At 62.3% G+C, this 56087-nt stretch carries 51 protein-coding genes (2 of these 51 cut by a window edge); 29 read left to right on the plus strand and 22 right to left on the minus strand.

Annotation, left to right across the window (positions count from 1 at the left end; genetic code table 11):
• A protein-coding gene (locus tag ACTHNE_RS11940; protein ID WP_440269360.1) for an ATP-binding protein crosses the window boundary here: on the plus strand, window positions 1–883 show its 3' portion. The gene continues 527 nt to the left of window position 1, outside the view; only the last 883 of its 1410 coding nucleotides appear in the window; its start codon lies beyond the left edge, outside the window; it ends in the stop codon at window positions 881–883.
• Between the two features lie 338 nt (window positions 884–1221).
• On the opposite strand, the gene ACTHNE_RS11945 is transcribed toward ACTHNE_RS11940, so the two are convergent.
• A complete protein-coding gene (locus ACTHNE_RS11945; RefSeq protein ID WP_324940881.1) occupies window positions 1222–4182 on the minus strand; it encodes a TonB-dependent receptor plug domain-containing protein in 2961 nt (986 codons plus the stop codon).
• A gap of 139 nt (window positions 4183–4321) precedes the next feature.
• On the minus strand, window positions 4322–6157 hold the full coding sequence (locus ACTHNE_RS11950) for a YncE family protein (protein ID WP_324940878.1): 1836 nt from the start codon (window positions 6155–6157) through the stop codon (window positions 4322–4324).
• Between the two features lie 303 nt (window positions 6158–6460).
• Between ACTHNE_RS11950 and ACTHNE_RS11955 the strand changes: the two genes are divergently transcribed.
• The 5 genes from ACTHNE_RS11955 to ACTHNE_RS11975 are packed head-to-tail and all read left to right on the plus strand — an operon-like array spanning window position 6461 to window position 11783.
• The gene (locus ACTHNE_RS11955) at window positions 6461–6952 is read left to right on the plus strand and encodes a MarR family transcriptional regulator (RefSeq protein WP_324940875.1); all 492 of its coding nucleotides are present in this window, start codon (window positions 6461–6463) and stop codon (window positions 6950–6952) included.
• Between the two features lie 13 nt (window positions 6953–6965).
• Window positions 6966–9089 (plus strand): FUSC family protein, encoded by a 2124-nt coding sequence (locus ACTHNE_RS11960; protein WP_324940872.1) that lies wholly within the window; start codon window positions 6966–6968, stop codon window positions 9087–9089.
• Window positions 9079–9276, plus strand: coding sequence for a DUF1656 domain-containing protein (locus ACTHNE_RS11965; RefSeq protein ID WP_324940869.1), 198 nt, complete (start codon window positions 9079–9081; stop codon window positions 9274–9276). Before ACTHNE_RS11960 ends, ACTHNE_RS11965 begins: the two co-directional genes overlap by 11 nt.
• Before the next feature lie 25 nt (window positions 9277–9301).
• Window positions 9302–10324, plus strand: a complete 1023-nt coding sequence (locus tag ACTHNE_RS11970; RefSeq protein ID WP_324940866.1) for an HlyD family secretion protein — start codon at window positions 9302–9304, stop codon at window positions 10322–10324.
• Between the two features lie 19 nt (window positions 10325–10343).
• Complete coding sequence (locus ACTHNE_RS11975) at window positions 10344–11783, plus strand: efflux transporter outer membrane subunit (protein WP_440269361.1); 1440 nt, start codon at window positions 10344–10346, stop codon at window positions 11781–11783.
• A gap of 113 nt (window positions 11784–11896) precedes the next feature.
• Here the strand turns inward: ACTHNE_RS11975 and ACTHNE_RS11980 are convergent, their stop codons facing one another.
• The 4 genes from ACTHNE_RS11980 to ACTHNE_RS11995 all read right to left on the minus strand — a co-directional run bounded on the left by ACTHNE_RS11980 (window position 11897) and on the right by ACTHNE_RS11995 (window position 16117).
• The gene (locus tag ACTHNE_RS11980; protein WP_440269362.1) at window positions 11897–13321 is read right to left on the minus strand and encodes a hypothetical protein; all 1425 of its coding nucleotides are present in this window, start codon (window positions 13319–13321) and stop codon (window positions 11897–11899) included.
• Window positions 13322–13337: 16 nt separating this feature from the next.
• On the minus strand, window positions 13338–13925 hold the full coding sequence (locus ACTHNE_RS11985; protein WP_324947312.1) for an acetate uptake transporter: 588 nt from the start codon (window positions 13923–13925) through the stop codon (window positions 13338–13340).
• A gap of 489 nt (window positions 13926–14414) precedes the next feature.
• Window positions 14415–15008 (minus strand): nucleotidyltransferase family protein, encoded by a 594-nt coding sequence (locus ACTHNE_RS11990; protein WP_324947315.1) that lies wholly within the window; start codon window positions 15006–15008, stop codon window positions 14415–14417.
• A gap of 17 nt (window positions 15009–15025) precedes the next feature.
• On the minus strand, window positions 15026–16117 hold the full coding sequence (locus ACTHNE_RS11995; protein WP_440269363.1) for an XdhC family protein: 1092 nt from the start codon (window positions 16115–16117) through the stop codon (window positions 15026–15028).
• Window positions 16118–16531: 414 nt separating this feature from the next.
• Here ACTHNE_RS11995 and ACTHNE_RS12000 point away from each other — a divergent pair, with 414 nt between their 5' ends.
• The 3 genes from ACTHNE_RS12000 to ACTHNE_RS12010 are packed head-to-tail and all read left to right on the plus strand — an operon-like array spanning window position 16532 to window position 20603.
• A complete protein-coding gene (locus tag ACTHNE_RS12000) occupies window positions 16532–17029 on the plus strand; it encodes a (2Fe-2S)-binding protein (RefSeq protein ID WP_324947319.1) in 498 nt (165 codons plus the stop codon).
• On the plus strand, window positions 17026–19302 hold the full coding sequence (locus ACTHNE_RS12005; RefSeq protein WP_440269364.1) for a molybdopterin cofactor-binding domain-containing protein: 2277 nt from the start codon (window positions 17026–17028) through the stop codon (window positions 19300–19302). The genes ACTHNE_RS12000 and ACTHNE_RS12005 overlap by 4 nt, the downstream gene beginning before the upstream one ends.
• Window positions 19299–20603, plus strand: coding sequence for a c-type cytochrome (locus ACTHNE_RS12010; RefSeq protein WP_440269365.1), 1305 nt, complete (start codon window positions 19299–19301; stop codon window positions 20601–20603). The genes ACTHNE_RS12005 and ACTHNE_RS12010 overlap by 4 nt, the downstream gene beginning before the upstream one ends.
• A gap of 87 nt (window positions 20604–20690) precedes the next feature.
• Here the strand turns inward: ACTHNE_RS12010 and ACTHNE_RS12015 are convergent, their stop codons facing one another.
• The 3 genes from ACTHNE_RS12015 to ACTHNE_RS12025 form a co-directional block, all read right to left on the minus strand.
• On the minus strand, window positions 20691–21710 hold the full coding sequence (locus ACTHNE_RS12015) for a 1,3-beta-glucanase (protein ID WP_440269366.1): 1020 nt from the start codon (window positions 21708–21710) through the stop codon (window positions 20691–20693).
• Window positions 21711–21879: 169 nt separating this feature from the next.
• Complete coding sequence (locus ACTHNE_RS12020) at window positions 21880–23265, minus strand: alkaline phosphatase family protein (protein ID WP_440269367.1); 1386 nt, start codon at window positions 23263–23265, stop codon at window positions 21880–21882.
• Between the two features lie 115 nt (window positions 23266–23380).
• The gene (locus ACTHNE_RS12025) at window positions 23381–24724 is read right to left on the minus strand and encodes a hypothetical protein (RefSeq protein ID WP_440269368.1); all 1344 of its coding nucleotides are present in this window, start codon (window positions 24722–24724) and stop codon (window positions 23381–23383) included.
• Between the two features lie 213 nt (window positions 24725–24937).
• On the opposite strand from ACTHNE_RS12025, the gene ACTHNE_RS12030 reads away from it, so the two are divergent.
• The 6 genes from ACTHNE_RS12030 to ACTHNE_RS12055 all read left to right on the plus strand — a co-directional run bounded on the left by ACTHNE_RS12030 (window position 24938) and on the right by ACTHNE_RS12055 (window position 32236).
• On the plus strand, window positions 24938–26047 hold the full coding sequence (locus ACTHNE_RS12030; protein WP_440269369.1) for an S-(hydroxymethyl)glutathione dehydrogenase/class III alcohol dehydrogenase: 1110 nt from the start codon (window positions 24938–24940) through the stop codon (window positions 26045–26047).
• A gap of 32 nt (window positions 26048–26079) precedes the next feature.
• Window positions 26080–26913 (plus strand): S-formylglutathione hydrolase, encoded by an 834-nt coding sequence (fghA, locus tag ACTHNE_RS12035; RefSeq protein WP_440269370.1) that lies wholly within the window; start codon window positions 26080–26082, stop codon window positions 26911–26913.
• A gap of 408 nt (window positions 26914–27321) precedes the next feature.
• Window positions 27322–28716, plus strand: a complete 1395-nt coding sequence (locus ACTHNE_RS12040; RefSeq protein ID WP_440269371.1) for a GGDEF domain-containing protein — start codon at window positions 27322–27324, stop codon at window positions 28714–28716.
• Window positions 28717–28750: 34 nt separating this feature from the next.
• Entirely contained in the window at window positions 28751–29158 is a 408-nt protein-coding gene (locus tag ACTHNE_RS12045) for a GFA family protein (protein WP_440269372.1), read from the plus strand.
• A 163-nt stretch (window positions 29159–29321) separates the two neighbouring features.
• Complete coding sequence (locus ACTHNE_RS12050; RefSeq protein ID WP_440269373.1) at window positions 29322–31580, plus strand: penicillin acylase family protein; 2259 nt, start codon at window positions 29322–29324, stop codon at window positions 31578–31580.
• A 128-nt stretch (window positions 31581–31708) separates the two neighbouring features.
• Window positions 31709–32236, plus strand: a complete 528-nt coding sequence (locus tag ACTHNE_RS12055) for an AAA family ATPase (RefSeq protein WP_440269374.1) — start codon at window positions 31709–31711, stop codon at window positions 32234–32236.
• A 96-nt stretch (window positions 32237–32332) separates the two neighbouring features.
• On the opposite strand, the gene ACTHNE_RS12060 is transcribed toward ACTHNE_RS12055, so the two are convergent.
• Window positions 32333–33826 carry an FAD-dependent monooxygenase gene (locus ACTHNE_RS12060; protein ID WP_440269375.1) on the minus strand — a complete coding sequence of 498 codons (1494 nt, stop codon included), beginning with the start codon at window positions 33824–33826 and terminating at the stop codon, window positions 32333–32335.
• A gap of 269 nt (window positions 33827–34095) precedes the next feature.
• Here ACTHNE_RS12060 and ACTHNE_RS12065 point away from each other — a divergent pair, with 269 nt between their 5' ends.
• The 3 genes from ACTHNE_RS12065 to ACTHNE_RS12075 all read left to right on the plus strand — a co-directional run bounded on the left by ACTHNE_RS12065 (window position 34096) and on the right by ACTHNE_RS12075 (window position 35848).
• Window positions 34096–34488: a GNAT family N-acetyltransferase gene (locus tag ACTHNE_RS12065; RefSeq protein WP_440269376.1), complete on the plus strand. Its 393-nt coding sequence runs from the start codon at window positions 34096–34098 to the stop codon at window positions 34486–34488.
• 273 nt (window positions 34489–34761) lie between these two features.
• Window positions 34762–35283, plus strand: coding sequence for a hypothetical protein (locus ACTHNE_RS12070; protein ID WP_440269377.1), 522 nt, complete (start codon window positions 34762–34764; stop codon window positions 35281–35283).
• A gap of 103 nt (window positions 35284–35386) precedes the next feature.
• Window positions 35387–35848: a GNAT family N-acetyltransferase gene (locus tag ACTHNE_RS12075; RefSeq protein WP_440269378.1), complete on the plus strand. Its 462-nt coding sequence runs from the start codon at window positions 35387–35389 to the stop codon at window positions 35846–35848.
• 146 nt (window positions 35849–35994) lie between these two features.
• Here ACTHNE_RS12075 and ACTHNE_RS12080 read toward each other — a convergent pair whose 3' ends face one another.
• Both ACTHNE_RS12080 and ACTHNE_RS12085 read right to left on the minus strand, forming a co-directional pair.
• A complete protein-coding gene (locus tag ACTHNE_RS12080; RefSeq protein ID WP_324944859.1) occupies window positions 35995–36639 on the minus strand; it encodes a glutathione S-transferase family protein in 645 nt (214 codons plus the stop codon).
• Window positions 36640–36654: 15 nt separating this feature from the next.
• Window positions 36655–37608 (minus strand): threonine ammonia-lyase, encoded by a 954-nt coding sequence (locus ACTHNE_RS12085; protein WP_324944856.1) that lies wholly within the window; start codon window positions 37606–37608, stop codon window positions 36655–36657.
• Between the two features lie 124 nt (window positions 37609–37732).
• Between ACTHNE_RS12085 and ACTHNE_RS12090 the strand changes: the two genes are divergently transcribed.
• Complete coding sequence (locus ACTHNE_RS12090) at window positions 37733–38212, plus strand: Lrp/AsnC family transcriptional regulator (RefSeq protein WP_324944853.1); 480 nt, start codon at window positions 37733–37735, stop codon at window positions 38210–38212.
• 83 nt (window positions 38213–38295) lie between these two features.
• A complete protein-coding gene (locus ACTHNE_RS12095; RefSeq protein ID WP_324944850.1) occupies window positions 38296–38739 on the plus strand; it encodes an SRPBCC family protein in 444 nt (147 codons plus the stop codon).
• Between the two features lie 192 nt (window positions 38740–38931).
• Here the strand turns inward: ACTHNE_RS12095 and ACTHNE_RS12100 are convergent, their stop codons facing one another.
• The gene (locus ACTHNE_RS12100; RefSeq protein WP_440269379.1) at window positions 38932–39366 is read right to left on the minus strand and encodes a DUF2501 domain-containing protein; all 435 of its coding nucleotides are present in this window, start codon (window positions 39364–39366) and stop codon (window positions 38932–38934) included.
• A 752-nt stretch (window positions 39367–40118) separates the two neighbouring features.
• On the opposite strand from ACTHNE_RS12100, the gene ACTHNE_RS12105 reads away from it, so the two are divergent.
• Window positions 40119–43058 carry a TonB-dependent receptor domain-containing protein gene (locus ACTHNE_RS12105; RefSeq protein WP_440269380.1) on the plus strand — a complete coding sequence of 980 codons (2940 nt, stop codon included), beginning with the start codon at window positions 40119–40121 and terminating at the stop codon, window positions 43056–43058.
• A 144-nt stretch (window positions 43059–43202) separates the two neighbouring features.
• Here ACTHNE_RS12105 and ACTHNE_RS12110 read toward each other — a convergent pair whose 3' ends face one another.
• Window positions 43203–44003: a BON domain-containing protein gene (locus ACTHNE_RS12110; RefSeq protein WP_440269381.1), complete on the minus strand. Its 801-nt coding sequence runs from the start codon at window positions 44001–44003 to the stop codon at window positions 43203–43205.
• A gap of 341 nt (window positions 44004–44344) precedes the next feature.
• On the opposite strand from ACTHNE_RS12110, the gene ACTHNE_RS12115 reads away from it, so the two are divergent.
• Both ACTHNE_RS12115 and ACTHNE_RS12120 read left to right on the plus strand, forming a co-directional pair.
• Complete coding sequence (locus tag ACTHNE_RS12115; RefSeq protein WP_324944838.1) at window positions 44345–44665, plus strand: KGG domain-containing protein; 321 nt, start codon at window positions 44345–44347, stop codon at window positions 44663–44665.
• Between the two features lie 144 nt (window positions 44666–44809).
• Entirely contained in the window at window positions 44810–45496 is a 687-nt protein-coding gene (locus tag ACTHNE_RS12120; RefSeq protein WP_324944835.1) for a UdgX family uracil-DNA binding protein, read from the plus strand.
• Between the two features lie 225 nt (window positions 45497–45721).
• Here the strand turns inward: ACTHNE_RS12120 and ACTHNE_RS12125 are convergent, their stop codons facing one another.
• Window positions 45722–47656 carry a PAS domain S-box protein gene (locus ACTHNE_RS12125; protein ID WP_440269382.1) on the minus strand — a complete coding sequence of 645 codons (1935 nt, stop codon included), beginning with the start codon at window positions 47654–47656 and terminating at the stop codon, window positions 45722–45724.
• Between the two features lie 517 nt (window positions 47657–48173).
• Between ACTHNE_RS12125 and ACTHNE_RS12130 the strand changes: the two genes are divergently transcribed.
• Both ACTHNE_RS12130 and ACTHNE_RS12135 read left to right on the plus strand, forming a co-directional pair.
• Complete coding sequence (locus ACTHNE_RS12130; protein WP_324944830.1) at window positions 48174–48593, plus strand: CBS domain-containing protein; 420 nt, start codon at window positions 48174–48176, stop codon at window positions 48591–48593.
• 15 nt (window positions 48594–48608) lie between these two features.
• On the plus strand, window positions 48609–48872 hold the full coding sequence (locus tag ACTHNE_RS12135) for a hypothetical protein (RefSeq protein ID WP_440269383.1): 264 nt from the start codon (window positions 48609–48611) through the stop codon (window positions 48870–48872).
• Between the two features lie 154 nt (window positions 48873–49026).
• On the opposite strand, the gene ACTHNE_RS12140 is transcribed toward ACTHNE_RS12135, so the two are convergent.
• The 4 genes from ACTHNE_RS12140 to ACTHNE_RS12155 all read right to left on the minus strand — a co-directional run bounded on the left by ACTHNE_RS12140 (window position 49027) and on the right by ACTHNE_RS12155 (window position 52083).
• Window positions 49027–50364, minus strand: a complete 1338-nt coding sequence (locus ACTHNE_RS12140; RefSeq protein WP_440269384.1) for a sigma-54-dependent transcriptional regulator — start codon at window positions 50362–50364, stop codon at window positions 49027–49029.
• Between the two features lie 82 nt (window positions 50365–50446).
• Window positions 50447–51016, minus strand: coding sequence for a DUF4142 domain-containing protein (locus tag ACTHNE_RS12145; protein WP_324944822.1), 570 nt, complete (start codon window positions 51014–51016; stop codon window positions 50447–50449).
• Window positions 51007–51270, minus strand: a complete 264-nt coding sequence (locus ACTHNE_RS12150) for a stress-induced protein (protein WP_324944819.1) — start codon at window positions 51268–51270, stop codon at window positions 51007–51009. Before ACTHNE_RS12150 ends, ACTHNE_RS12145 begins: the two co-directional genes overlap by 10 nt.
• Before the next feature lie 186 nt (window positions 51271–51456).
• Entirely contained in the window at window positions 51457–52083 is a 627-nt protein-coding gene (locus tag ACTHNE_RS12155; RefSeq protein ID WP_324944817.1) for a hypothetical protein, read from the minus strand.
• Window positions 52084–52379: 296 nt separating this feature from the next.
• On the opposite strand from ACTHNE_RS12155, the gene ACTHNE_RS12160 reads away from it, so the two are divergent.
• Window positions 52380–52577 (plus strand): KGG domain-containing protein, encoded by a 198-nt coding sequence (locus tag ACTHNE_RS12160; protein ID WP_324944815.1) that lies wholly within the window; start codon window positions 52380–52382, stop codon window positions 52575–52577.
• A gap of 198 nt (window positions 52578–52775) precedes the next feature.
• Here the strand turns inward: ACTHNE_RS12160 and ACTHNE_RS12165 are convergent, their stop codons facing one another.
• Window positions 52776–53666, minus strand: coding sequence for a BON domain-containing protein (locus tag ACTHNE_RS12165; protein WP_324944812.1), 891 nt, complete (start codon window positions 53664–53666; stop codon window positions 52776–52778).
• Between the two features lie 278 nt (window positions 53667–53944).
• Here ACTHNE_RS12165 and ACTHNE_RS12170 point away from each other — a divergent pair, with 278 nt between their 5' ends.
• The 3 genes from ACTHNE_RS12170 (at window position 53945) to ACTHNE_RS12180 (ending at window position 55321) form a co-directional block, all read left to right on the plus strand.
• Complete coding sequence (locus ACTHNE_RS12170; RefSeq protein ID WP_440269385.1) at window positions 53945–54481, plus strand: YciE/YciF ferroxidase family protein; 537 nt, start codon at window positions 53945–53947, stop codon at window positions 54479–54481.
• 144 nt (window positions 54482–54625) lie between these two features.
• The gene (locus ACTHNE_RS12175) at window positions 54626–54826 is read left to right on the plus strand and encodes a hypothetical protein (protein WP_324944806.1); all 201 of its coding nucleotides are present in this window, start codon (window positions 54626–54628) and stop codon (window positions 54824–54826) included.
• A 36-nt stretch (window positions 54827–54862) separates the two neighbouring features.
• Window positions 54863–55321 carry a PA2169 family four-helix-bundle protein gene (locus tag ACTHNE_RS12180; RefSeq protein WP_324944803.1) on the plus strand — a complete coding sequence of 153 codons (459 nt, stop codon included), beginning with the start codon at window positions 54863–54865 and terminating at the stop codon, window positions 55319–55321.
• Between the two features lie 139 nt (window positions 55322–55460).
• On the opposite strand, the gene ACTHNE_RS12185 is transcribed toward ACTHNE_RS12180, so the two are convergent.
• Both ACTHNE_RS12185 and ACTHNE_RS12190 read right to left on the minus strand, forming a co-directional pair.
• A complete protein-coding gene (locus ACTHNE_RS12185; RefSeq protein ID WP_324944800.1) occupies window positions 55461–55841 on the minus strand; it encodes a response regulator in 381 nt (126 codons plus the stop codon).
• A 123-nt stretch (window positions 55842–55964) separates the two neighbouring features.
• Window positions 55965–56087, minus strand: partial view of a sensor histidine kinase gene (locus ACTHNE_RS12190; RefSeq protein WP_440269386.1) — the final stretch only. Its footprint extends 1362 nt past the window's final position; the window shows 123 of its 1485 coding nt (coding positions 1363–1485); the start codon falls outside the window, past its right edge; it ends in the stop codon at window positions 55965–55967.

Consider the following 56087-nt stretch of genomic DNA (forward strand, 5'->3'; position numbering starts at 1 on the left):
GATCCTGCGTCCGGTAAGGTTGATCGGCGAAACCGCCAACCGGATCGGTTCGGACAACCTCGCCGAACGCATCGCCGTACCGCCCAGCGGCAACGACGAATTGTTCGACCTGGTGCGCTTGCTCAACCAGATGTTCGATCGCCTGGAAGCATCGTTCAAGCAGAGCCGCCAGTTCGCCGAAGAGGTATCGCACGAGCTGAAGACACCGCTATCGCTGGTGCGCCTGCATGCCGAGCGGCTGCTGGTGGAAGGCAGGCTGGAGCGACGCCATGAAGATGCCGTGCTGGTGCAGCTCGACGAACTGGCGCGCATCAACCAACTGGTCGACGAGCTACTGTTCATCTCGCGCGCCGAGGTCAACGGCGTCAAGCTCAATCTGGTCCAGCAGCGCCCGGCGTGCTTCCTGCACAGCATCGAGCCGGATTTACGCGCATTGGTCGAGCATCGCGGCCGGCGGCTGTGTTGTGCGCACGCGGGCGATGGCCTGGTGGCGATGGAAGAGAAATGGCTGCGCCAGGTGATCTTCAATCTGCTCACCAACGCCTTGCGCGTGTCACCGCCGAATGGATTGATCGCCTTGAAATCCATCATTGCCGAGGGAAGCTGGTGCGTCAGCCTGGAAGACGAAGGCCCCGGCTTGACGGAAGAACAATGCGAGCGCGTCTTCGATCGCTTCGTGCGCTTCAACGTACCTACCGGGGAAGATCACGGCAGCGGCCTGGGCCTCACCATCTGCCGCAGCATCATCGGGCTGCATGGCGGACGCATCCAGGCGCAGCCGCGCAAGGACGGGTCGGGCTTGAGGGTGAGTTTCGAGCTTCCGGTTCTATCATCGGCCACCGAGGCATTGCGCACGGTGGTGCCGGCGCTGATGAAGGCTTGAAGTGGAATCGGACACGTAGGCTGGGATGCAATCCCAGCATCGCCATGCATGAGAACGCTGGGATTGCATCCCAGCCTGCATACGTGACGATGCGAAAAAAGGGGCGAGAGACGGGCGATCCACGCAGGGGTTCCTGGGGTGGTACGTGAATCGCCCGCCTCGTCGCGGTCAAACTTCGGAGCCTGTCGGACTTTGGATGGCCGGGCTGCAAATCCACCTACGCGGCCCATATTTCCGTCGATTCTTGGCCCATAGAACCACTATGGGCCGGCGAATCGCCGAAAATCTGTCCTCGCGTAGTCGGATTTTCGCCTCGACCTCCAAAGCCCGAAAGTCTCCTAGAACTTGATCGTTGCAGTGGCATAGATCAATCGACCGATCGGCGAATATGTCGCTACGTCGGCGTTGTTATCGGTAAATGCTTGCGGTGAAAGCGGTGGCATGCGGTTGGCGATGTTGTTGACGCCCACGCCTACCGACCAGCCCTTGACGATGCCTTTCGAATCCAGATCCACGCCGTAGCCCACGCGCAGATCCCACGTCATGTAGCTGCTCACCGGAACGCGCTTGAGCGTGCTGCTTTCGGCAAAGACTACGCCGCCCGGGCCGATGTCGGTGACCGAGGACATGTAGTGATTGCCGATCGTGAAATCCCAGTGGCCATACTGCCAATCGGCGGTGGTGTAGAAGGCAAACCGCGGAATCGTGCCCTGTACGCCGGTGCCGTTGTTGGTGGCGAAGCCGGCGTAGTTGTAGAACTGCTGGCCGGGCAACGCCTGGAACTGGTACTTGAAGAACATGGCCCCGTTGGTGGAGAACGTGAACGTGCCGGCCTTGTCGCTGACGAAATAGTATTCCGCCGTCATGTTCGCCGAGCGTACATGCAGGCCGCCGAGATTGGTGAAGCGGTCAATCGCGTACAGGTTCAACGGATTGCCGCCGGAACGCAGATAGGCCTCCACTTGTCCTGGCGCGGTGAACGGCGTTGCGCCCGGCTGTCCCGGGAAATTGCCCATGGCCAGGTTGGAAGAGAAGGCCGATGCCGAGCCAAGCTCGTTGACGCTCTGCAGAATGTTGGTAAATCCGATGCCGCCCGGATAGCCGCGCTGGTCCACCGAGGAATAATCGATCGAGGCCGTAAGGCCGGGCAGGGCTTGCGGGGTGAAGGTGATGCCTACCGAGCGGGTCACGGCCTTGCTCGGTTTCAGCTGCGGATTGTTGCCGTCTTCGCCGTTGAACTGCAGCCCCGGTATGCCGAACACCGATTGAATGACGCCGCTGCCCACCAGTCGCGTATCGGTCGGGCCGCTCAACGCGTACAAGGTTGGCGCGGTGAATGAGCGGGAGAACGATCCGCGCAAGGTGATCTGGTTGTCGATCGGCTGCCAGCGGAAGCCGAACTTGGGCACCAAGGAATTGCCCGCATCGCTGTAATGCTCGTAGCGTGCGGCGGCAATCAGGTCGAAGGCATGGAAGCCCGGTGCCGACCAGCTCGAGCTGGTGATCGGTACGCGTATTTCGCTATAGGCGCTATCGACGTTGCGTCCTCGGGAGAAAGGATCGGCCGAGGTGCCGCCGATCCAGTTGTGCGCGGTGGGGCCCGTGTTTCTGCCGTTGATGTCGGTATAGGCGGAGAGCGATTCGCGCCGAGCCTCCACGCCGAAGGCGAAGCCGATCGAGCCGGCCGGCAGCTTGAACAGCTTGCCGACCACCTTGGCATCGAACGCATCCAGGCTGCTCTTGGCGTGAATCACTTCCGTGCCGTAGAGATTGGCAAGCATGGCCGGTGTGATGCCCGACGTCACCGCCAGCGGGTTGAGCGCCGGCTGGATGACGAACGGGCCGGTGCTGGAGAAGTCGGTTTGTACGCGGCTGTAGGCGCCACCGGCGACGGGATTGCCCTGTGCGTCATAGCCGCCTGCGACCGCACGCGCCACGTTGGGCGCGTAAATGACGTTGAACTGGTCCTGTTCTAGCTTGCTTTCGCTGTGGTCGATCGTCGCTTCCCAGTTCCAGTCGTGGGTGATGTCGCCACGCAAACCGGCGACCACCCGGAAGCCTTCCGCACTGTTGGTGAACCGCTGCGGATTGGGCAGGTAGCCGAACGCGATATTGTTGAACTTCGTCGTCAGTGGGTTATAAGGTGCGCCGGCCGGTAGCGATACGGTGGTGCGGATCGGCAGCCACTGGGTGGAACTCTTGGTGCGCGAATACAGAATGTTGCCGAAAGCAGTGAGCTTGTTGTTGTCCAGCAGATCGGCGGAAAGATTTGCGCTCAAACCCTTTTGGTCCTGCCGTTCCAGCAAGGTCTGGTAGGGCGATACGTCAAAGCCGTTGGCCACGGCGGTAGGTGTGGTCGCCAGATATGTACCGTTGGCGATCAGGCTGTTGACACTGGTGGCGGTCGCCTGCGTGCCGGTGGGATTGTTTTGCGCAGGGGAACTGAGGCCTGGAGCGAGAATGGCGCCGGGGAATTTGCCGTTCGCACCCACGGTTCCTGGTATGTTGGAAATGCGGCCGTAGAGCGGGCTAGTGAAACTGCGGGCATCCTGGGCAAGCGGCGATGTCCTCGATTCGCTGCCGGTGACTGTGATGTGCACGCCGTGCAGCGTGGTGCCCGCCACGAAATACCCGGATTTTTCGCGGTAGTTGCCGCTGGCGGCGCCGTATCGCACGCCCACTTCGGCGCCCTGGTAATCCTTCTTCAGGATGATGTTCACCACGCCACCGATCGCGTCGGAGCCATAGATGGCCGACGCGCCATCGGTCAGTACTTCGATGTGGTCGATGGCCGAGATCGGGATCTGGTTGACGTCGACGAAGTTCTTGCCGCCGATGCCATTGATGCCGCTGGTCGCCACGCGGTGGCCGTCCACCAGCACCAGGGTGTCGAGATTGCGCAGTTGCAATTGGGATCCGCCGGCCGTGTTCTGATTATTGTTGTTCGCGTTGCTGGTGCCGGTGTTGCTGCGGCCTGCAAACGAAGGGACAACCTTGCGCAGCAGATCGAGCACGTTGGAATTGACGCCGCTTGCCTTGAGCGAATCGCTGTCGACGGTGACGACGGGAACCACGACTTCATCCGGAGACACCGGCAAGTTGGAGCCGGTGACCACTACCGCCTGCAGAGTGGTGGGCTTTTGCTGCGAGCCGGACTGTTCCGTCGGGCTGGTGGAACCTGCAGAAGCACCCGGGTTTTGCTGCGGGGCATCGTCTGCGTACAGGGTGGTGGTTGCGCATGTCGCGCCCATGGCGATCAACAATGCGCCAAACAATGGCTTTACGGTCAAGCTATGCATAACGTCTATCCCTCCCCGGATGACACGTTAGCTACTGGTTCAATCGGCGGCCATGCAGTCCTGCGTTGATTCGAGTGAGATGCACGGCCGCCGGCCGCAGTTCATGAAATGTCGTACGTGTGTGTTGCCCGCTGCAGCCTTACGGATGCAGCGCGTACCACAGAATTTCCCCCCCTTTGTTGTTATCGCCCGGCGAGGCGGCGAGGTAGACGCGATTGAGCGGCTTCCACAACATGCCGGATTTGGCGCCCTTGGCGCTGGGCACGCGCGCCAGTTGCGTGTAGTGGTCGGCGTCGTTCTGCTGGTAGATGCCCAGGTATCCGTCGCCGCCCGGGATATAGATGCGTTTTTGCACGCTGTCGTAGAAAAGGCCGTCGGAGGTCGATGGCGAGTCGAGCGTCGCCACGGTCTTGCCGTTGTCGGTATCGAGCACGATCAGCTTGGCGGGCTTGCGCGTGCCCACGAACAGGCGATGATCCGCCTCGTCCAGGGCCATGCTCAGGTTGGTTTCCGCACCGGTCAGCGGCCAGCTGGCGACCACCTTCAGCGTTTTCTTGTCCACCACGTCGACGCGGTTCTTATCGGCGACGTTGACGAACAGATGGTTGCCGTGCTCCTCCGCGCGCACGGCTTCGACGTGGTCGGAATCGAAGCGCAGCTTGCGATACACCTTGCCGCTCAGCGGGTCGATCTCGTTGAGGAAGCACTCCTTCATATCGACGTCTTTACCGCCGCTGACGATATAAAGAAGATTGCTGCCCTTGTCGTATTCCATGGAATCGGCGCCCGGTTCCAGAGCGATGTAGCCGAGCACCTTGTAGGTGGCCGCATCGAGGATGCGCGTGCCGCCCTTGCCGCTGTCGGTGACGATCAGCCGATCCTGCGCGGGTAGATACAGAATGGCGTGTGGCGTGCTGAAAGTGTCGGTGATGGTCTTTTCATGCGCGCCGGTGTTGAGGTCGAACACTTCCAGCGTGCCGTGGTCTTCGGCCGCAAGCAGCAATTTGTTGCGCTTGGTGTCGACGCCGAAATGATCGAAATCGCCGGAGTATTCCGGTTTCCACGCGGTGCTGCGGCCGATCAGGGTGGCCGGGGCGGAGGACGCGCTGGCGGCGCCGGAAACCGGTTCCATCAGCTTTTCGAGCGAGGGAATCTTGGCCGCCATTTCATCGCGGATGGCGTAGCCCTGCTTCTCCAACGCTTTCTGGTCGTCGCCGGGCTTGTACCGGAAAACGACGCCGACTGCGCCGATGATCCGCTTCTTTGCGTCGAGCTGGCGCGTTTCGACTTCGAAACGGCTGCCGTTCACTTCCAGATTGGGAATGCCGGTCTTGATCGCGCGCAGATCGTCTTCATCCGCGGCCTTGCCGATGCGACCGATGCTGGAGCCGACGATCACGTTGGTCTTGCCGCCCGGCGGCGTGGCGTGGATGGCCAGGATGATCACTTCCGGATGCGCGGCCATGGTTTCGTCGACCACCTGTTGCGCCAGCGTGTTGGTCGGCGTAGTGGCGTCGTAGCGATAGGGCTGGGTCAGGTTGCCCTGGTTGGAGATGCGCCGCGCGAGCTGGTCGCGGATCTGCTCGGCCTTCTGCTGCAAGGCCTGCTTGTCGTCGCCGTTCTTGTACGGATAGACGATGCTGAGCGCGCCGAGCGTGTCGCCGGTGGTATCGAACAGCGGCACTTCCACTTCCAGCCGGTCGCCGGCCTTGTTGACCTCGACCAGCGGCTTGCCGCTGGTGACCACGCCCATGTCGTCCGAATCGGCTTTCTTGCCTATGCGGCCGATGTTGGAGGCGATGATCACATTGTCTTTCTGTTTGGGCGGCGTGGCATGGATCGCCATGACGATGATGTCAGGGTGCGCCGCCGTGGTTTGATCGACCAGTTCCTGCGCATAGGTTTTGGGGGTGCTCTGTGCGTACAGCGGCAGTGTCACAAGAGCAATCGCAACGGCGAGAGCGCGACGAATCATGGTGGGTATGTTCCCTGTTGGTTGGCAATGATGGCCGGCTCCTCATCGACGCAGCGCGACCTTGGCGTACAGATAGCCCTTTAACCTGACGCGTTCCTGTAAGGCACCTTAAGAATGATTAAGGTTGCATTGCAGCATGGGGAGCGATGTAAACGTTGCCGCATCATGCGGATGACATGCGTTTTTGGCGACGCTGGGATTGCATCCCAGCCTACATGGCTTTGCGGCCAGAGCTTGTTTACAACTAAATAGTACATTTATATAATATCTATAAATGTACCTCGTCGAAGCAGGAGCGACGACATGGCCGACTTCGCCACCACCGAACAACGTCTCGCCGTCACGTGCCGCCGCTACCCGGCGTTTCCGCGCCGCCCGGCCACCCTGGTGCGCCTGATCAAGCACATTCACAAGCAGCTGCACGACGAGGCCAATCTCACGCTTCGGCCCTACGGCATCAACCATCCGCAATACAACCTGCTGATGATGCTCTACGGCTCGCCCAGCGGTACGATGTCGCCGTCGGAACTGGCCGAAGCGGCGGGGGAGAAGTCCGCCAACATCACGCGCCTGACCAACGAGTTGTGCGACAAGCGATTGATCGCGCGCCATGCCAGCGCGGACGACCGCCGCAAGATCGAACTGAGCTTGACGCCACAAGGACAGGCCTTGCTGGACAGTCTGTTGCCGGACATCTGCACGTTGCTGGGAAAGCAGGGACGGCATCTGAAGGTTTCCGAGCAGGTCCAGCTCGAAAAGCTGTTGAAGAAGTTCCTGAGCGGGTTGGCTGACTGAGGCGAGCGCCGTCATGTCCGTAACCGAAGTCCAGGCACCCTCGTCCACCCGCGAAGCCATCATGGCGAGCCTGCGCGGGGAAACGGCTACCTGGCTGTTCGTGGCCAAGTCGCTGCTGGCCTTCTATCTCACCGGTTGGCTGGCGATGCGCCTGGCGCTGCCGCAGCCTTCCACGGCAGTGCTCACCACCATCATCGTTGCCAACCGGCAGACTGGCATGGTACTGGCCAAGAGTTTCTATCGTGCCATCGGTACGCTGGTCGGCGCGCTGGCGGGGTTCCTGATCGTGGCGTTCTTTCCGCAGGAGCGCGTGCTGTTCCTTTCAGTGCTGTCGCTGTGGATCGGCGTGTGCGCCGGCGGCGCCACGCTGTATCGCAATTTCAAATCCTATGCGTTCGTGCTGGCTGGCTACACGGCGGCGATCGTCGCCTTGCCGGCGATCAACAGCCCGCTGGAAGTGTTCGATTCGGCGATCTGGCGCCTGAGCGAAGTGCTGCTGGGCTTGATTGTCTCCGGTGTGGTGAGCGACCTGGTGTTTCCCAGCCGCATCCGTGACGACCTGCGTCGGCTATGCCGCGCCCAGTTCGCCAACTTCATCGATTTCGTGCAGCGTGCGATGTGCGGAAAGGTGGCGCGCGCCGATATAGAGAACGCGCACCTGCGCTTCGTGCGTGACGCGGTCGCGGTGGAAGACCTGCGCAGTTCGGTGATCTTCGAAGATCCGGAAGCGCGTGCGCGCAGTGGCCATATGCTGCTGCTCAATCAACGCTTCATGGCCGCCTCCACCACGCTGCAGACGCTACACCATCTGATCAACCGCCTGAAGCGCCGCGGGCATGAGGCCGCCGCCGGCGCGCTGATCGACCTGTACCGACCGTTGGCCGACGCGCTCGATGCGCCGATCGAAGCGGGCGCCGCGGCGCGCGTGCTGCTGCCGCGGATGGAGCACGCACGGCTGGCGATCAAGGCGCGCAAGGCGATGCTGCGCGCTGACATGGATTCCGCCTACGATATGCTCGATTTCGACACTGGCGCCACCCTGGTCGATCGCTTCGTCGACGAGCTCTGTGGCTATATCGAAACGGCCTCGGAGCTGCAGGCGCCGCGGCTTGCCGGCACGGTGACCGAGCGCGTGCGCTTCGAGCGCGGCAACGATTATTTCGGTGCCGCGCTGGCGATGCTGCGCACCTCGCTGGTCATGGGCGCGTTGAGCCTGTTCTGGATCGGCTCCGCGTGGCCATCGGGTGGGTCGGCGATGTTGCTGGCTACGGTATTCGCCGGCCTGTTCGCCGCCGCGCCCAATCCCAGCCAATGGGTGCAGCAGACTTCCATGGGCTTTTTCATCGGTATGTGCGCAAGCTTCGTCTGCCAGTTCTTCGTGCTGCCGCTGATGGACAGCTTCGGCTTGCTGGTGGCCGGCTCTGCGCCGTTCCTGATGATCGGCCTGGCGATGATGGCATGGCCTACCACGGCGCGCATCGGCGTGGGTTACTGCATGGGTTTTACCTTGACCCTCGCGATGCGCAACGACATGCATTACGACGTGGTTTTTTTCTGGAACGACACGCTGGCCCAATTGATAGGGCTGGCCGCCACCGCCGTAGCCTTCGTGCTGTTGCCGTCTGCCATCGGCAGCCCATGGTTGCGCACGCGCCAGCTGGAGCGTTTGCGCCGCCAGGTGCGGCTGGCCGCCACCGCACCATTGCCGGGTTTGCGCGCGCGGTTCGAAAGCGTCAATCACGATCTGTTCGGCCAGATCGTGGCGCAGACCGAGCGCGGCAGCCAGGCCTCGCGCAGCCTGTTGGCGTGGGCGCTGTCCGTGCACGAAGTGGGGCGCACCCTGATCGAGCTGCGCGACGACATGGCCGGCCGCCGCCTGCCCGAGGACGCGCGCGAAGCGATCGAACGCACCATCGACACGATCGCGCAGCTTTTCGACTATCCGCACGCCGATACCTACGCGCAGGCGCGCAGCGCGCTTGCCGCCACCACTGCGATGATCGAAGGCGACGAAGCCATGGCGCCGCTGCTGAGTCATCTGCACGTGTTGCGCCTGGCCATGCTGGACGAACAATCCGTGCTCGGTGCTTACATGCAAGCCCATCCCGCCGCACCAGGAGTTGCCCATGCCACGTGAAATCGCCATCGGTGGTGCATTGATTCCCGCGTTGCTGATCTGGTTCCTGCTCGCCGCGGCGCTGTTGCTGTTGTTCGACTGGGTGGTCGGCCGCTACGGCATGTACCGCTACGTGTGGCATCCAGCACTGTTGCGCATGGCGTTTTTCGTGTGCGTTTTCGGCGGCCTCGCCTTGTTGACCCTCTAAGCAGGGCAAGCTCCTTCATACACTTATGAAAAACACTCTCTACATCCGCATCGCCATCACCGCCGTCTTCGTGCTGCTTGCCGTGATCATCGGCTATGGCATGTGGCGGCACTACATGTACTCGCCTTGGACCCGCGACGGACGCATCCGCGCCAACGTAGTGCGCATCGCGCCGGATGTCTCCGGCCTGGTGACCGCGGTCAACGTGGTCGACAACCAACCAGTGAAGAAAGGCGAGGTGTTGTTCGTGATCGACCGCGCCCGCTACGCCGACGCGGTGGAACAGGCCAAGGCGAATCTCGCCGCCGCGCAGGCAGCCGTAACGGCCGCGCAGGCGAACATCGATGCGGCCAAGGCGGGCACCACGCAAGCTCAAGCCAATTCCGCCATGTACGAAGCGCAATCCAGGCGCCGCCAGGGCTTGAAGGACGTGATCTCCAGCGAAGACCTGGCCAACGCCCGTGCCACCGCCGACGCCGCGCGCGCCACCTGGGACAAGGCGCGCGCTGGCGTCGAACAGGCCACGGCGGCACAGCAGCAGGCGCAAGCTTCGGTGAAGCAGGCGCAGGCCGCGCTGGCGACGGCGGAACTCAACCTGCAACGCACCGAAGTTCGCTCGCCGGTCGACGGCTATGTCACCAACCTTTTGGTGCGCGTGGGCGACTACGCCAGTGCCGGCGCGCCGCGGCTGGCATTGATCGACAGCCGCTCGTTCTGGGTGGACGGCTATTTCGAGGAAACCAAGCTGCCGCATCTGCGCATCGGCGATCCGGTAGATATCCGGCTAATGAGCGGTGGCGTGCATCTGCGCGGCACGGTGGAGGGCGTGGCGCGCGGTATCGCCGGCGCTGTCGATCCCACGGGCGCGGATCTCCTGGCCAACATCAATCCCACCTTCAACTGGGTGCGCCTGGCGCAGCGCGTGCCGGTGCGCGTAAGCATCGATACCGAGCACATGCCGGCCGGCACGGTGCTGGTAGCAGGGCAGACGGCGACCTTGATCGTGCATCCGGGCGGGCACGGCGATGCGCTGGCGCAACGTCAGTGAGCGTGCCATGCAATTGAACATGTCTTCTCGTTTTCGCATCGCCTGCGTGTTTGCGTTCGGCACCGTACTCGCCGGCTGCGCCACGCCGGGAGGTTTGCATCCCACCGGCAAAACGCTGGACGCGGGCAGCCTCAAGAGCGAACAGAGTTTCGTCAACGTGCCGCTGAGCCCCACCGCATGGCCGGCGCAAGACTGGTGGAAGGGCTTTGGCGATCCACAACTTGGCGCGTTGATCGACGAAGCGCTGAACAACAATCCAGGCCTGGCCGAGGCCGAAGCGCGCGCGAAGCAGGCGCAGGCGATTGTCGATACGGCCTACGCGGCGCGTCTGCCGCAGGCGAGCTTGGAAGCGGGCGTAGAAGGCAGCCGCCTGTCCTTGAAGGACCCGATCTATCCGCCGTATGTGCTGGGCCATTTCGCCTGGGGCAAAGCCGTGTCGGCCAATTTCTCCTGGGATATCGACCTGTGGGGCGGCAGGCGCGATGCGTGGGAAGCGGCGCTCGGGCGTAGCCGCGCGGCGGATGTCGAGGCTTATGCGGCGCGCATCCAGCTTTCCGTCAACGTGGCGCGCGCGTACGTAGCGCTGGGCTACGCCTTTGCGCAAAAAGATGTTGCCGAAGGCGAATGGCAGCGCGCCTCGCAAACGCTTGGCTTCACCCGGCGCCTGGTGCAGGGTGGTTTGGGTACGCCGCAGCAGGAAGCCTTTGCCGACTCGCAAGTCGCCAGCGCGGAACAGCAAAAGACCCAAGCCGATCGTGCCATCGACGCCGCACGCAGCAGTCTTTCCGTGTTGCTCGGGCAGGGGCCGGATCGTGGCCTGAGTATCGCGCGTCCGCATCTGCTCGATCCGGGCCTGATCGCGGTGCCCGATACGCTGCAGGTGGACCTGATCGGCCGTCGCGCCGACCTGGTGGCCGCACGCTGGCAGGTCGAAGCCGCCGCCAAGGACATCAAGGCCGCCAAGACGCAGTTTCTGCCCAATATCAGTTTGAGCGCGATGGCCGGCCTGGTCGCGGTTGGCGGCAGCACCAACGTATTCCAGTTGCCGGCGCGCACGTATTCGGCGGGACCCGCGCTGAGCCTGCCGATCTTCGACGGCGGCCGCCTGCGCGCCCATCTCGCCGGCGCCGATGCGCGCTACGACGAAGCCGTCGCGCGCTACAACAGCTTGCTGATCGGCGCGGTGAACGAGGTTTCCGACCTGGTGTCGGCGCTGGCCTCGATACGCACGCAGATCACGCTCGAGCAACGCGCCAAGCAGGACGCGCAGAAGAGCTGGAACGATGCGATGTCCGCCTACAAAGGAGGCGTGAGCGGTCCGCTGACCCCGCTGGCGAGCCGCCAGCAACTGCTGCTGGTCGATCAGCGTCTGGCGGCGCTGCAGAGCCAGCAGGCAGATCTGTCGATCCGATTGATCAATGCGTTGGGCGGCGGTTACCGCACGCACATGAAGCGATAAACGTAGGTTGGGGTGCCAACCCCAACATCGTCATATTCATGCATCGCGATGTTGGGGTTTGCACCCCAACCTACGTAATGATCCCCTGCAACGGAAGAGGGATCCGGAACTCCTCAAAACTTATAAAACGCACTCACATTCACCTGATTCCCACTGGTCGTCACCCGATTCACGCCATTGGACGTGGAATTGAGAATCGCGTGGATCCACTCCAGCGCAAACGAGTAATCGCCCACGCTGTACTGCACGTTCGCGGCCACCTGGCGATCCTTCAGCAAGCCGGTGGCGCCGTGGTTGAGCCAGCGCATCACATCATTGCTGTTGGGTTTGCTGAAGGCGTAAAACACGTTCGCGCTCCAGTTCGGGGTGAACTTGTAGCCGCCCATCACATAGGCGCCGGTGTCCTTGATGTCGCCGAATTGCGAGAGGTCGCCGAAGATCTGGCCGATGCCGCGGCCGGTGTAGGCCACGCTCCGCAACACCCATTGGCCGGGCGTCCATTGACCGCCGACTTCGAAGGCTTCGCTGGCGAACTGGCGCTTGACCGGTGTCGCTTCGGTGCCGCCCACGCCGGCCAGGTTGATCTGGCTCCAGTGCGCGGCGGCGAACAACAGCCATTCCTTCGGTTGTTCCACGTGCAGCCTGGCTTCGATCTGCGGACGGAAACCGGCGTTGCCTGCGCTTAGATAGTTCACCGGCGAGCCCGGACCATTCCAGGTGCCTTCGAATGCGCCGACATCCAAACGCCATTGCGGCCCGGTCGAGCCGTGGTTGAGCGCCTGCGAGAACACGATGCCCGGGAAACGCCAACCGATGATGCCGCTGCCGTAACCGAGCGGGAAGGCGATATGGCTGAGCGAATTGGGCAGGTCGTCCAGCGGGAACATCAGATCCCATTGCTGGCCGATCTTGAACGAACTGCCGGTCAGCGGGTTTTCCAGCACCATGTAGGCCTGGCGCAGGCGTGGCAGCGGCTGCTCTTGCGAGTACGGTCCGGTGCCGTTGTTGCCGCCGAAGAAATCCATTTCCAGGTGTCCGCCGCCGACCCAGTCGCCGGCCACCTTGGCGCCAGTGAAATCCAGCCAGAAGCGCGTGTTGCGAACGTCCACGCCGCTGAGCGTGCCCTTGGTGCCCGGAATCGGATACTCGGCGTTCTGGCCATTGCCGAAGGTGAAGCTCTTGCTCTGCGAGAACGCCGTCGCATCGATAAAGCCATGCAGCGTCACCGCCACACCCGGCGCGCTGCTGAAGGTCGGTGCCTGCTTCTGCACCGCTGCCACAGTAGTTTGCACCTGGGCTTGCGCCTGCTGGGTCTGCTGGATCTGCGTCTGCTGCTGCGTTTGCTGGTTCTGCAGCTGGCTCAAGGCCTCGTGCAGTTGCTGCAGATCCTGCTGCTGCTGGTTGAGCTGTTGCTGCTGCTTTTCGACCAGCGCTTTGAGTGCCTTGATCTCCTTGTCGCGGCTGCTTTGCGCAAAGGCGGGCGCGGTTGCGGCCAGGCCCACTGCCGCAAGCGCCATAAACAGGGCATGTCGTTTCATGGGTGGCTCCTCCTCGCTATCGCAGGTTGGCCGGCCCCGGCGCACCGGTGGGCAGCACCACGCGCTTGTGACCGTCGTTGATGATTTCGGCTGCCGAGAGATAAAACGCCAGCAATGCCGTCAGCAGACCTACGTAGCCGCCTGCGGTGTGCAGGCCGGGCATGCCGGTCCATTCACCCGCCGCGAGCAGGAAAAAGGTGATCCACAAGGCCAGGAAAATAAGCTGCAACGCGCGTGCGGCGCGCAGCGTGCCGATCCACATGTAGAAGGTGAACACGCCCCACATGAAGAGATACCAGCCGACGAACGCGGCAGGCACTTTGTCGTGCAGAAACAAGACGAACAACGCGAACGACCACCAGAACGCGCCATAGCTCACGAAGGCCGTGGCGCCGAAGGTATTGCCGCGCGGCAGTTCCATCACGCCGGCGATCATCTGCGCCGTGCCGCCATAGGCCAACGCCACCGCCAGCACCATGTTCATGGCGTCGCCGGTGAACCAGCCGGCGTTGATCATGCTCAACAACCACGTCGTCAATGCAAACCCCGCCAGGCCCAGCGGAGCCGGATTGGAGAATCGCGTAGCAGCCTGTTCATTGCTCATGTCAGGAACCTCCCCAAAGAAGAAAATAGGATGGAGTGCGTGCTCCATGTTGCCCGCAGCGTGCGGCTCCCTGACTTCGAGGAACTATGCGGGGCGCTACCCCGCAGCGATGCGCAGTATGGTGGTGACGAATCCAGGTTCGGTTGCGATAGATCAAGCGCGGTGAACGCTGGCAAAGGGCGATCGCTCGTGGCGAGGGCTCACGCCCTTTTCGAATGAAACCCCTCCCTTCGATGCCTGGGCCATGCGCCAGGCTTCTGGTCCGCACCCTCTCCCCGCCAGGACATCCTGCCGAGATGCAGCACGGATGGCCGAACTTTACCGAAATGCGACAAAAAAAATAGATGTCCGGACGTCAATTCCACGTATGGTTTGAACTGCCGGCATCGCTTGCCTCGCCAACCTTTCCAGCAATGGCTCCGTAGGTTGGGTAGAGTCCCGGATCAAGTCCGAGGCTCTACCCAACCTACGGGGGCCTTTTCGCGTGCCCTAAGAATGCGGTTTTCGGCCAAGCGACGCCTGCACGGTGCGCAGATCATCCGGCGTGTCCACATCCACCACGTTGCCAGCAGCGAACAGTTCCACCCGTGCCGCTTCGCGTTGCAATACGGCGCGTGCGCCCTTCGGGCCGGACAGCGTCGCCAGGGTCGTAAAACAATCGCGAGGAAACAAGGCTGGCGGCCCTTGTACGCCGTCATGCGCGGTGGCCAATACGCGATCGGGCGCATGCCGATGGCGCTCCAGCATGGCGCGGAAAACAGCTGTACTGAGCAGGGGCTGATCGGCCAATGCGACCAGCGCTGCCGACGCATGCGGGAACATGCGCATCAATTCGTTCGCACCGGCGGCCAGCGAGTTGCCCATGCCCAGCTGCCAGTCTTCGCAGCGCACGACGCTGAGCGGAAGATCATCGAGCACGTCTTCCACCTCATCGGCATAAGCACCGGTCACCACGATAAGCGGCGCATCGGTATCCAGCAGCGCGCGCGCCACGCGCCGCACCATCGGTTCGCCGCCGATATCGGCGAGCTGCTTGGCGCCGCCGAAGCGGCTGCCTTCGCCGGCGGCGAGCAGAAGCGTCACGGGCGAGAAGGCCGGCATCAGTGGATGGCGCCGTCGTTGTCGCGCAGGTGGCCGCCGTTGCGATGGTTGACCACCGCCATGATTTCCGCAGCGATCGCCAGGGCGATTTCCTCCGGCGTTTCCGAGCCGATATCCAGGCCGGCCGGCGCATGCACGTGCATACCCTCGAGCGCGGAACTGCCGCGCATGCGCGCCACGCGTTCGCGCGAACCCAGGGCGCCGAGATAGGTCACCGGCGCATGGCGCAATGCGCTGAGATAGGCGATGTCCTGTTCCAGGTTGTGGGTCATCACCACCACGGAGCTGTGCGTGTCCAGCGCCACCGTATCCATCAGCTGCTGTGGCGTGGCGCATGCGGTGTGCAGACCCGTCGGCAGGTCGGCGGCGCGCAAGCGGGCCGGGTCGCTATCGACCAGCGTGGTGCGCCAGCCCAATGCACTGGCCAGGGGCAGCAATGCGCGCGCGGCGGCGCTGCTGCCGATCACCACCAGGGCATGCGGCGGGGCGATCACTTCCAGCAGCACGTCGACGCTGCCGTGGATGGATGGAAGGCTAAACGCATGCGCGCGATGACTGGTCGATGCGGATGCCTGCGCCATGATGGCCTGCGTCAGCGATGCATCGCCGATGGCGTCGTAAAGCACCTCATGCCCGTTCCATGCCCGTCGCCGCGGCATCACGGCCCGGTCGTTTTGCGCAAACAGCGTGGCCATGTGGATGATGCGCCGCTCGTCCAGGCAGCGCGCCAGGGTATCGATGAAGTCGGTATCATGGACCGCCAGCAGCGGTTCGATCAGCACTTCCAGTTCGCCGCCACAGCCCATTTCGATCAATACATCCAGCCCCGATTCGGCGTTGTAGCGCACCAGTTTCGGCTCGCCGCTGTCGATGATCTCCAGCGCGTGCGCCACGATGTCGCGTTGCGGGCAGCCACCGGAAAGTTCGCACACCACCTGTCCGTCGCCCAGCACCAGCATGCGCGTGCCGGGGCGGCGGAAGGTGGAGCCGCGCGTGCGCGTCAGCGTGGCAAGGGCGGCCTTGGATGTGCCGTTGCGATGGAGATCGCGCAGTGCTGCGATCAAGATGCTTAGCTCGTGGGCCGAATTCATCTTTGCTGTCGATGGATAAAGGGAGCAGAATCGCCAGGCGCGATGGTGTCATGGCTTTGCCGGTCGATGCCATCGCTTTGATGAGGGATGTATTGTTTGATCGGACCAGGATGATGATGCCAACCAATCGTCATTCCGGCGAACGCCGGAATCCAGTCCAGACATGCAGCGCGAAGCGCACTTAAAACAACGAAGTGTCCTTCGGACGCATTTTGTACTGGATTCCGGCATTCGCCGGAATGACGGTGAGGCCTTACGCTACATTTCCGAGAGTGAAACGAAGGTCGTCGGACTACAGCTTTTTTACGCAACATTTGCTCAGATATCGCGATACGCCGCGCAAACCATCGCTGCAGTATCAGGCAAGCGCTTCGAGCATCAGGCAGCGCACGCGATTCGCAATGGGGAGGTTCCATGCTGTCCTTGTCCATCAACGGCCAGAGCTACCCGGTCGACGTTCCCGACGAGATGCCGCTCTTATGGGTGTTGCGCGACGTCATCGGCCTGACCGGTACCAAGTTCGGCTGCGGTATTGCGCAATGCGGTGCGTGCACCGTGCATCTGGATGGCCAGGCGGTGCGTTCGTGCGTGCTGCCGGTCGGCAGCATCGGCAACCGCGCCATCACCACCATCGAGGCGGTGGGCAATACGCCTACCGGGCAGAAGATCCAGCAGGCATGGCTGGAGGTGGACGTGGTGCAATGCGGCTACTGCCAGTCCGGCCAGATCATGGCCGCCGCCGCGCTGCTGGCGCACACGCCCAATCCCAGCGATGCGGACATCGACGCGGCCATGTCCGGCAATCTTTGCCGCTGCGCCACGTACGTGCGCATTCGCGCCGCGATCAAGCAGGCTGCCACCGGCAAGCTTGAAATCCTGCAGACGATCGCACCGGAAGGAGCCGCGTCATGAGCATCGAACTTCCGTTGCCATCGTCGACCCCAAACGATCCTGTCGACCTGCGCCGCCGCCATGCGCTGAAAACCGGCGGCTTGGCGATCGCATTCCTGTGGTTGGGCGGCACGGGCGCCGCTTCCGCCATGATCAGTGCGCGCCGCCAGCCAGGCGATACCGCCGCCGCTATGGCCGATGGCAATCCGCCGTTCGCGCCCAATGCCTTTATCCGCATCGATAACGAAGGCCCGGTGCGGCTGGTGATGCCCAGTGCGGAAATGGGGCAGGGCGTCTACACCGGTTGCTGCATGCTGCTGGCCGAAGAACTCGGCGTGGGGCTGGACCAGATCAAGGTGGAGCACTCGCCGGCCAGCGACGAACTCTATGGCATTCCACTGCTGGGCGGGCAGATTACCGGCGGTTCCACCACCACGCGCGCGACCTGGTCGGTATTGCGCGAAGCCGGTGCGGTGGCGCGCAGCGTGCTGGTGAGCGCCGCGGCGGTGAAGTGGCACGTGGATCCGTCCACCTGCACGGTGGAGCGCGGCGTGGTGCATCATCCCAAATCCGGCCGCAGTGCTACCTTCAACGAACTGGCCGACACCGCCGGCAAGCTGCCCATGCCCGACAAGGTGCAGCTGACCGACCCGAAGGATTTCAAGCTGATCGGCAAGCCGATGCGGCGCGTGGATTCGCCGGACAAGATCAAGGGCGCCACCCAGTTCGGCATCGACGTGCGCATGCCCGGCATGAAAGTGGCCACGGTGGTGGCGTGCCCCACCTTCAACGGCAAGCTCGCCTCGCTGGACGACAAGGCGGCGCGCAAGATTCCCGGCGTGGTCGACGTGCTGCGCCTGGACGACGCCGTGGCCGTGGTGGGCGAGCATTTCTGGGCGGCGCGCAAGGGCCTGGATGCGCTGGTCATCGAATGGAACCGAGGCGAAAACGGCAACCTCACCACGCAGCAACTGCGCGACGCCATCGCCGACACCGCGCGCAACGGCAAGGGCATCGTCGCGCGCAACGATGGCGATCGGCCGCAAGGCACCGTAGTGCAATCGGAATACCAGTCGCCGATGCTGGCGCACGCGACCATGGAACCCTTGAACTGCACCGTGCACGTCACGCCCGAGCAATGCGACATCTGGGTCGGCACGCAGGTGCCGATGCGCGCCGTGCAGGAGTCGGCCAAGATCACTGGCCTGCCGGAAAGCAAGGTGATCCTGCACCAGCAGTACCTGGGTGGCGGTTTCGGGCGCAAGCTGGAAACCGACTGGGTGGAACAGGCGGTGGCGTTCGCCAAGCAGGTGCCGTATCCGCTGAAAGTGGTGTGGACGCGCGAGGAAGACATCCGGCACGACCGCATGCGGCCGATGTACCACGACGTGATTTCCGCGGTGGTCGACGCCAACGGCATGCCGGTGTGGTACGGCTATCGCACCAGCGGCGGTTCGGTGCTGGCGCGGTTCGCGCCGGGCGCAATGGGCAAGGACGGCCTGGACAGCGACGCGGTGGAATGCGTGGCGGAACTTCCCTACGACATTCCCAAGGGCCATGTGGAATGGATCCGCCACAACATGCCGCCCGGCATCATCGTCGGCTGGTGGCGCGGCGTGGGGCCTACGCACAACCTGTTCGTGGTGGAAAGCTTCATCGACGAACTGGCGCATCGCGCCAACAAGGATCCGCTCCAGTACCGCCGCGCGCTGCTGCAGAAGAACGCGCGTGCGCTGGGCGTGCTCAACCTTGCCGCCGAAAAGATCGGCTGGGACAGCGGCGCCTTGCCGCCGCGCGTGGGCCGCGGTATCGCGCTGGGTAGCCCGTTCGGCAGCCACGTCTGCGCCATCGTGGAAACCGAAGTCACGCCGCAGGGCGAAGTGCGCCTGCGCAAGGTGGTGATGGCGATCGATTGCGGCATCGGCGTCAATCCCAGTTCCATCGAAGCGCAGGTGCAGGGCGGTGTGCTGTTCGGTCTCAGCGCTGCGCTGTATAGCGGCCTCACCCTCAAGAACGGCGCAGTGGAGCAAAGCAACTTCAACGACTACCGCGTGCTGCGCATCAACGAAACACCGGTGGTGGAAGTGCATCGCGTGATCAACGCCGAGCCGCCCGGCGGCCTGGGCGAAGTCGGCACCGCCATTGCTGCGCCCGCGCTCGCCAATGCCATTTTCGCCGCGACCGGCGTGCGCTTGTACAGCCTGCCGGTCAACCGCGATCTGCTGGTGCAAAATCCTGACGCGCTCAAATCGGTGGTGACGGCTGCGGCACCGGAAAGGAGGGACATCGCATGAGACGCTTTGGGCTCATCGTGCTGATCCTGCTGCTGATCGGCACCGGCGTATACCTGTATTTGAATCGCCTCGATCGCGCCGAAGGCACCGCGCCCCCCATCGCCGGCGCGCCGCCTTCGGCCGAGGTGCTGGCGCGTGGCGAGTACCTCACCAAGGCCGCCGATTGCGCCGCCTGCCACACCGTGCCCGGCACCAACAAGGCGTTCGCCGGCGGCGTGCCGTTCCGCCTGCCGTTCGGCACCATTTACTCCTCCAACATCACGGCGGACGAAGCCACCGGCATCGGCAACTGGAGCGACGAGGATTTCCTGCACGCGGTGCGCGACGGCATCGGCAAGCACGGTGAACATTTGTATCCCGCGTTTCCGTATACCTCGTACACGCAGCTGAGCCGCAGCGACGCGCTGGCGATCAAGGCGTATCTTTTCAACCTGCCGAAGGTGTCGCAGCCGAACCGGCCGAACGATCTTTCCTTCCCCTTCAACCAGCGCTGGACGATCGGCTTCTGGAATGCGGCATTCTTCAAAAACCAGCGCTTCCAAGCGGATGCGTCGCAATCGCCGCAGTGGATCAGCGGCAAATACCTGGCCACCGCGCTGGGCCATTGCGCCGAATGCCATACGCCGCGAAACCGCATGTTCGCCCTGCAGCACGACCAGGAGCTTTCCGGCGAAGAACTGCAAGGCTGGCATGCCTACAACATCACCTCCGACAAGGTGCACGGCATCGGCGCATGGAGCGACGCCGAGCTGGCCAGCTATCTTGTCACCGGCCATGCCGATGGCAGAGGTTCGGCTTCCGGCCCGATGGCCGAAGCGGTGGACAACAGCCTGCGCTTCCTGCAACCGGCGGACACCGCTGCGCTGATTACGTATCTGCGCACCGTGCCTGCGCGCGAGGGCAAGCTTCCTGTCTCCGTCGATCCCAAGCCTGCCGCGGCGCTGGCGTCCAGCGACTACGCACCTGTGGACAATGCACACGCCGACGCCATGGGTGCGAAGTTGTTCGAAGGCGCATGCGCCAGTTGCCATCAGTGGAACGGCAAGGGCCAGCAGACGTCATACGCTTCGCTGCTTGGCACGCGTGCCGTCAATGACGTACGCGGCATCAACCTTACGCAGATCCTGCTACACGGCTCCAGCCTGCGCGGCGAACACGCCGACATTTTCATGCCCGGGTTTGGCGATGCGTATTCCAATACCGAAATCGCCGCGCTCAGCAATTACGTGATCGGGCACTTCGGCAACAAGCAGGGGACCGTGACGCCGGATGATGTGGCGGAGCGACGTAAGCAGTTGTAGTAATCCAACTCGGTAGGTTGGGGTGCAAACCCCAGCATCGCGATCGACATGCATGCCGGTGTTGGGGGTTTCACCCCAACCTACCACTCAGCTCTTGATCACCGGCTTGGACTCAGGCTTGTTCGCATCCGCAGCCATCTCCGGCTGCGCCTGCACCTTCTTGCCGCTGCCAGGCCTGGTCCATACCGCCACGTAATCCACCGTCATCGAATGGCCCGGTTCGGTTTCCGGGGTGGGCGTGGGTTTCCAGCCGGCCATCACGAACGAGAAGCCGCCGCCCATGGCCACATCCAGCAGCAGAAAATAGCCGCGCTGCTCGGTGAGTTCGCGCCAGGTTTCCGCCGGCAGCTGGTTTTCCGCCACCTGGTTGATCAGTTGGCCATCCACGAACCAGCGCATGCGTTCGGGCGTTACGCCGCGATCCCATTCGAAAGTGAAGGTGTGCGGGCCGGCGGTGCAGGCTTCGTGCGGGCAGGGGAGACGGGCGCCGATGCCGATCGGTTCGCCGCACGCGCCACCGGGGTTCACGCCGCAATGCAGGATGCCCCAGGCGGCGTCCAGCCCGTTCACGCTTTCCATGATGTCGAACTCGCCCGCCTTGGGCCACACCATGCTGCTGCGGAAGTTGCTGCCCAGCGCCCAGAATGCGGGCCAATAGCCGAGTGCGCTCGGGCCGGTGACGTCGGGCATTTGTATGCGCGCTTCCATGCGCAGCATGCCGCCGTTGGGCGCGGTGAAATCGTCGCGAACGGTTTCGATGCGTCCGGATGTCCATTCACCATTTGCGCCGCGCTGCGGCGTGATCAGCAAATGGCCTTTGCCATCCAGATGAAGGTTGTTCGGATCGCTGGTGTAGTTCTCGATCTCGGACGTGCCCCAGTTGACCGGGCCGCTCGGATACGCATGGCCGGTATCGATGCGCCAGTTGGCGGCCGATGGCAGGGAGCCGGCCGCGCCGTTGAAATTGTCGCCCCACTGCAACTGCCAGCCCGGTGGCGAGGGAATATCGATGGCTTGCGCGCCAGTGGCGAAACCGGCAAAGCCCACACCCAACGCGCAAGCTGCGACGATGGTGGTGGCGCGGGAAGAAATGTTTTTGATCTGCATAAACTACCAAGAGGGGAGCGCCCCTGTTGCAGCACGCTCCTGCGGTGCCACACCGGCGTGACCGGTTTGACGGATGGAAAACACGGAGGGAGGACATCCCCTGCACTGGTTTTTAATGTCTTCAGCGGCCAGAAGCAAATGTGAAGACAGGCAATCTGTCACGCAGGTCTCATTCCAGCATGTTTGCAAGAGGCGGCTGTGTGGCTGCTGGCAGCGAAACGCCGAGCAGTTTGGCGATGGTCGGCGCCACGCTCAGATTGCTGATGGCGCCGAGCTGCACACCACGTCGAATGTGTGCGCCCGAAGCAATAAAAAGCGCCTGCATGTCCGGATCGGTGTTGAGATAACCATGGCCGCCACGCGCGGGGTCGACGTTGGTGATCAACGATCCCTGCGTGCCTTCCATGAAGCTGTAGCCGGCCTTGGCGACCAGGTACAGATCCGGCGCCTGATCGGTGGAGCCAGGCGCGGGAAGGCCCAGCCGCTGCGCATCGTTGCCGGTGTAGACCGCCGCGACCCCGGGCATCTTCGCGAAATACGCCTGCAGCTTGGGCAGCAAAGCGGCGCGTTTGGCGTGGTCGCGGATGTAGAGCGAGGCTTCGCCACCTTCCGGCTGAATCCACACGCCGCCGCGATAATTGCCTTTTTCCTGATGCAGCCAGCCTTGTTCCACCAAGGCGATGTTCGGCCGAATGATGTGCGTGTAGTTGGTGAAGCCGTGATCGGAGGCGATGATGAACGTGATGCGGTCGAGCAGGCCGGCCTTGCGCGCCGCTTCGACCAGCCGCGCGATGTTCGCGTCCGCATCGGCGAACGCCGCATACGCCGGTTGCGATAGCGCACCGTAGCCGTGCTGCAGCGAATCGGTCTGCAGCAGATGGAACAGCAGCAGGTTGGGCGTATGCCGGGTGAGGATGTCGATGGCGGCATCGGTCCAGATCTGGTCGCGCCAGGCGGGGCTGCTGTCCTGGTTGCGCCAGTTGCCGAACCCGGCCACCTGCTCGCGCGTCACCAGGCCCTGGTCGGTCAGGTCGCGTGCAATCACGCCGTCCGCATCCGGTTCTTCGGCGAAGCTCCAGCGCACGTTTTTGGCTTGGTAGATCGCCACCCAGTCCACCTGGCCAGTGCTCATGCCTTTTTCCGCCAGCGCGTCGTACAGCGTGCGCGCGTGCACCCAATCTTCCTTCGGCGTCCAGGGCTTTACTTCGGGCATGCTGCCGTCGGCCGGGAAGGTGATCAGGCCGTTGGCCATCACGTGATGCTGCGCGGCCGTTACGCCGGTGATCAACGTGGTGTGATTGGGCCAGGTGACGGAGGGATTGATCGGCTGCATCGCATCGGCATACGCGCCTTGCTGCTGCAGCTTGCGCAGCGTGGGCATCGGCAGGCGCGGGTCCTTCAGGGCGCGGGCAGGGAAACCGTCGATGGTGATCAGCACCACGATGGGGCCGTGCGTGGCGGCGGTGCCATCGTTGGCAAGCTGCGCGGACTGGCCGCGAACGGGCGCGGCAAGCATCACCAGCAACGTGAAAGCAAAGGCGAGAAATGTGCGCATGACGACGATCGTAAGCCGTAGGCCGTAGGTTGGGTTAGCGAAGCGTAACCCAACAATATGGCTCCAAGATGTTGGGTTACCCCCGGATCAAGTCCGGGGTTACCCAGCGACGGCTTTATGGCACCTGGATCGTTTCCCGATGCTCCACCTTGTCTCCCTCCGCAGTGAAGCTCAGCTCATAACTGCCGGGCCGCAAATAGAGATCTCCCGAAGGGACCGCTTGCGTGCTGCCGTATGCCGCCAGGCCCGAGATGGATACTGCCATCGGCGTTTGATCCAATAGCAGCCGGTCGGCCGCAATCGCGTCCGGCCCTTCGTTGCTGTAACGCGCTTCGATCAGGCACGGATAGTGATCGCGGCAGCCGTCCCCGCTCACCAGGTGCGCCTCGCGCAATCCCCACAAGCTTAGCCAGGTGGGACGCTTGCGTTCCAGTTTTTCCGGCGGGAAAAAAACCGTGACGTCGTAGGCAGGACGCAGCGACCACGGCTTGCCTTTCGAGTCGACGAACACGATCGGCTCCGTCGGCTTCTCCTGCTGCATCGCCGCCGTGTAATACGGGTGATCGCCATTGCTGTTGGGATGTGGGTACATCGCCGTCTGGTCGATGGAAAGCATGCTTGCGTCGGTAAGTCTGGCCAGATGTTCGGCCATCGATCTTCCGCCGAGATAACTGCCGGATTTCACGATATGATCGAAGCCGGCGTTGATCACCAGCCGTGCGTGCGGATCTTTCGCGAACACCCGTTCGTAAAGATGGCGCGCCTGTTCGGCTTCGCGTGCGTCGGGGTTGGACAAATTCGACGTCGCTTCGTACGCAATGACCTTGAAGCCGAGCTTCAGCGCAGTGCGCACCATTTCCCCGTAGATGGGTTCTTCGGTATAGAAGCCGCTGTCGTGGGTGGGATAACCGCGCGCCTGCAGGCCAGTGTCGCTTTCCATCAGCGTTTCGGCGGCGAAGTAACGAAAGCCTTGCGCATACAGCCGGCTCAGCAAGGGCACGGTAAGGCTGCGCGTCATGCCGATGTTGTGGGCTTCGTTGAGCAGCACCACCTGATAGTTCTTTGCCAGCTCGGGAATGGCGTCCAGCGCCGGCTGTGCCACATAGCCGCCTTGCGCCAAAGGCGATGCGTTGTCGCCCGGCTGCAGCGTCTGCCTGATCGTGAAGGCTCTCATTGCGACGGGATAATCGCCGATGTAGCTTGCGTACCAGGCCAGGTACTGCCCGAAAATCATGCGGAAGGCCGGGGAGTCGTCGTCGGCAAGACCTTGCATTAGTGCCCGGTATTGCGCCAGCAAACCTTTTTGCTGCTTCGCCATGAGCAGCAGTTTGTCGGCCTTGTCCTCGGCTGCGGCCTGTTGCGCCTGCCAGGCTGCGGCCGATTGCGCGATGGCGTTGACCGGCATGCTGCCCATCCACAGCAAGCATCCCAGCACGGCGGTGATACGGCGTATCGTCATGGCGTCCAGACCTCGCATCCACAGGGCCTTGGGCCATCATGCACTTGCCAGGGCCTTACCCCCAATAGCCACTTGTTGCGCGATGCAATAAGGCCACTTTGTTCGGCGGTGCTTCGCCTCGCAACGAAACGGCAACCGGAGTTTTGTGTATTCCTGCCTCCGCATACCTGGCCGATAATTGCGCCTTTCCATTCCAGCTTGCAGGAGCACCCCATGAAATCCCGCGCCGCCGTCGCCTTCGCCCCGGGCAAACCGCTGGAAATCGTCGAGATCGACGTGGCGCCGCCACAAGCTGGCGAAGTGCTGGTGAAGATCACGCATACCGGCGTGTGCCACACCGACGCCTTCACGCTGTCCGGCGACGATCCCGAAGGCATTTTCCCCGCAGTGCTCGGGCATGAAGGCGGCGGCATCGTGGTGGAAGTGGGCGAGGGCGTGGCCACGCTCAAACCCGGCGATCACGTGATTCCGCTTTACACGGCCGAATGCGGCAAGTGCAAATTCTGCCTGTCCGGCAAGACCAACCTGTGCCAGGCGGTGCGCGCCACGCAGGGCAAGGGCCTGATGCCCGACGGCAGCACGCGCTTTTCCTATCAAGGCAAACCCATCTATCACTACATGGGCACCAGCACCTTCAGCGAATACACGGTAGTGCCGGAAATCTCGCTGGCGAAAATCGACCAGCAGGCGCCGCTGGACAAGGTGTGCCTGCTCGGTTGCGGCGTCACCACCGGGATCGGCGCCGTGCACAATACCGCCAAGGTGGAAGTGGGTGCGACGGTGGCGGTGTTCGGCCTGGGCGGCATCGGCCTGGCGGTGATCCAGGGCGCGGTGCAGGCCAAGGCTGCGCGCATCATCGGCATCGATCTCAACCCCGACAAATTCACTCTGGCGCGCGAGATGGGCGCCACCGATTGCATCAATCCCAAGGATTACGACAAGCCGATCCAGGAGGTGATCGTGGAGCTCACCGACGGCGGCGTGGACTACAGCTTCGAGTGCATCGGCAACGTGGACGTAATGCGCGCGGCGCTGGAGTGCTGCCATAAGGGCTGGGGCGAAAGCGTGATCATCGGCGTGGCCGGCGCCGGCAAGGAAATCCGCACGCGTCCGTTCCAACTGGTTACCGGCCGGGTGTGGCGGGGCAGCGCCTTCGGCGGCGTGAAAGGGCGCAGCCAGTTGCCGGGCATGGTGCAGCAGGCGATGCGTGGCGAGATCCGGCTCGATCCGTTCGTCACCCATCGCCTGCCGCTGGAACGCATCAACGAAGCCTTCGACCTGATGCACGAAGGCAAGTCGATCCGCACCGTCATCCACTTCTGAGTACGTAGGATAGATCAGAGGCTCCTTAGGTCATGCTCGAACGCATCGAACATCGCGCCTGTTTCGGCGGTTGGCAGGACGTCTACCGGCATCGCTCGCGCGCGGTCGATGGCCAGATGCGTTTCGCCATCTACCTGCCGCCGCAGGCGGAAGGTCAAAGCGTGCCCGTGCTGTACTGGCTGTCCGGCCTTACCTGCACCGAGCAGAACTTCATCACCAAGGCCGGCGCGCAACACTACGCTGCCGAGCACGGCATTGCGCTGGTGGTGTGCGATACCAGCCCGCGCGGCGAACAGGTGGCCGACGATGCTGCCTACGACCTGGGACAGGGTGCTGGGTTCTATCTCAATGCGACCGTGGCGCCGTGGTCGCAGCACTACCGCATGTACGACTACGTGGCGCACGAACTGCCGGCGCTGATCGAGCAACACTTTCCCGTTACCAACAAGCGCTCGATCAGCGGCCATTCGATGGGCGGCCATGGCGCCTTGACCATTGCGCTGAAGAATCCCGGACGCTATTGCAGCGTATCGGCGTTCTCACCCATCGTGGCGCCATCGCGCGTGCCGTGGGGTGAGAAAGCGTTTTCGACGTATCTGGGCAGCGACCGCGAAACCTGGCGTGCCTACGACGCCACCGAGCTGGTGAAAACGGCCAACGAAAAAATTCCACTGCTGATCGAGCAGGGAGATGCCGATGAGTTCCTGCAGACGCAGCTCAAGCTGGAGCTGTTGAAGGAAGTTGCCGACGCGGCCGGCCATCCGCTCGAACTGCGTATGCGTGCGGGGTACGACCATAGCTATTACTTCGTGGCCAGTTTTATTGGGGAACATGTGGGGTATCACGCGAAGGCGCTGCACACGTGACGCTCGTCCATGCGGCCTGATTGGCGTTGAATCTCAGCTTGCCGGAATGTGTTCCCTCCCCTGCGGGCAGGGGAGGGTTAGGGTGGGGTTGCACGAGCTTGCCGCACAACACGGATTCATCGCGAGATTGCTTGACCCAACCCCAGCCCTCCCCTGCCCGCAGGGGAGGGAGCCATGATTCGCGCAACTGGAATCGAACGCCTGGCCGGAGGGAAGCGGTCTACTGCAACCACTTTCAATCTACACGCAACGTTCACACTAAAGCGCCCGCATACCGCACAACACACCCGTCAATCCACGGGTGTATGCTGCGGCAACGACACTGGCCATAAGAAACAAGCTGCCGCCAGACCGTGCCCCGCTCGAGCGTCCAGATGGATCACCGCCCACCGCCTGTTCCGCTCTTCCATGAAAACCGACTCGATCGTTCTGCCAGCGAGCCAGTCCGATGCAACGCCATTGAAGCGCGTGGCGGTCGTGCAAGCGGCGTGCGTGGCGATCACTGCGCTGATCGCCGTGCTTATCCTGCTGGCCTGGCTGATCAAGGACGTGCGCGCCTGGTATCCGGCCGGCTGGTACCTGATGAAATTCGACACCGCCTTGAGCGCACTGCTGAGCGCGGCAGGGTTGGCCTTGCTCTCCACCGGTTCGTCACCGCTGCGCACATGGGCCGCGCGGGCGGCTGCGCTGTTGCTTGCGCTGCTTGCGCTGCTTGCGCTGTATGAACACGCCAGCGGGCGCCTGACCGGTTTCGACACGCTGTTTGCGGCAGATACCACCAGCAACGCGCCAGGCTTGATGTCGGTGCAGACGGCCATCTATTTCGTGCTGATGGCGCTGGGGCTGTCGCTTGCGACCGTGCAGCACCCTCGCGCCGGCATGGCGGTGGTGGTGCTGGCGGTGCTGCTCAGCTTGCACGCGTTGATCATTTTCTCCGGCTACTGTTTCGACGCGGTGCAACTGTTCGGCCAGAACATGTCCACACGCACCTCGCCGCACACCCTTGCGTGCATGCTGCTGTTGGCTTTCGCGTTGATCGGGTGGCGCATGCAGCTGGGCTATTTCCCGGTGCTGACGGGTAAGGGACTCGGCAGCCGCATGAGCCGCCAGGTGTTGCCGCTCGCCTTGCTGTTGCCGTTCGTGCTGATGCTGGGCGGCACCGCCTTGGCGCGCGTGGGATGGCTGTCGCCGGCGGTCGCGGTGGGCCTGACCATTGCCGTGCTGGCTATCGCGCTGGGTGCGCTGGTTTCGCTGATGGGCCGGCGCATCAATGCGCTGGAGCGCAGCCTGCACGATCTTGCGTTGCTGGACGAGATGACCGGCGTACTCAACTATCGCGGCTTTGAAGTGCTCGGTGAGCAGGCGTTTCTCGAGGCGAGACGAAGCCGCACTACGATCACTTTGCTGGTGTTCATCATGGAGAGCGTCAGCGAGCTCGACCAAAGCGCGTCGCACGATGCTGTGGCCCTATGCTTGCGGGAGATGGCGCGCATCCTGAAGGCGAGTTTCGAACCGGCGGATATTGTCGCGCGCACCGAAAGCGACGAATTCGTGGTGATCACCAACGACGAGAGCACCGGCGGCGTGATTGCGCTGATGCGCATTGGCGAAGCGGTGGAAGCGTTCAATGCCGTGGACCATCCTTGCAAGATCCGCTTCAGCGTAGGCGAGGCCACCAGCGACCCCGATGCCAGCGAATCCTTCCATCACCTGATCGAGCGAGCCGGGATGATGCAGCGCGAGCGCCGGCGCGTGGAACGCGTATCCGGTGGCACAGGTGAAGCGGCCGGCAGCTCGCGCTAAGCTTGCCGTCATCCAAACAGTCGAGGGGAAGGCCATGACGTTCGAAGGTGGATGCTACTGTGGTTCGCTGCGTTACGTGGCCGAAGGCGAGCCGATGATGAAAGGGCAGTGCCATTGCCGCGAATGCCAGTACATCAGCGGCGGTGCGCCGCACATGTTCCTGCTGATGCCGGCCGCCGGCTTCCGCTATACCAAGGGTACGCCCAAGGCGTTTACCCGTTCGGATCTGGAAAAACCCGTCACGCGCGAATTCTGCGGCGAATGCGGCACGCACATCGTCGGCCGTCGCCCGGAGTTCGCCGCAGTGGTGCTGAAGGCGGGCACGCTGGACGATCCCAGCCTGTTCGGCACGCCGCAAATGGCCATCTTCACCTGCGACAGGCAGGCGTTCCATCTGATTCCGGACGGCATCCTTGTTTTCGAGCGCATGCCGGCGCATTGACCGACATTTCGTAGGTTGGGGTGCAAACCCCAACTCTCGCGGTGGGCGTATATGCCGACGCTGGGGTTTGCACCCCAACCTACGCATAGCCCAAAGGTCAACTTACCGCCTTCGCTCGCACTCGCTACCATGCCCCGATCGCTCGACCACGATACGGGGCACCATGCGAACCGACCGCACCGCCACTCGCGCGCAACGGCACGCCTTCTCCATCGCGCTTGCGCTGATCCTTCCTTTTGCAGCCCATGCCGATGACGCGGCACGCTGGCACCGCCAAGCCCAGGCCGTAACCATCACGCGCGACGATTGGGGCATCGCCCACGTGCATGGCAAGACCGACGCAGACGCCGTGTTCGGCATGGCCTACGCGCAAGCCGAGGACGACTTCAATCGCATCGAGACCAACTATCTCAATTCGCTTGGACGCCTGGCCGAAGCCGAAGGCGAGTCCGCGATCTGGAGCGATCTGCGCCAGCGGCTCTTCATCGATCCGGCCGAACTGCAGCGCCAATACGCAAAGAGCCCCGCGTGGCTGCAGGTGTTGATGAATGCATGGGCCGACGGCTTGAACCATTACCTGGCCACCCACCCGCAGACGCATCCGCGCGTGATCAAGCACTTCGAGCCGTGGATGGCGCTGAGCTTCAGCGAGGGCAGCATTGGCGGCGATATCGAGCGCGCTCCGCTCAAACCGCTGCAGGCCTTTTATGGCCATGACGGCGTGCCGGTTGCGATGACCGAAACGCCATCGAGCTGGGCCGAACCGTCCGGTTCGAACGGCATCGCGATCGCGCCCAAGCTCACCAGCAACGGCCATGCCTTGCTGCTGATCAATCCGCACACCTCGTTCTACTTCCGCTCCGAGTTGCAGATGTCCAGCGATGCGGGGCTGGATGCCTATGGTGCGGTGACCTGGGGACAGTTCTTCATCTACCAGGGGTTCAATCCGCATATCGGCTGGATGCATACCTCCACCACCGCCGATGCGGTCGACGAATTCGCCGAAACCATCGTGCACAAGGACGGCAAGCTGTTCTATCGCTATGGCAGCGAGCTGCGTCCCGTGTCCGTGCGCCAGGTCACCTTGTCTTATCGCAAGGGTGACGGCTCCATGGCGCAACGCACGTTCACGGTGTACGCCACGCATCACGGCCCGATCGTGCGGGAGAAAGATGGCAAGTGGATCGCCATGGCCCTGATGAACAAGCCCTTGCCAGCGCTGGAGCAAAGCTGGCTGCGCACCAAGGCCAGCGATTACGCAAGCTATATGAAGGTGGCCCAGTTGCAGGCCAATTCATCCAACAACACCATCTTTGCGGACGACAAGGGCGAAATCGCCTATCTGCATCCGCAATTCATTCCCAAGCGCGACAACCGTTTCGATTACACCAAACCAGTCGACGGCAGCGATCCGGCGGCCGACTGGAAAGGCCTGCATGCGCTCAGCGAACTGCCGCATCTTTTGAACCCGCCGAACGGCTGGATCATGAACACCAACGACTGGCCTTATTCCGCTGCCGGCGTCTACAGCCCCAAGCGCGAGGATTATCCGCGCTACATGGATACCGTCGGCGAAAATCCGCGCGGCATCCACGCCACCATGCTGCTTACCGGCAAGCAGGGCTTTACGTTGGAGTCGTTGATCACTACGGCGTTTGATTCGTATCTGCCGGAATTCGCGCGCCAGATTCCCATCCTCGTGCACGATTACGACGCGTTGCCGGCCAGTGATTCGCTTAAGCAGAAACTCGCTGGTCAGATCGCCATGCTGCGTAACTGGGACTACCGCTGGGGCATCACCTCCATGCCCACCACCTTGGCGGTGTTCTGGGGCGACACGCTATGGGACACGATGGACAAGGCCGATAACGCCGAAGGCCTGTCGATGTATGACCTGATGGCCGAGAAGGCCGGCGCGAAAGCGCGCTTGCAGGCGCTGGCCGAAGCTTCCGACCGCTTGGAAAAGGATTTCGGGAGCTGGGGCATTCCGTGGGGCGAAGTTAACCGCTTCCAGCGCTTGACCGGCGATATCGTGCAACCCTTCAACGACGCCAAGCCCAGTATTCCAGTGCCTTTCACGTCATCGCGCTGGGGTTCGCTGGCTTCCTTCGGCGCGCACCGCTGGCCCGGCACCAAGCGTTACTACGGCACCAGCGGCAACAGCTTCGTGGCGGTGGTCGAATTCGGCGACAAGGTGCATGCGCGCGCCATCACCGCCGGCGGTGAAAGCGGGCATACGGATTCGCCGCATTTCAACGACGAAGCCGAACGCTATACCACCGGGAACCTGCGGCAGGTTTATTTTTGGCCGGAGGAGCTGAAGGGACACGTGGAGCGGGTCTATCATCCGGGGGGAATAGAGCGGAGCGTTGGGTTTCCGCACCACCGTCGTCATTCCGGCGAACGCCGGAATCCAGTGTAAATATGCCTCCGAAGGACTCATTGTTGATTCGAGTGCTTCGCACAACGTATTCAAACTGGATTCCGGCGTTCGCCGGAATGACGAGCTTCGAATGAACTCGTGACATTCTCCGCTAAAGGCAAGGCCACATGCAGTTGCAAGAACTGGGAAATCGCATCTGCATCCTGGGCCCCTCCAATAGCGGAAAGTCCACCCTTGCCAATGCAATCGCGCGCAAGTGCGCGCTCCATCCCATCCACCTCGATCAACTTTTTCATTTACCGCAAACGGATTGGATTCCACGCCCCATCGATGAATTTGTCGCCTTGCACGACAGGGCCATCATGGGCGACAACTGGGTCATGGACGGCAATTATTCCGTGTGCGTGCCGCAGCGCTTGCTGCGCGCGACGGGCGTGATCCTGCTGGACATATCCACCCCTCTGAGCTTGTTTCGATATGTTCGCAGAGTGCTGTTAGGCAAGGAGCGGGTAGGTGGGCTGGAAGGCGGCAAGGACAGCATCAAGTGGAACATAATCCACCATATCGCCATCGTGACGCGGGCCAATCGCCAGCGCTACGCGGTACTTTATGAACAGCTTCACTTGCCGAAAATCCGCTTGCGATCTGCGCGGGCGATTCAACGCTGTTATATGGAATGGGGGCTGGAACGATAATGCGGACAACGTATCGAGAAGGGGCGGCTCGATGATCGAGATCGCACCTGCCGTGCACGCCGAGCAAGACGAAGTGCACGCATTGCTCGGCGCATATCACGCCGGCGCGCCAAACCACCGCGCCAGCGCGTCGACAAGCCCAAGGTCGGTGCCTTCTCCCACCCAGGCGACATATCCATCGGGCCGGATCAGCACGGCTGATGGTGCAGCGACTGCACCAAGCACTGGAAGCTCCCACTTTCCCGCACATGCAGCGTCGATGCGTTGAACCCGGCTCGCCCAAGGAGTGATGTCGAAATCACCTGGTTCGCCGAGGTTGAGCAGCGCCGGTCGGGCGCCGTGCAACAGATTGAAGACCCGTAGCGGGCCCGTGGCGGCGAGGAGATCGAGATCGGGCATGCGGCGCCCGAGCAGCGGGTGTCCATCGCCGAGGTCGTAGTGGATATCCAGGCCCGACAGCATCCCAGCGTATCGTTTGCGCGGTTCGTCCATGGCCAGGAGCTCGGCCATGCTCTCTCGCAACGCTGTCGTGCGCTCATCCGGACGACGCAGCGCGACCGATGCCATCGTGTTGCGCAACACACGCGCAGCAACCGGGTGGCGTTCGGCGTGGTAGGTATCCAGCAGGCTCTCAGGTGAAATCCGTTTGATCACCTGGGCCAATTTCCATCCCAGGTTCACTGCATCCTGCACGCCCATTTGCAGGCCCTGTCCACCGTCCGGCGCGTGCACGTGGGCGGCGTCACCGGCCAACAGGATCCGCTGGTTGCGATAGGTTGCAGCCTGTCGTGTCGCGTCGGTGAAGCGGGAAATCCAGTTGGGACGATGCACGCCGTAGTCGGTACCGCAGGCGGCGACGAGCGCTTTGCGCAGATCGTCCAGTGTAGGTTCGGTGGCTGGCCCGACGTGCTCTTCGGTCACCATGATCCTTACAGGCCCATGATTCGCGTAGACCACTTTGCCATCGAGGATTTCGTACTCCGCCCGGCCGAAGGAATGGATGCCGAAGGCATTGCGATGAATGCCCAACTCCGGTTGCTGGGCCACTTCCACTTCAGCGATCAGGGCGCTGGTGGTCGGGTCCCAGCCGGGAAATTCAATGCCGGCCGCCTTGCGGACCACGCTGCGTCCGCCATCGCAGCCGACCATATATTCCGCGCGCAACGATTCACCGCTGGACAAGACGATATCGACACCGAGGTCGTCCTGCGCCGCACCGATCACCTCGCGCCCACGATGGATCACCACGCCTAGCTCCTCGACCCAATCGGCCAACAATCGCTCGATATGCTTCTGCCACAGCCCCAGACCGTAAGGGTGGCGGGTAGGAAAATCGCTGATGTCCAACGAGGTTCCGGCAAACCCGGCGACCTGCGCTATCTGTCCCTCCGACAGAAACCGCTCGGCGATACCACGCTGATCGAGCACCTCAATGGTTCGCGCGTGCAGGCCGCCAGCACGCGAGCCGGCCAGGTCCTGGTTGATGCGCCGCTCGACCACGGCAACGTCGACACCGGCCAAAGCCAGTTCACCCGCCAACATCAGCCCGGTCGGCCCCGCTCCCACGATCGCCACGGCATGCCCGCTCATGGCCGCGCTCCTGCCTGCGTTTGAGCTGTTTCGATACCCACATGCACTTCGTGACTCGAAAACGGCATTTTCATCTCGCCACCCTCCATTCCACAGGTTCGATAGTTCGGGCGGCGATTGAGCAACAAGACCGGGGGATTGCGGCAAGCCCCAGGTGCTCTAAGATAGTGAAGCGGGAAGGGTGGAATTTTCTGGTTTTTCTTTTTTTGCCTCACCGTCGAAGGGGGCAATCGTCTTCGCGAACCGCAGATCATCCGGCTCGAAAACCCATGCTCATTCGCGATGTACAAGCGCAAGAAGTCGAATTGGTGCGGCAGTTTCTTTGCGCCAACGGATGGACGCATCGGGTAGGGAGTGCGGAAGCATTTGCGCTGCTCCTGGCCCATTCGCAGCGAACGGCAGTCGCTGTTTCAGATAACAAGATCGTTGGTTTCGCCCGGGCGATTACCGACGGCATCTCCAATGGCTACCTCTCCATGGTGGTCGTATCACAGGAACACCGGTTGCAAGGGATTGGCCGTGCATTGGTCGAGCACCTTACGGGCGACGATCCCCGCATCACGTGGGTGCTGCGCGCGGGACGGGAAGGGGCGGCAGGGTTCTTTGCAAAGCTCGGTTTCCAGGTGTCTTCCATTGCCATGGAACGTCTGCGCAATGCGTAATATTGACGATCGGTTTCGTGTATTTATGGAGATACTGAGCCGCAAAGCAATCACGTCGACAAGCTCGCATGTGCGCTATGGATCAATACAGTCAATCCGACCTGGTCAACGACCTTGCCAAGATATTTCCTGAGTTTGCTTCCTATTGGCAGACCGATATCGCTGAGGACGAATACCCGTCGAACGACCGTGGAATAGATCAGAGCATCCCTAGGCATAAACACGCCTGCCTGATGTATAACTTTGCCCGCGTCCCTTACATGGAGAGAGGAAATGACGTCTCTGTCGAAAGCCGTGTTGCTGTCCTCTGTCGCCGCGCTGACGTTCTCGTTCACCGCAGCCGCCGCGCCTGGATCGTCGCTAGATACTCGTGCCACACTAACTGCAGCTTCTCCTCTGCTCGGTACCTGGTCATTGGACACCTCACGCATGCCTTTGCCGCCCGACCAGCGGCCGAAAAGCGTGAGGTTCACGTTCGGCGCTGCGGGCGACAACAAGTGGACCACGCACGTCGATATCGTTTATGCGCCTGGCAACGAGGTTCATTCCGTGGGCACGGCGGCGCTCGATGGAACGCTTGCTCCCGTCAAGGATAGTCCCGAGGCGAATGGCGCGGCATTGAAGCTGCCTTCTCCCAATGTCTTGGTCATGGCGTTGCAGGAAGACGGCGTACTTGTCTCGACCCGGATCTACTCGGTCTTGCCGGATGGCCGCGAACTGGTCGAGACCGCCGTTTATCCGGGAAAGAATGGCTTGCCCGTGATGCGCACGAACTACTTCACGCGCGTTCGCTAGACTTGCCGACCCATGCGTCGAAGACGCGCGGTGCGGATGAGCTTCAAAGCATCCGCTTTCGGCAGCGCACATCACGGTTTGACCTTGTTACTTCGGAATCACCATGGATATTCGAACACTTCACGCCAACGATCTTGAGCTCGTTTGCCGGCATCGTGAAGCCATGTTCCGGGATGCCGGCGGACGTGATGAAGTGTTGATGCCCATGACCGGGCATTTCCGGGAATGGGTCAGGCCGCGCTTGCTGGATGGATCCTATTTCGGTTTCGTAATGTTGGACGACGGCGCTCCGGTAGCGGGCATTGGGCTGATGCTTATCGATTGGCCACCGCATCCCGCGCACCCGACGCAGGACAAGCGCGGATATGTGCTGAACGTCTTTGTCGAACCCGAGTACAGGAATCGCGGGCTGGCGCGGGAGCTGATGAAGCTGGCGGAAGCGGAATTTGCCAGGCGCGGCGTTGGCTATGCGATTTTGCATGCCACGGAAAAGGGTCGGCCGCTGTATCAGGGAATGGGCTGGAATGGGACCACGGAAATGGCCAAAGCGTTGGATGTTTTGTGATGCGCAAGTCTTGCAGGATTTGCTCCCTCCCCTGCGAAGTAGGGGAGGGCCGGGGTGGGGTGAAGCAACCTCGCGATGTATTTCAGCGCTGAGGCAAGCACGGGCAACCCCACTCCACCCCCCCATGCGTGCAGGGGAGGGAGTCATCATTCGCGTAGTGAGGCGCTACGGGCTATATCAACCGTCTCCCCATGCAACGCAGTAACCCGCATCGATTCACGCGCGCAGAACCGCGCGTACCAGGTCGCTAGCCGTGGCCGAGCATCGCAAAACGCATAGACCTGCCGGAATTCGATCCAACTGAGGGCGGTCGCCACGGCTATATCGCCGATATCCGGCGTCTCGTTCTCCTCCAGGTTTCCTTCGAGGAAATCGCAGGCCGCGATGATCTTCCGCAACTGGCCTTCACGTAGCGGCTCCCAACGCGTGGCTATCGGTCGCCGTTCGGTTTCCCAGCGCACCGCAATGCCTGCGTCGGCGATACCCGTGGCGATCGCCTGGTTGCGCAATGCGCGATAGCGGCGCGAGGGATCGGTGGGGATCAGCTTTGGTCCATCATGCAGGCCGTCCAGGTATTCGCAGATGACGTTGGAGTCGAACAGGGCGAGGTCATCATCGCAAATCAGTACCGGTACTTTGCCCAGCGGATTGAGTGCGAATACTTCGTCATTGCGCACGACCGGGCTGGTTTCGTGGTGGATCACTTGCAGTCGATTGGCCAGGCCGAGTTCGTGGGCGGCGACCAGCGTCTTGCGGGCGTAGGGGGAGTGTGTCTGGTAGAGAAGTTTCATCGTTGGCGTCGATGATCAAGCTGCGAGCAGGCGCTCGCGCAGGGCAGGGGCGATATTTCCACCCGTCAGGACGGTGGCGACGCGCTGGTTGGTAAAGCGAGCCGGCTCGGCCAGGATCGTTGCCAGTCCAGCCGCCGCCGCAGGTTCGACCACCACGCGAAGCGTCCGGTGGATCAACTGCATCGCCGTAAACAAGTCGGTTTCGGATACCGCCACCATCTCGTCACAACAGTCGCGCAAGCGGGACAAGGTGGAAGCGATCGGCACGCGCACGGCGATGCCGTCGGCGATGGTGTTGGCGTGATCGGTGACGATGGCGTGTCCTGCATCCAGCGAGAGCTTCATTGCCGGCGCATTCGCGGCGACCACGGCAATGACACGCACATGCGGCGCCAGCGCGCGCAGCACGCGGCCGACACCATCGAGCAGCGCGCCGTTGCCGAGCGGCACGATCAGGGTGTCGAACGAGGCCGCATCGAGCAGTTCCAGTGCGATAGTGCCGGCCCCATCGGCAATCGCCGGCTCGACGCCGTCTTCCACCCAGCGCTGGCCGGTTTCCGTGGCATGCTGGCGCGCAACCTGCTTGGCGGCGTCGAAGTCCGCGCCAGCCAGTTGCACGTTCGCACCCAGCCGGCGCATGGCGTCGACCTTGACCGGATTGGCTTGCTCGGCGGCGAAGACCGTGCACGCATATCCGCGCCGGCCGGCTGCATAAGCCATGCCTTGCCCGAAATTGCCGGCGGAGGCGCAGACCACACGCGCCCCGGGTTCCAGCGCGGTTGCGCAGAACAGGTCTGCGCCGCGTCCCTTGAAACAGCCGATCGGATTGGCCAGTTCCGCCTTGGCCAGCACGTGGCAGCCCAGTGCAGCATCCAGCGCGGCGTCCGTCATCACGGGCGAATCCAGGAAGACAGGCGCGATGCGCTGCCGAGCGGCAACGATGCGGGTGATATCGAGATCCAGGGGCATGCGCGAAAAACTCCCTGCTGCAGTGGCGATGGCGGCTTATGTTAGGGTTTGCCCGCGCGGCCAGAGCGCGACTATCGGTAGCTGGACGGGTTTTTCCCGCAACTTGCATCGTCACTGCACACACATGCCCATCGAATTGGACAAGCTCGATCGACGCATCCTCGCGACGCTGCAAAAGGACGCGCGCCGTTCGGCGGAGCTGGTGGGAGCCGAAGTCGGGCTTTCCGCGTCGGCGGTACAGCGCCGCATTGCGCGTTTGCGCGAGGAGGGCGTGATTGCCGCCGAAGTGGCCGTGGTCGATCCGAAACGCGTCGGTCGGCCGTTGAACCTGATCGTCGAGATCGAAGTGGAGCGCGAGCGGCCGGAACTGGTGGCAAGCCTCAAGCAATGGATCGCGGCCGAAGCGATGATCCAGGAGGCGTGGTATGTCACCGGCGCGGGCGATTACGTTTTGATTGTGGTGGCGCGCGACGTGGACGACTTCGAAGCACTGATGCAACGACTGGTCGCCGAGAATGCCAACGTGCGACGCTATCACACGCGCGTGGCGCTGGGCACGATCAAGCGGAGCTTGCTGGTCCCGATGGATCCGCCGGTTGAATAAAAAAACGGATGCGTGTCGATTCCCCGCGGCGCCGTTCGTCATTTCCTTTAGAGGGCCGTCCTCTACTTCAGAGACCTGAGACCATGACCAGCACTATCCGCCTTCACCGAGTACTGCGCGCACCGCCCGAGCGCGTCTATCGCGCGTTTCTCGACGCCGACGCCATGGCCAAGTGGCTGCCGCCGAACGGCTTTACCGGAAAGGTCCATGAGTTGGACGCGCGAGTGGGTGGCCGGCATCGCATGTCATTTACCAACTTCACCACGGGCGAGGCCCATGCCTTCGGCGGGGAATACCTCGAGCTGGTGCCGAACGAGCGTATTCGTTACACCGACGTGTTCGACGATCCGAACCTGCCTGGCGGCATGCAGACCACGATTTCGCTGAGCGCGGTGATGTGCGGGACGGAATTGAATGTGGTGCAGGAGGGCATTCCGGAACAGATTCCGCCGGAGATGTGCTACCTGGGGTGGCAGGAATCGCTGGTGCTGCTGGCGAAGCTGGTTGAGGCGGAAATACGGCAGTAGCTAAAGCACGGTCGCCCCGGCGAACGCCGGGGCGACACGTTCGTCATCCCAGCGAAAGCTGGGATCCAGCGACTTGAAAAGCGTGAAAGGCACTGGATTGACCAGCTTCGCTGTTGTGAAGCGCCTCAGCTTTCGCTGGAATGACGAATCGGTAGCGTTAAAGTTGCGGGTAAACGTTCGCCCGAACGCTGCTTAATGCCCGAGGAATTTCTTCCCCTGCTTGAGCACGATATCGCAGGCCTTGGTGGTGAGCTTCGATTTGAGATCAGGATCGCCGCCGCCGACGTCGCTCAGGTTGGTGGTCTTGCCGTTGTTGCCCTTGAGGATGCCGCTCAGGCCGCTCTGGTAGTCGCTATTGCTGGTGCCGCCTTCGGTCTTGCCGAGCAGCTTGCCGGCCAGGCCGGACGCGCCGGTGTCGCCGCCGAGGTAGTTGTTCTTCACGCAGTACTGCAACAGGCCGGCCACATTGCCCATGCTGCCGGAACTCAAGGAGCCGCCGTTGCCGCCCAGCATGCCGCCGAGTTTTCCGCCGAGACCGCCAAGGTCCTGTGCTGATACGGTGGCGCAGGCAAGGCTCACGGCCAGGGTTGCAAGGGTGATGGTGGCTTTTTTCATTCGCGTATTCATGCGCGTTCCTCCTTGTGGATGGGGCATTCAATGCCGAAGCTTGTTAGAAGTATGTCGACGCGGTATCCGCAGGCTCGCATCCATCCTGCCAGTGAACCTGCATGAGTCATCCTGCCCCCCGCTGCGCGATCTTGGCATTCGGCCTTCAGCGTGGCAACCGTCGGGTTTCGGAGCCGTAGGTTGGGGTGCAAACCCCAACGTTGCCCTGCACACATACATTGCGGTGTTGGGGTTTGCACCCCAACCTAAAAAAACCAACCCATAAAAAAGCGCCGGCGATGCGGACATCGCCGGCGCCATGGCCAGATCAACGCCCCTATGCGGGTATCGTTGTGCATACCACTCCTCTGTGCCCCCACATATCGAAATGCAGCTGTGCGCCATCCGCTGCGTCTCGACTCGGCATTGCCGACAGAACGTGCTATGCAACTCTGATCTTAGGCTTTTCGAACACGCCTGCACCATTTCCTCAAGGGACAAGCTCCGGTTCGTTCGGGCCATGATTGAAATGCCATGTATTAGCGAATAAACGCCGTCAAAAATAATCGGCCGGCCAAGACATTTCATTGGCCCAATTTGGACAGTGAGTACTCGGCGATAATCCCTTAACTTATTTCAAACGGCACGAATTTCCCCTTGGCCTAATCGCGGCCCGAGGCGTTTTCGGCTGGGAAATCGCCATGTTTTTCGCTATTCATCAAGGGGTATTCTGCATGAAAGACCAGCAGCGCAAATTACTGTGCGTGATTATCATGAGTTCGTTGGCCGGGGCGATCGGGCATATCGACGTAGTGGCCGCGCAAACGGCTGAGGTAACACCTGCATCGACGGCGACGGATATTCAGGGGCCGCTGGACGTCATCAAGGTGACCGGTTCGATGATCCGCAGCGTGGATATCGAGCAGGCGCAGCCGATCGTCTCGATCACCGCCGCGGATATCCAGCGCCAGGGTTTCGCCACGCTCAGCCAGGTGCTGCAGAACCTCACATCCGCTTCCACGCCTGACATCAGCAAGTCCAACCCGGCCGAAGCCGGTCCGGACGTGGGCGGCAGCTATATCGACCTGCGCAGCCTGGGCGCGTCGCGCACGCTGGTGCTGATCGACGGCAAGCGCATGGGCACCTCCTACACCGGCATGGCCAATCTGGACAGCATCCCGATGTCCATCGTCGATCACATCGACGTGCTGGCCGATGGTGCGTCGGCCATCTACGGTTCGGATGCGATCGCCGGCGTGGTGAACGTCGTCACCAAGAAGGACTTCAACGGTGCGCAGGTGGACGTGTATGAAGGCAAGTTCATACCGCACGGCGACGGTTCGCAAGGGCAGTACGGCGTCACCTTCGGCAAGAGCACCAAACGCGGCTCGATCATGTTCTCCGCGCAGTACGAGAAGCAGGATGCGATCGGTGCCGGCCGGCGCCCATACAGCGCCTATCCGCTCACCGATCGCTTTCCCCTGAACGGCCTCAGCAGCATGGGCGCCTATGGCCAGTTCTACAACCCGGATGGCTCGATGTCCGTGCTCAATGCAGGCGGCGATCCGCGCAACATCAACGACTATCACATGATGATGTCGCCTACGTACGCCGCCGATGGCCGCGTGACCGATCCGGGCGATACGTACAACTACAGCAACCAGATCACGCTGCAGAGCGCCACCAGCATGAAGAACCTCTTCGTGCAGGGGCACTACAACCTGTCGGACGATCTCACCGCCAGCTTCAGCGCAGGCTTCAACCAGGATCGCAACACCGGCAGCGTAGGTGGCCTGCCGCTCACCACCTTCAGCCTCACTTCGTTGCAGCATCCGGAATACAGCAACCTGATGCTGTCCGCGCAGAGCTACTACAACCCCACCAATGCGGACGGCCAGACGCCGACCGACCTGATGTTCCAGCGCTACGTGGTGGAATTGCCGCGGCTGAACATCAACAAGTCGGAGAACTTCCGCTTCAACGTCGGTCTGGACGGCTATTTCAGCCTGGGCGAGCATCAGTTCAACTGGGATGCCTATTACTTCGATACGCGCTATACCGGCAGCATCCTCGCTACCGGCAACTTCTCCCTGCCGCGTCTGGCCAATGCGCTGGGGCCTTCGTTCATGGACGCCAACGGTACCGTCGAATGCGGCACGCCCGATAGCGTCATTGCCGGCTGCGTACCGCTGAACGTACTGGCCGGCCCCGGCGGCTACAGCGCGGCGATGCTGAATTACGTCGGTGTCAATTCGTACGAGCGCTACGGTAGTTCGGAGAAAGGCCCGCAAGTCGACGTGAGCGGCGAAATCTTCCCGTTGCCGGCCGGTGGCGTGAACCTGGCGATGGGCCTTTCGCATCGTTCGATCCACGGCTACGACACGCCCGATGTGCCGTCTTCGGAAGGGCTCACCACCAATCTCGCCGGCCAGCCGACGCGCGGCGGCTACAGCGTCAACGAGGCCTACGCCGAATTCAACGTACCGGTGCTCAAGGATCTGCCGCTGGCACAGGTGCTGAGCGTGGATATCGCTTCGCGCTTCTCGCACTACAGCAACTTCGGCAGCACGCACAACAACCAGTACAAGATCACCTGGAAGCCGATCGACGATCTGCTGGTGCGCGCCAGCTACGGCGCGGGCTTCCGCGCGCCGACCGTAGGCGATCTGTATGGCGGCGTGAGCACGACCTATCCCGGCTACGTCGACCCCTGCGACGTCACCTATGGCCTGGCTCGCACCAACGCCACCGTGGCCAAGAACTGCGCCAATGGTATCGGCGGTCAGCCGGCCCTGAACCAGGGTGCCCTGAATGCCGCGGGCCTGGGCAGCCTGTACGGCAATGGTTTCATGCAGGAACAGGCGCCCAACATGCTGGTGACTGCGCCAGGCGCGGGCCCGGTGTATCAACCGTTCACCCAGGGCGGCAATATCAAGCTGCGTCCGGAAACGTCCAAGAGCGCGCAGCTGGGTTTCGTCTACAGCCCCAGCTACCTGCAAGGCTTCAACGCAACGGTCGATTGGTTCCGCTACAAGGTGCGCAATGTCATTTCACAGTCCGATGTGCTGTACAACTGCTATGCGCTGTCCAGCGTCACCGATTGCAGCCTGTTCCAGCGCACGGCTGCCGATCACTACCAGGTGAGCGGCCTGTTTGCGAGCCCAGGGAACCAGGGTTACCTGAGTACCGCCGGTTATGACGTGGGCCTGTCCTACGCGCTGCCGAAATTTTCCTTCGGCCAGTTCAATCTGAAGTCGCAGTCTACCTACTACACGCGCAACGAGTCGCAGCAATATGCTGGCGCGCCGATCAGCCACAACAACGGCATGGCCGGCAACTGGCGCCTGCGTTCCAACTTCAGCATCGGCTGGGATTATCACAATTTCGGCGCGGAGTGGACGCTGCGCTATTATTCGCCGCTGAAGCAGTCCTGCTACAACGCGCAGTTCTCGGCGTTCCCGTGCACGCTGCCCAATTACGGGACCGGCTCGGGCGTCACGCCGATGACCCAGGTGCCGTCGGTGACCTTCAACGATGCGCAGGTGCACTGGAAGGCGCCGTGGGGCGCGGTGATCGCGATGGGCGTGAACAACGTCTTCAATCGCGTGGCGCCGTATTTCTACGGTGGCAACGGCAGCGACAGCGCGTATTCGTACAATGCGTCGTATGACTACGGGCGGTTTGTGTATTTGCGCTATACGCAGAGGTTTTGATCTAGCACCCTAGTAGAATCTCCCGTAGGTTGGGTTAGCGAAGCGTAACCAAAAATGCTTGTACGCCATCGTTGGGTTACGCTGCGCTAACCCAACCCACGGGAGCATCTGGCAAGGCGCTACGAGTTAGCGCAACCATCGGAGTTATTCATCGCTCCACGGCCGCTGCGGCCGCGGGGCGGCAAGATGCAAACGGTTGTTGACGTCCTTCACGCCATCGACGCTGTCCACGCATTGTTCGATGCGATGCCGCAGTATGGGATCGGCGACTTCGCCTTCGATGGTGACGGTTCCTTTGCTTACATGCAGCGAAATATCCGGCGCGTCGATATCGGCGCGGCTGTCGAGCGCTTCGTACACCTGTTCGCGGACGCGCTCATCGTCAGGGTTCGCACGCCGTGCGTGCTGACCCAAACCGGAGACTTTCTCGACGTCGCGATCGATATAGTCCGGCGAGGTTTCCAGGTCTTCCGCAGTGAGGCGAAAACCGAGATCGGGATCGTCGGGCTCGTACGCAGGGCTCACGTCGCTTGGTGGCAAATCCGCTAGCAGTTCGTTCTGGGTGGAATTGTCGTATTGCGGATTTTCCATCCCTCCCGCGATCGGGCCGTAGCGCATGCGCGGGATACCTTCCTCGTCGGTATAGGACACGACTTCGTCGGCGTACTCGTTGTAGCCACCTTCGGGTAGCGTGAGCCGTTCCACGCTGTAGTTGGTTTCATCGAAGCGTAGCGGGCCTTGCGAAACTTCCTCGGGGTCGCGGTAGCTCAGGCGCTCGGTGCGCCGGTCGGGATCGAGGCTGCGCGGACCGAAGCCCAGCGTGACGTCGTCCGGATCCTGCAGCTGCGGCAACACTGTGGTGGAGGCTGAGCTGCGTTCCTGCGCCGTCAGGCGGCGGTCGGGGTGTGCCGGCGGTTGCTTCGCGCGACTGGATTTTCTCGTCATGGAGGCGCTCCCGTTCGTCATCTTTTGCGAAAAGCTACTGCGCACCGGAGTGGCGAGAGGGTGAACCGTACGCTAGCGCGATGTAATGCCTGCCCTGGTGTTCATATGCGTGACAGAGGGGGATGTCCTGACGCGCAAAGCACACTCACTGGCGCTTGCTGCAGCACGCATTTTGCGCGCGCAATGAATGACCTGTTATGTGATGTGCGACAAGTTTTCGCAGCCATGTCATGCGCGAGAAGCACGTAAGCATCACACAAGCGATGGCATGTTCCCCCCACGCACAGTCGTTTCAACCAACACGACGAACGTTTGCAAGAGCCAGTGCAAGAGGTACAAGCATGAGCAGGAAACAGCGTGACCCGGATAAGGGCGCCATGAGCGTGCGCGAAGCCGGCCGCAAGGGTGGCGAGGCACGCAAGGAACAATTAGGGCCGGAAGGCTATTCGCAATTGGGCAAGAAAGGTGGTGCTGCACGCAAGGAAGAACTCGGTTCGGAAGGGTATTCCGCGCTAGGCAAGCAGGGCGGCGAAGCACGCAGGCAGGAATTGGGCCGCGAAGGCTATGCGGCGCTCGGCAAGAAGGGCGGCATGCGAAGCCGCACATCCAGCACATCCGCCGGCCGAACGAAAGAGCAGGGCAACCATCATTCGCAACGGTGAACGACGCGCACGAGTGGACGAAGCATTCTTCGAGTCGAACCGTTTGCATGAATGGTTTATGGATGTGATTGTTGACTGAACCTGCACATCCTTTCGATAGAAGGTATCGGAAGCTTCGCGTAAGTACGCGAGGACGAGTTTGAGATGCCGCAATCACCATCGGCTTGGGAATCCCCACTGGCCCGTTCCCCGACTTTGCCGCCTCCGCCTGGAAGCTTGCGGGAGTTGCGCGAGCGGGCCACGCGTTGCCACGACTGCCCCCTGTGGAAGAACGCGACGCAGACGGTGTTCGGTACGGGCCCCGCGCACGCGGCGTGGATGCTGGTAGGCGAACAACCCGGCCTGCAGGAAGACGCGGCGGGCGAGCCGTTCGTTGGGCCGGCGGGCGCGTTGCTGGATCGCGCGCTGGAAGCGAGCGGACTGGAGCGCAGCGAGGTGTACATCACCAACGCGGTGAAGCATTTCAAGTACGAGCTGCGCGGCAAGCGTCGGCTGCACAAGCGCGCCAATGCAGCGGAGCAGGCGATATGCCGCGAGTGGCTGGCGGCGGAACTGCGCGAGGTGCGTCCGCAGCGGATCCTTGCATTGGGTGCGATGGCGGCGCAGGCGTTTTTCGGCACGGCATTTCAGCTCACCATGAGCCATGGCCGCTGGTTCCGTTTGCCCGGCGGAATCGACGCGATGGCCACCTGGCATCCTTCGTCGGTGTTGCGTTCGATCAACCGCGACACGCACGATCATCGGTATCAACAACTGGTGGATGATCTGCGTGCGTTCGTGGCGGGGCCGCCGGCGAATGTGCGTACCAGTGTGCGGCGTGGGGCGGCGTAGAACATAAGCCTCTGAGCGTCGGATCTCAGTGTGCCGGAATGCGTCCCCTCCCCTACGTGTAGTAGGGGAGGGTTAGGGTGGGGTGAAGCCATCTCGCGATGTGTTTCAGCAGTGCGGCAAGTTCGTACAACCCCGCCCCAGCCCTCCCCCCGGATCAAGTCCGGGGCAGGCTCTGCAAGCAGGGGAGGGAGCCATCATTCGCACGGCTGAGGTTAGAGGGTTTACTTACGAATCTTCCGACTGCAACAACAACTGCGCCTTCGCCAGCAAATCCCCCATATCGAACGGCTTGATCAACGCCTCCGTCGCGCCGTCCAGCGTGCCGCCTTCCAGCCAGTCGGTATCGGCGTAACCGGTCATCAGGATCACGCGCAGCGCGGGAAATTGCTTGCGCGCCTGGCGGCACAGCGCATAGCCGTCCATGGTCGGCAGATCCACGTCCGACAACAGCAGGTTCCAGGATGAACCGGTTGCGAGCATCGACAAGGCCTGGTCGCCCGACGCCGCTTCGTGGACGTCGCAGCCCAGTTGGCGCAGGCGTGTCGCCACGGATTGGCGGATCGTTTCGTTGTCTTCCACCACCAATACGCGGAAGCCGCGCAGATCCGGCGCAGGCTTGGTTGCTTTCGGCGGCAGCGTTTCCAGCGTGGCTTCGTCGCACGGCAGATAGAGCAATACCGACGTTCCCGCGCCCGGCATGCTGCGGATGTCCATCGCGCCGCCGTATTGCGTCACGAATCCATACACCATGGAAAGGCCAAGGCCGGTGCCGTGGCCTTCCGGCTTGGTGGTGAAGAACGGCTCTAACGCGCGCCGGCGGATTTCCTCGCTCATGCCGGTGCCGTCGTCGGAAACAGTGATCTCCACATATACGCTGTGCGTACGGTCGAGCGCCACCTGCACGCCGCTGTCCTCGGGCGTGCAGGTACGGCAGGCCATGCTCAGATGTCCATGACCGGCCATGGCGTCGCGCGCATTGACCGCCAGGTTGACCATCGCGCTCTCCAACTGGCCGCTGTCGCAGGCCAGTGGCGGAAGGTCTTCGGGAAACGATACTTCCAGCGTAATGTCGTCACCCAAGGTGCGGTCGAGCAGCTCGCGCATCGAACTCAATACCTTGGCCACGCACGTGCACTGGCTGGATGCGTTTCGCCGCCGCGCCAGCGAAAGCAGGCGTTGCGTGAGCCGCCCGGCGCGCAAGGCGGCGTCCAGCGATACGACCACATGCCGCTTGGCCTGGCCGACGTGACGGCGATCCAGCGACAGCGAGGCCAGTTCCAGCGAACTGATGATGCCTTGCAGGGCGTTGTTGAAATCGTGCGCGATGCCGCCGGTGAGGTGGCCGATCGCCTCGATCTTCTGTGCGTGCACGATCTGTTCGCGCGCTTCGCGCAGCCGCCGCTCGGCCAGACGCTGCTGGGCCTGGTCGTGGACGATCAAGGCAAAGCCGAGCAGGGAGCCGTCGCTTTCGTGCACGGCTTCGACGATGACTTCGGCCGGAAAGCTTTCGCCGTCGGCGCGCCGGAATTCGCATTCGGCGTGTGCGCGGCCGCTCTGGCCGGCCGTGCGCAGCAGTTGGCGGGACAGCTCATTAGTGCGTTGCGGCTCGTGGAAGAAGGTCGAGAACGATCGGCCGGCCACCGCTTGGGTGGTGTAGCCGGTCATGCGCTGCGCGCCGAGATTCCAGTCGCGCACGTTGCCGCGCACGTCGAGCATGCAGATCGCATAGTCGGGCACATCGTTCACGAACAGGCGGAACCGCCGCTCGCATTCGCGCAGGTGATCCTGCATGCGTTTGTGCACCTGCAGGTCGCGCATGACCATTGCGAAACCGTGCACGCTCCCGTCGCCGCTCTTGAGGGCATGCACGGAAACTTCCACGTGGATGCGCTGACCGTGATGATGCGTCAGCCAGGTCTCCAGGCGGGCAGGGTGATCGCTGCTGATGGCGTTGAGCGCGCTGTCCAGCAACGCGCCGTCGTGCGAATCTGAATACAAGCTTGCGTAATACTTGCCGATCAGCTCTTTCGGATCGTGGGTGCTGAACAGCGTCTCTCCAGCCTGGACCGCCGCCACGTAACCGTGGCGGTCCAGGATGAAGACAGCATGGTCGGCGGGCAACGCACGGGGTGGACTGTCGTGAAGTAACACTGGCGACATGGCAGGACTCGGCACGTAAGTTCGGGCGATTCAACCAGCGTCGCCCGGCGTTACCGCGAAGACGCTGCATTTCACTCATGCAGCGGCGACGGACACCATGTCTGCACATGGTCGTTGCGCGAGTTACGTGCCTTCGAAGCCCTCGCAACTTCATGGCTGGCGTGCTCGGATAGCCGCAGAGATCAACGTTTCATATGCAAACGTCTTCTGTTGCAACCCCACCCGACAACATCCGCATCCTCCGGCGCCAGCCCCCTTTTTCCGTTACCGCCGGTTCAAGATGATCGTTACAACGTAATCGGAGCGTGAAAAATGCGGGAACTTGGGCGATGAAACCCCGCGTTTTTCAGGTACTTTTCACGCGATCGACTGGTAACGGTTTCGGTAATCCCTTGCATGAGCTTGTGGATGAGTACGTTCGTATGGCCTGCGCGGTGCCTTTTCCTATGGGGCGGCATGCTTGTCTATCCTGGTGACGGCTGCCGACATCGGGACCACGGCTCAACGGAGATCGAACATGCAAGCAAGCGACATCATGACGCGCAATCCGCGCTGCTGCTCGGCGCGCGACTCAGTACAAGGCGTAGCCAGGATCATGCGGGAGGCCGACGTTGGCGAAGTTCCGGTGGTCGACGAGCAACAGAACCTGGTCGGCGTGATCACCGACCGCGACATCGTCGTGCGTTGCGTCGCCGAGGGTGAAACGCTGGATGCCTGCCTGGTCGACACCTACATGACCGCGCCAGCCGTATCGCTGCCCGAAGACGCCAGCGTGGAAGACATCGCCAATGCAATGGCGAAGGAAGCCGTGCGACGCATTCCCATCACCGACAAGGACGGCAAGCTGTGCGGCATCGTGGCGCAGGCGGACCTCGAACATTCCGCCGCGCGCTCGCAGAAAGAAAAAGTGTCGCAACGCGTATCGACGCCTCATTGAGTGCATGCATCCATCATGAAGGCATTGATCGAAGCGCTTCCCACTTTCCCGATTCTGGTCAACCCGCAGCCGGCGCCGCCGCCGGACCCGGTGAAACCACCGAGCCCCGCGCCATCGTTGCCCGACCAGGGGCTGCCGGTACCACAACCGAGCCGCCCGCCGATGCGCGAACCCAATGCCGATCCACCGCCGATCGATGATCCAAAGCCGCCGCCGAGTTGGCGGCCGGTGGCCTGGTGTGGTGTGCGCGAAGTTGCGTGGGGTGCGCGGTACGCGTGATCTTTTCAGATCACTTGACCGGTACTGCATTACCTCACCGTCATTCCGGCGAAGGCCGGAATCCATGCTTCGTCGTGGCGATAGATTCCGGCCTTCGCCGGAATGACGGTGAGGGAGGTTGCGAATTGCACGCATTGTTCAAGCCGCCGGCTACCTACGCACTCCGCCCCTCACCCCGCCACCGCATCAACTTGTTGTAGATCGTCTTCACACTAATTCCAAGCATCCGCGCCGCGCGCGTCTTGTCGTTGCCGCATTGGCGCAGCGCCTGCTCGATCGCCATGCGTTCAATGTTTTCCAGCGTCTGGCCGGTGAAGGCAGGAAAGGAGCGTTCGCCATGCAGCGCGCGGCGCATGCCTATTTCCCGGGCAAGATCGATGCGGTCGTTGTCCGCCATCAGGTAGGCGCGCTGCACGATGTGCTGCAGTTCGCGCACATTGCCTGGCCACGCGTAGGCCTGGATGCATTGGAGCGATGCGTCGGTCAACACGCATTGCGTGCCGTACTTGTCGTTCAAGCGATCGAGAAAACGCATGGCCAGCCATACCGCGTCATCGTCACGGTCACGCAGCGGCGGCAGCGCGATAGGGAAATCGCACAGACGGTAATAGACGTCGTTACGTAGCTGTCCGTCGCAAACGGCCAGCCATGGGTCGCGATTGCAGGCGGCGATCACCCGCACGTCCAGCACGTGCGGGTCTTGCGCGCCCAGCCGCGTGACGGTTCCGGTTTCCAGCGCGCGCAGCAGATAGGTTTGCAGCGGTGGCGGCATTTCGGTGAATTCGTCCAGGAACAGCGTGCCGTGCTGGGCCTGTTCGAAGAAGCCGCTGTGATCGCGCACCGCGCCGGTGAAGCTGCCGCGCTCATGTCCGAACAGCAGGCTGCCGAGCAGGTCCGGCGGGATCGCACCGCAATTGACGGCAACGAAACGTCCGCGGCGGCCGCTCAGTGCATGCAGGGCTTCGGCCGCCAGCTCCTTGCCAGTGCCGCTTTCGCCATGCAGCAACACGGTGTTGCCGGTGGGCGCGATGCGGCGGATCAGCTTGAACACCCGTCGCATGCAAGGCGATGCGCCGATCATGCCGCCGCATTCGTCCATTTCGCGCGCCTGGCGCAGACCCGCGCGCCGCGCCGCGCGATCGAACAGCGCATTCAGGCGCGCGTCGTCCACGGGTTTCACCATGTAATCGTCGATGCGCAGCCGGATCGCCTGAATGGCCGTATCCATGTCAGGGCGTCCGGTGACCACCACCACGTCGCCATCGCGCGTGTCGCCCAGATGATCGATCAGCTCCAGGCCGCTGCCATCGGGCAGCGACAAATCGACCATCATCAGATCCAGCGGGCGTTCCTGCGCGATGACCATCGAAGCGTCGTGCACGGTGGATGCGGTCATCACCTCGAAGCCTTTCGCTTCGGCCTGGGCGCCGGTGCCGTGGACGAATGCAGGATCATCGTCGACCAGCAGAACGGACGGAGCGTTGCCGCGCATGGAAAACCTCGACTGCCTGCGGATACGCCGGAAAGGATCAGGATGCGCGGAGCGAAGTGGAGGGCTCGTGGAAAGGTGGCCGCTACATCGGCGGCAGCGGCGCTGCGGCCATCGCCGCGCGCGGCTCCAGTTCTACGGCCATCTTCAGGTGCAGGTCGAGCGTGGGCAGGGTGGCTTCGGCCAGGTGTCGTATTTCGGCGTTGCCACTGCCGGCGGCGGCGGTGAACAGGTCGATCGCCTTGCGATGGTCCTGCACGATCACTTCGTCATAGGCCTGGTCGAACGCGCCGCCGCGCAGCGTGCGCAGCTGTTGCGTCTTTTGCTTCACTTCCTGGCCCGGTTCGGCCGACACGTTCACGCGGTAACGCCACGCCAGGCTGGCTAGCTTGCGGTTGACCTGGACCTGATCGTCCACGATGCGCTTGGCCATGTATTGCACCGAGGCGGCGGACGAGATTTTCAAGGCCAGCTGGCTCAGCGCAACTTCCGCGGCGGACACCGTCACGGCCTGGCGCAGGAAGCGCCGGTCTTCCTTGCTGATGCTGCCGTGGGTGCGAGCAGGGTGGTTGGCGCTGGCTTTGAGCTGGTAATAAATCACCAGCGCGATGAGGGCAAGAATGCCGGCAAGTAACGTAGTCTGCGTCAGGTCCATGCTTCTTCGGATGGTTCGGACGTGCCGTCGCGCGTGCTGCCGCGACGGCCGAGCTCGGCCATGTGCTTGCGGTTGCGACTGATCTGGCTGCCGCCTTTCTGGCCGGCCTTGCGTGCTTCTTCGGGCGTGAAGCGATGCGCACGCCCTCTGGCATGCGCGATGCGGCCGCCCAGGCTGGCCACTTCCCGGCGACGCTGCTCATCCATGGCGGCAAACCCCCGGGGCGTAACGCTGGCTTCGTCGTGATCGGACATGACAACACTCGTTAAGCGCATTTGGCAGGTGCATGAAGTGTTCAACCTGCGGCCTGCGAAGCGCGTGAACGTATGGCAAAGGGGAGGTGAACGCCAAAGCGTGCATGACGCGCGCAGGTCGCGATGAAATCCTGGAAAAATCCACGCGCATGCATGGCAATGACGAAATCTCATCGTGGCCGATAACTAAACGCGACCAAAATGGCGCGATTCAAATAGCGAGCCGGTGCGTCCGGTCATGCTGCTTTTCAGCGGACGCGTGGTTTTCGTCGTCAGTTGCTGACGGCGCACGAGGCCGAGCACTACGTCTTCATAAGCTTGCTGCAGTGTTGAGCGCTGCTCGCGGTGTTGCAGGCAGGCTTGTTGGAAGTGCGCCACGAAGCGTTGCAGCTCGGCATCCTTCATCAAGGCCAGCAGCAGGCCCCACGACATTTCGTTGAACTGCTCCACCGCAAGCAGCGCCTGCATCGAGGGCAGCACGGGAATGCCCGCATCGCTCACCTGCTGCTGCGCGGCCTGCATCATGATGAGGAAGGGGCCGCTCCCTTGTTCCTGCCGTTCGATATCCGGCTTGTCGCCGAGCACGTCCAGCGCTTGCATCAGCAGGTGGACGTGCTCGGTCATGGTTTCGCAAAAAGGTTCAAACCGGGACAGGTCCAGGGCGCGGATGACCGGGTCCTTGTTGCTGCGGCATTTTTCGATGAAGCACTCGTACATGCGTATGCTGCTGCGTTCGTACGCCATGCGCACGGCAAGCAGATCGGTCAGCGACACGTGTTCGCCGGTGCTACGGGTGGAGAGTTCTTCGGTCATGTTGGATGTACCTTTTTTGAGGTAAGGGGCATGTAGCGCGATGCAACGCCTGGCAGGCGAACGCACAATGCGTCTGCGTAAAGCCTAGCGCACGATGCGCGGTGTGCATGTCCACGCGACCTTAAAAACAGCGGGAAAACGCAGGCAAGCAGGCGTATGCGCGTACTCGAAACAAGCCTGTCACGGACGCGAAAAACCATTCACGGACATCTCAAATCCGTTTGACTACTCACTGTCTAGACTGGCAACCGTTCGTCGTAGAGACGGACGTTTTGTTCCTCACTGGAGTCAAGTTCATGACAACCGAAAAAAGCAACCGCGGATTCGCTTCGATGGATGAATCCAAGCAGCGCAAGATCGCCAGCAAAGGCGGGAAGGCTGGCGGTGGTGATCATGCCACGCACGAGCAACATGTGCAGGCCGGTCGGCAGAGCAGTGGCGGAACCCACGAGCAGCACGTGAAAGCCGGCCAGCAGAGCCACAAGAACACATGATGTGTTTGGGAATCTAGGAGTCCCGCTGTAGGCCATGGACGTGCTGAAGAAGAGAGCCCGGCAGAGGATGTGCCGGGCTCTCGGCGTATGCGCATGAGCCCCTCTCCCGCCCGAACCCTCTCCCGGAAGGAGAGGGGCTCACTCAGGCAATTATTTGCAAGTCAGTGCGTCAGGCGCCAATGGAACAGAAAACCAACCTCACCCATTCCGCGACAACCCCCCGCTGCCTTCGCCCTCCTCGCTCCACGCATCGCCGCGGCTTACACGCAGGCGGTTTTCGACATCCTTCACGCCGCTGATGTGTTCCGCGCAATCCTCGGCGCGGTGTTTCATCTGCCGTTCCGGCACTTGTCCCTGCAGGGTAACCACGCCGGATTCCACCGTGACCTGGATCGCGCTGGCATCGACGTGCGGGTCGTCGGTAAGGCGGTCGCAGACGTCTTCGCGGATGCGTTCGTCCGAACGTATGTAGCCGCTGGGGCCGCGGCCGTAATAGGCGCCGCCGCGTTCACCTGCATGACCCCAGCTTTCCTCGCCCCAACCCGACGCACCGTAGTCGCCGGGATAGTTTTCGTGGCCGCGTTCCGGATGGCGATAGGTCGAGCCGAAGGTGGGACCGTACATCGAGCCGTAGCCGCGTTCGCCGGGCTGGAAATTCAGCGTGCTTTGTTCCAGATCTTCGCCACGCCAGCCATAGCGCCCATGCCCGGCCGGACTGATGCGCTCGGCGCCGCGCTGGCGCCATGCTTCGTCCGGTGAATAGCCTTCCCAGCTCTCCTGAAAGCGCTGGCCATAGCGCGGGTTTTCATAGCTTTGCCGGTCGCCATACCCTTGCGCGTATTCGTTGCGGTCGTAGTCGAGGTGGCGGCCATAGTCGTAATCCTGCTCGCCGCGCTGTGTCGCGCCACCGTAGTGGGACAGCCAGCGCGCGGTCTGGGCGTCATTCCAGTTGGATGTGCGGTCCTCGTAGCGACTGTCTTCGTAGCGCGACGGATTGTCGCGCGAAGCGCGCCCGGCCTGATAACGCTCCGAGACGTCGAAGCGCGAAGGCGGGCGATGGTGCCGTTGCTGGGAGTAGTCGCGATTCATGGATGGCTCCTTTTTTCGGTTGGAGGAAACACGCCTGTTGCGGGCGAGGGTTCGCAACATCCATGCCACGCCGCGAGCGCGCGTGGCGGGCGCCGCGGCGCATCGGCAGGAAACAATTGCCGGGATGCGCCGGAAAATCTTTCCGCTGCGGCGCATCGATGTCGCATGCAGTGCATCGTGAACGACAACCGGTTCACCCGGCCATGTCGCCTCCACAACGGCGGCCTGCCTATCTTGTTGGCTCGCATTCCATCATGAACCCGTAAGGAGCACACACCATGGCCGTCAAATCGTTGGAGGAACTCTTCGTGCACGAGCTTTCGGACATCTATAGCGCCGAGAAGCAGTTGACTCGTGCCTTGCCGAAGCTGGCGCGCGCATCCTCCGAGCCGCAATTGAAGCAGGCCTTCGAAAGCCACCTGGAGGAAACGAACGGTCAGGTCGAGCGGATCGACAAAATCGTCGAGCAATTGGACCTCCGCCTGAAACGCATCAAATGCGCGGCGATGGAAGGCCTGGTGGAAGAGGGCAAGGAGATCATCGATGCGGTGGAAGAAGGCACCTTGCGCGACGCCGCCCTGATCGCCGGCGCACAGAAGGTGGAGCACTACGAAATCGCCGCGTACGGCACCCTGGCCGCGCTGGCGAAGGAGCTTGGCTATGACGAGGTGCTGCCGTTGATCCTGGACACCTTGAAGGAAGAGAAGAGTGCGGGCGAGAAGCTCAGCAAACTGGCCGAGCAGCGCGTAAACAAGAGCGCGGCGGGCCGTCGCGCGTCGGCGGAAAGCGAAAGCGGGCGCGAAGTACGCCACTGACCATGCGCGAGCAAGCGTGAAAATGGCGGCGCCGCCCGCATGCGGGACGGTTGCCGCGATGAGCAAAAAAAGCATGCAGCGGCACAGACGCTTGCTTCACTTTCGAAAGTGGATATTTCGCCGCATCAGTAATGGAGGCGAGCCATGACGATCCTATCCGAGCAGCGCGTACGGCATCTCGAACGGCTATGCGGCCAGCTGCTTGCGCAGAACCATCGATTGATCGAGCGCAATGCGAAACTGGTGATGGAGATCCGCGCACTGAACAGTGAAGGCCGCGTGACGCTGCCGCTGAGCAACGTAGCGCGCATTCCGCAGTCGCCGCGGCTGCATTCGGTTCGCTGAAGCGCTGCGAGCTGCGACCATCCGAGGGCAACCGGTATGGCAGGCAATTGGGAAGACATCAAGCTGCTCAACAGCCTGATTGAAATCACCATCGACAGTGCCGACGGCTACCGTGAAGCGGCCAAGGATGTGAGCAATCCCGAACTCAAGTCGATCTTCCAGCGCCGCGCGCGCGAACGCCTTGCGGCGTTCAGTTCCCTGCAGTCGCAGGTGAAGGCGCTGGGTGGCCAGCCGGAAGATGAAGGCACCTTGCTGGCCTCGATGCATCGCGCCTTCGTCAACTTGCGCAGCACGGTGCGCGACGGCGACCTGGCGGTGATCGACGAAGTGGAGCGCGGCGAGGACCGCATCAAATCCAAATACGAAGAGGTGATCGGCGATGGACGGCTCAGCTCGTCCTCGCTGGCAGTCGCGCAGCATGCATACGAGTCGGTGCGCTCGGCACACGAGGAGATGAGCCGGCTGAAGCAATCACTGCACAGCCTGCACGGCTGATGCAGGATGCGGTCGTCGCAGGCGTCCACACCGGAGAACGCCTGTTTCTCCCCGTGTGTTCTTTGCTTGCAGCTTCATGCTATCGATTCGCATCCCAGCTTTCGCTGGGATGACGAACGTGCAAGACGTGAAGGGCTTTCTATTTCTTTACGGTATTGAGTATGCCGTTGAGGCACCCCAGCAACTCGTGCAAATGCAGCGGCTTCTGCAAACGTTGCAGGTGCGCGTAATCACGCGGAATGGCGTCGCTGTCGTAGCCGGTGGTGAGAATGATGGGCACGTTGTCGGCCATCAGGCGATCGGCCAGCGGAAACACGCGCTCGCCGTTCAAATTCACGTCGAGCACGGCGATATCCGCGTGGACGCCCTTGTCCAGCGCTTTCATGGCGCTGGCGACGTTCGGGAACGGACCTACCACGTGCACGTCTTCCATCTCGAATGCGGAACACAGGGCGTCGGCGATCAGGTATTCGTCTTCCACCATAAGCACCGATTTTCCGCTCAACTGGTTGGCATTCATGTGTGGACGATCCTCTGATGAGCGAAGCAGCATATCTACATGCTGTCGCGCTTAGGTTGCGTGTAGATGGTGAAAAAAAGCCGCAAGCCCTGTGATGAACTCGCCTCAAACCCTAACCTATGGCTAGGTGAGCACCGGTACGGAGATCATGCACCGCACGCCTTCGGGCATCACCTCATACTCGGTTTTTGCCCGCAACTGATAGGGCAGGGCGCGCTCGATCAGTTCGCGGCCGTAGCCGGCCTG

The sequence above is a fragment of the Dyella sp. genome (genome assembly GCF_051954575.1).
GTDB lineage: Bacteria > Pseudomonadota > Gammaproteobacteria > Xanthomonadales > Rhodanobacteraceae > Dyella_B.

Excerpts from the sequence above, each read along its gene's own strand:
- ACTHNE_RS11945 (WP_324940881.1), bottom strand. The coding sequence starts at position 4,182 with ATGCATAGCTTGACCGTAAAGCCATTGTTTGGCGCATTGTTGATCGCC.
- ACTHNE_RS11950 (WP_324940878.1), bottom strand. The coding sequence starts at position 6,157 with ATGATTCGTCGCGCTCTCGCCGTTGCGATTGCTCTTGTGACACTGCCG.
- ACTHNE_RS11955 (WP_324940875.1), top strand. The coding sequence starts at position 6,461 with ATGGCCGACTTCGCCACCACCGAACAACGTCTCGCCGTCACGTGCCGC.
- ACTHNE_RS11960 (WP_324940872.1), top strand. The coding sequence starts at position 6,966 with ATGTCCGTAACCGAAGTCCAGGCACCCTCGTCCACCCGCGAAGCCATC.
- ACTHNE_RS11965 (WP_324940869.1), top strand. The coding sequence starts at position 9,079 with ATGCCACGTGAAATCGCCATCGGTGGTGCATTGATTCCCGCGTTGCTG.
- ACTHNE_RS11970 (WP_324940866.1), top strand. The coding sequence starts at position 9,302 with ATGAAAAACACTCTCTACATCCGCATCGCCATCACCGCCGTCTTCGTG.
- ACTHNE_RS11975 (WP_440269361.1), top strand. The coding sequence starts at position 10,344 with ATGTCTTCTCGTTTTCGCATCGCCTGCGTGTTTGCGTTCGGCACCGTA.
- ACTHNE_RS11980 (WP_440269362.1), bottom strand. The coding sequence starts at position 13,321 with ATGAAACGACATGCCCTGTTTATGGCGCTTGCGGCAGTGGGCCTGGCC.
- ACTHNE_RS11985 (WP_324947312.1), bottom strand. The coding sequence starts at position 13,925 with ATGAGCAATGAACAGGCTGCTACGCGATTCTCCAATCCGGCTCCGCTG.
- ACTHNE_RS11995 (WP_440269363.1), bottom strand. The coding sequence starts at position 16,117 with ATGAATTCGGCCCACGAGCTAAGCATCTTGATCGCAGCACTGCGCGAT.
- ACTHNE_RS12000 (WP_324947319.1), top strand. The coding sequence starts at position 16,532 with ATGCTGTCCTTGTCCATCAACGGCCAGAGCTACCCGGTCGACGTTCCC.
- ACTHNE_RS12005 (WP_440269364.1), top strand. The coding sequence starts at position 17,026 with ATGAGCATCGAACTTCCGTTGCCATCGTCGACCCCAAACGATCCTGTC.
- ACTHNE_RS12010 (WP_440269365.1), top strand. The coding sequence starts at position 19,299 with ATGAGACGCTTTGGGCTCATCGTGCTGATCCTGCTGCTGATCGGCACC.
- ACTHNE_RS12015 (WP_440269366.1), bottom strand. The coding sequence starts at position 21,710 with ATGCAGATCAAAAACATTTCTTCCCGCGCCACCACCATCGTCGCAGCT.
- ACTHNE_RS12020 (WP_440269367.1), bottom strand. The coding sequence starts at position 23,265 with ATGCGCACATTTCTCGCCTTTGCTTTCACGTTGCTGGTGATGCTTGCC.
- ACTHNE_RS12025 (WP_440269368.1), bottom strand. The coding sequence starts at position 24,724 with ATGACGATACGCCGTATCACCGCCGTGCTGGGATGCTTGCTGTGGATG.
- ACTHNE_RS12030 (WP_440269369.1), top strand. The coding sequence starts at position 24,938 with ATGAAATCCCGCGCCGCCGTCGCCTTCGCCCCGGGCAAACCGCTGGAA.
- fghA (WP_440269370.1), top strand. The coding sequence starts at position 26,080 with ATGCTCGAACGCATCGAACATCGCGCCTGTTTCGGCGGTTGGCAGGAC.
- ACTHNE_RS12040 (WP_440269371.1), top strand. The coding sequence starts at position 27,322 with ATGAAAACCGACTCGATCGTTCTGCCAGCGAGCCAGTCCGATGCAACG.
- ACTHNE_RS12045 (WP_440269372.1), top strand. The coding sequence starts at position 28,751 with ATGACGTTCGAAGGTGGATGCTACTGTGGTTCGCTGCGTTACGTGGCC.
- ACTHNE_RS12050 (WP_440269373.1), top strand. The coding sequence starts at position 29,322 with ATGCGAACCGACCGCACCGCCACTCGCGCGCAACGGCACGCCTTCTCC.
- ACTHNE_RS12055 (WP_440269374.1), top strand. The coding sequence starts at position 31,709 with ATGCAGTTGCAAGAACTGGGAAATCGCATCTGCATCCTGGGCCCCTCC.
- ACTHNE_RS12060 (WP_440269375.1), bottom strand. The coding sequence starts at position 33,826 with ATGAGCGGGCATGCCGTGGCGATCGTGGGAGCGGGGCCGACCGGGCTG.
- ACTHNE_RS12065 (WP_440269376.1), top strand. The coding sequence starts at position 34,096 with ATGCTCATTCGCGATGTACAAGCGCAAGAAGTCGAATTGGTGCGGCAG.
- ACTHNE_RS12070 (WP_440269377.1), top strand. The coding sequence starts at position 34,762 with ATGACGTCTCTGTCGAAAGCCGTGTTGCTGTCCTCTGTCGCCGCGCTG.
- ACTHNE_RS12075 (WP_440269378.1), top strand. The coding sequence starts at position 35,387 with ATGGATATTCGAACACTTCACGCCAACGATCTTGAGCTCGTTTGCCGG.
- ACTHNE_RS12080 (WP_324944859.1), bottom strand. The coding sequence starts at position 36,639 with ATGAAACTTCTCTACCAGACACACTCCCCCTACGCCCGCAAGACGCTG.
- ACTHNE_RS12085 (WP_324944856.1), bottom strand. The coding sequence starts at position 37,608 with ATGCCCCTGGATCTCGATATCACCCGCATCGTTGCCGCTCGGCAGCGC.
- ACTHNE_RS12090 (WP_324944853.1), top strand. The coding sequence starts at position 37,733 with ATGCCCATCGAATTGGACAAGCTCGATCGACGCATCCTCGCGACGCTG.
- ACTHNE_RS12095 (WP_324944850.1), top strand. The coding sequence starts at position 38,296 with ATGACCAGCACTATCCGCCTTCACCGAGTACTGCGCGCACCGCCCGAG.
- ACTHNE_RS12100 (WP_440269379.1), bottom strand. The coding sequence starts at position 39,366 with ATGAATACGCGAATGAAAAAAGCCACCATCACCCTTGCAACCCTGGCC.
- ACTHNE_RS12105 (WP_440269380.1), top strand. The coding sequence starts at position 40,119 with ATGAGTTCGTTGGCCGGGGCGATCGGGCATATCGACGTAGTGGCCGCG.
- ACTHNE_RS12110 (WP_440269381.1), bottom strand. The coding sequence starts at position 44,003 with ATGACGAGAAAATCCAGTCGCGCGAAGCAACCGCCGGCACACCCCGAC.
- ACTHNE_RS12115 (WP_324944838.1), top strand. The coding sequence starts at position 44,345 with ATGAGCAGGAAACAGCGTGACCCGGATAAGGGCGCCATGAGCGTGCGC.
- ACTHNE_RS12120 (WP_324944835.1), top strand. The coding sequence starts at position 44,810 with ATGCCGCAATCACCATCGGCTTGGGAATCCCCACTGGCCCGTTCCCCG.
- ACTHNE_RS12125 (WP_440269382.1), bottom strand. The coding sequence starts at position 47,656 with ATGTCGCCAGTGTTACTTCACGACAGTCCACCCCGTGCGTTGCCCGCC.
- ACTHNE_RS12130 (WP_324944830.1), top strand. The coding sequence starts at position 48,174 with ATGCAAGCAAGCGACATCATGACGCGCAATCCGCGCTGCTGCTCGGCG.
- ACTHNE_RS12135 (WP_440269383.1), top strand. The coding sequence starts at position 48,609 with ATGAAGGCATTGATCGAAGCGCTTCCCACTTTCCCGATTCTGGTCAAC.
- ACTHNE_RS12140 (WP_440269384.1), bottom strand. The coding sequence starts at position 50,364 with ATGCGCGGCAACGCTCCGTCCGTTCTGCTGGTCGACGATGATCCTGCA.
- ACTHNE_RS12145 (WP_324944822.1), bottom strand. The coding sequence starts at position 51,016 with ATGGACCTGACGCAGACTACGTTACTTGCCGGCATTCTTGCCCTCATC.
- ACTHNE_RS12150 (WP_324944819.1), bottom strand. The coding sequence starts at position 51,270 with ATGTCCGATCACGACGAAGCCAGCGTTACGCCCCGGGGGTTTGCCGCC.
- ACTHNE_RS12155 (WP_324944817.1), bottom strand. The coding sequence starts at position 52,083 with ATGACCGAAGAACTCTCCACCCGTAGCACCGGCGAACACGTGTCGCTG.
- ACTHNE_RS12160 (WP_324944815.1), top strand. The coding sequence starts at position 52,380 with ATGACAACCGAAAAAAGCAACCGCGGATTCGCTTCGATGGATGAATCC.
- ACTHNE_RS12165 (WP_324944812.1), bottom strand. The coding sequence starts at position 53,666 with ATGAATCGCGACTACTCCCAGCAACGGCACCATCGCCCGCCTTCGCGC.
- ACTHNE_RS12170 (WP_440269385.1), top strand. The coding sequence starts at position 53,945 with ATGGCCGTCAAATCGTTGGAGGAACTCTTCGTGCACGAGCTTTCGGAC.
- ACTHNE_RS12175 (WP_324944806.1), top strand. The coding sequence starts at position 54,626 with ATGACGATCCTATCCGAGCAGCGCGTACGGCATCTCGAACGGCTATGC.
- ACTHNE_RS12180 (WP_324944803.1), top strand. The coding sequence starts at position 54,863 with ATGGCAGGCAATTGGGAAGACATCAAGCTGCTCAACAGCCTGATTGAA.
- ACTHNE_RS12185 (WP_324944800.1), bottom strand. The coding sequence starts at position 55,841 with ATGAATGCCAACCAGTTGAGCGGAAAATCGGTGCTTATGGTGGAAGAC.